Below are 57,671 nucleotides of genomic sequence, written 5' to 3' on the forward strand. Positions count from 1 at the left end.
CCCAAGGTGTAGTCATCGTGAACGATTGACCATCACAATCGACAAAGTAATCCTTTGCCTCGAGCACATCATTACGGTGTCCACCTTTCATAATGACTGCCTGTGCTCCTAGACCGATAATAATTTCTGCAGCTTGTTGAATATCTTCATCCGTAACGATCTTCATTCCTGTTAAAACTTCGGCCTCCGGAATATTAGGTGTAACAATAGCAGCCATAGGGATCAAATAGTCCTTCATAGCTTGAATCGCTTCCTCCTGCAATAAAGATTGACCACCCTTAGCGATCATGACAGGATCGATTACTAGAGGAATCAGCGGGTATTCTTTTAACGTAGTAGCAATAGCTGTAATAATTTCAGCAGAGAACAGCATCCCTGTTTTACAAGCCTTTACATCAAAGTCATTCCTAACAGCACGGACTTGTGCAATGACACCTTCTACCGATACTGGATACACGCCATGGACACCTTGTGTGTTTTGAGCGGTAATCGCGGTAAGAGCAGATGTACCAAATACACCGAGTTCTTGAAACGTTTTAAGATCTGCCTGGATTCCTGCCCCGCCGCCACTATCTGAACCTGCAATAGTCAAAGCTACATTCACTGTCAATAAAAAAACCCCCTCACTCGTAGTTACACCAAGAACGTTTTCGGTTCACGATCCAACGTATGTAATGTATTTAAGAAATTCATAGCAAAATCGCCAGGTCCTTGTGAAATGTTTGCTGTTTCTTCACCTGCTCGTTTGTAAAATAAAAGTGCTTCGGCTGCTGCTTCTAAAGGACGTTCAGATCCTACGGTCAAGAAGGCACCTACCACTGAACTTAGTAAACAGCCCGTTCCTGTTATAGCCGTCATCATGGGATGTCCTCCCGTGATGGACAGAGTAGAACGACCGTCTGTAACGATATCTACTTCACCTGATACAGCGACAAGGCACGTATGATCCAAGGCCACTTTTTTTGCAATCTCTTCTATATTGGCTTGTCCTTCACCAGCATCTACCCCTTTTGCGCTCCAGGGTATGTTGGCTATTGCAGCTAGTTCTCCAGCATTACATCGGATCAGTGTGATATCTACTTCTTCTAAGATCCGTAGAACGCTTGCTTTACGAAATTGTGTTGCACCAGCACCAACAGGATCAAGCACAACAGGTTTCCCTTCGGCTCGCGCACTTGTTCCGGATAAAATCATTGCATCCACAGTTTGCTGTTTTAACGTACCGATATTCAAAATGCTACAAGCTGCCACCTTTGCGATCTCTTCCGCTTCCTCGATAGCATCCGCCATTACTGGAGAGGCTCCGATTGCCAGTAGCCCATTCGCTTGGAAGTTCGCCACGACAATATTCGTGATGCAGTGGATCAGTGGCTGTTCTTGTCGAAGTTGTTGAATAAGCTGCATGTTTCTCTTCCTCTCTAAAAAGGTATATATACAAAAAGCCCATGCATAGATGGGCTGTTGGGTACGCGAACTACCCACTTCCCTCCGCTAGTATGTACTAGATCAGGTTCCAAGGGTTTGCATAATTGCATCTCAGCCAAATGAAGGCACCCCTAGTGGTAAACATTAATTTAGACACATTGATTGTAACATATTCGTCTAATAGGATAAAACGATACTGAAACGTCAAGAATGAATCATATGAAAATGAGATATTGCGCATAGAGAAGAAACCCTACACTTATGTCTAACGTTACATAATTATCTAAAAGAGATTGGCAATTCACGTTGAATAGCTAAAAAGGAGCAGATGACAAAATGAATTCATTATTCGAAATTCAGCGCATGAAACATTCATTAGATGATCTATCGTTTGCTTGGAGTGATGTTGGTGGATATTATCGCGTCTATAAAAATGAACAACAAGTATATGAAGGAACGGCTGCCGAATTTACCGATGGAGAGCTTGATCCTAGGCATCCATTCCAATATACGATCGAACGTGTAGAGGATGATCAGGTTAAAAATGTGATCGTCATTCAAACTTCTGCTTTGATGAGCATGATGGAAGACGAACATCCATTACAGCGTTTAGTTATCACGACGATTGCTGCCTCCTCTCAGATTGCTTTGTCTTGGGAACGAATAAAAGGAGTGGAAAAGTATGATATATACCGCAACGGAACATATCTCGAAACGGTAGAAAATAATCGCTTCATTGACCGAGAAATAGGCGTGTCTGAGCCTAGCACTTATAGTGTATCGGGTACGCGTCCTTTGATCGATAGCAATCAGCAACTGAATGTCAGCAAATCGATTGCTGCTAAAGCCTTTGAACTCATGACGCCAACGAATCCAGAGAGTAAACCGGCAGAGGAAATTTATACGTTTTCGGTTAGAGTTACACGTCGTGACCACTTATTACAGCCAGTTGCAAAAAGAAAAAAGGCAGAAGAAGTGAAACATTGGAAGTTTCGTTATTCTACATTCTTGAAAGAGGATATCATCAAAAACCCGAATCTTTTTTCTCCATTGCCATACTTCACGGGTGATGATCGGGATTTTGATCCTGAGGGGAAAAGTTTTCGTACTCGTGTCGATATGCAAGGTAAATTTAATGGAAAAGAAAATTCACTTCAATATACAAAAGCTGTTGGACCATCCATTGGGTTAAATTATTTAAAGCGCTATAAACGTCACGACCATGCTTCGGTAGATGATATGAAAATAGAGCGTTTGGAGGGAGAGTCTTCTGAAGTCAATTTTGAAATCCTCCATGATGTGGGAAATCCACTGACAGCATCTCCGCCGATTCATTATGAAGTGAAAGGTCATATAGATTGCGAAGGAAATATTGACTTGGTTGGCTATCACAATGATGCGCCTCATCATGAAATTTATCTAGCTTTGGGTGAAGGAGATTGGCGAACGGTGCATCGGTCAGAAAGTGAAGGGCTGGCGTACTTATCAGGTGTACTAGGTGATAATTATTGGCGTTATTTGACGTGCAACTAATGAAGAAAAGAGGCTGGGACATATCTAACTTTTTCATTTAAAATTACGAACATTTATAAAGACACCACAGTGTGCCTTGTATATCAAAAAGTAGGGATTGGAGCGGAAGGCGGCGACTTCTGCGGGAATAGCATGAGCCTTGAGACCCCGCAGGAGCGTAGCGACGAGGAGGCTCAAGCCATGCCCGCGAAACGCGTCCGCCTGTAGCGCAAATCCCCCGAGAGTCTCTAAGACAGTGCTTTTTTGCAATAGGGAAACCCGAACTATTCCAAAACATGAAGTGAATGTTCTGGAATAGTTCGGGTTTTTTACTCTATAAATTCTTTTGTCCCAGCCTCTTTTTCATTTCGGCAATCTGATCGTGAACATGGTACCTTTTTCTTTTTCGCTCTGCACATCGATCGTTCCTTCATGAAGAAGGACAAGCTGTTTGACGATGGACAAGCCAAGTCCGAATTCTCCATAAGGAGTAGACGTTCTGGACATAATCGCTTTGTAAAATCGATCCCAGATTTGTTGGATTTCCAAAGGGTCCATGCCGATGCCTGTGTCTTCGATTTCAATGATTGTTTCTTCTTGGTTTTCATAGCCGCGCAGTTCGATCGTTCCTTGCTCACAAAACTGAATGCTGTTTTTTGTAAGGTTTAGTAAGACTTGCATCAGTCGATCGTAATCTGCGTAGACAGAGAGTTGGTTGGATGCACTGACAATGATCGTATTTCCACGTTCAGCCGCAGCATATTGTAGTTGGTCAGCAGTCATTTCGAGTAGCTCTTTCAGAGGAAGAACTTGCTTGTTCAACTGAACTTGATTGGAACGGATTTTTTCGTAATCTAAGTTTTCATTGACGAGTCGGATCAAACGTTTGGATTCATCATTGGCTAACTGTAGGGCTTTGTCTTGTTCTTCTTCAGAAATCATGCGCTCACGTAAACCTTCGATGATTCCACGAATGGTGGTGAGCGGTGTTCGTAATTCGTGGGACACATCTGCCATGAACTGGCGTCTACGATTTTCGAGCAATTCAATTTCGTTCATTGATACTTCTAGTTTTTCAGTCATTTCGTTGAAGTCCTTAGATAATTCTCCTATTTCATCAAAATTTGATGATGGCACACGTACGGTGTAGTCCCCACCCGAAACAGCTGCGGCTGCTTTGCGTAATCGTTTAATTCGGCGGACATGGATAATCGATAGCAACCCACTTAGCAAAAGGGTAAGAAGTGAGGCTACAGCTGTCGTGTATAAGACGTAGTGATTCATCTGGGAAATGATCGCGCGAGAGCCGGTAATAGGGGAGGTGAGCAATACTCCACCGATAAATTGTTGTCTTTCAAAGTACGGCAGCAACACGAAGGTAACTGCTTCGTCAAACCGTTTAAACTCCTGCTTCACTGTCACTGATTGACCATTTTGTAACGCTTGCCATTCATCTTCGTTCAGCTCGATCAAGGGTGTCTTCAATCCAGTGGAATAGACGATGGAAGATTGTTCGTCAAATAAACTGTATTGGATGGAGCGGGTGTTCAAAACATGCCCATATGATTTCAAAATTGATTCGGAACCACGGTTGGTTTGTCGTAGGTCGGAAAGTATCGCTTGTCCGTACGTTGTCAGTTCTTCTGTTTTCTGCTCGTAAACGACCGTCTCCAAGTAATGGGACAGCAATAAACTTAGTACAAGCACAGTGATGAGGATGACACTAAAGTGGCTAAGCAACTGCTGATAAAATGTCTTGATCTTCAATGGTTCATCACAGCACTTTCATCAAATCGATAGCCCACTCCCCAGACAGTATGGAAAAAAGAATGATCTGCCAAAGATAGCTTCGAGCGCAATCGTTTAATATGTACATCGACCGTCCGATCGTCGCCATAAAAGTCATAGCCCCATACGCTGTCCAGCAACTGATCACGTGAAAAGACTTGCTTTGGATGGCAAATGAAAAAATAGAGCAGATCAAATTCTTTCGGTGTCAAATTAGGGATCAACTTATCTTGCACCCATACTTCCCGTGTATCAGGATTCAATCGAAAATAGGACGTACGGATTTCTCCGTCATCGCCCTGTTCCTTCGGTGCGTATCTGCGAGTCACTGCTTTGATCCGTGCCATCAAGGCGAGAGGACTGAACGGCTTTGTCACATAATCATCTGCGCCCATTTCAAGGCCGAGCACTTGATCCGACACGCCGTCTTTCGCGGTGAGCATAATGATCGGTACTTCGAGTCCGCGTTCTCTAAGTTTACGGCAAATTGTTAAGCCATCGAGATCGGGCAGCATCCAATCGATAATGAGGCAATCCCACGTATTAGTGACAGCGCGTTCATAGCCATCCAACCCATTCGCTTCAAATGTCCCTTCAATACCTTCTTTTTCGAAGAATAAGCCGATCATGGAAGAGACACTTTCATTATCTTCAATCACTAGAATTTTCATTTCAGCATGTCCTCCTCACGTCTTTGTATCTAAAAATAGTACGAATACGCGAGAAAAGCAATGAAGAGTATTGCTGAATGAAATTTTATTACTATTCAATCGTCTCTTTAAATGTCTTTCGATCCGAATTAAGTGTGGTAACGCGGACAGTAAGCTTGCCGAATGAATCCTCTGTTAATTCGATCCGCCCATCTTCTTGGTGTTCTCTCCAAGTATTCAGTTCTTTACGATAAAGCTGCTCGGAAAACCGGTACACATCGATATCCTTTTCCAACGCATCATGATAGGTAGCCATAATTTGATCGAATACGTCTTTCTCCACCCCCTCTTTGATCTGCTTCGTTGTGATACTGCCTTCCACCACACTCATCGTTCCGTTCAATTCCACATCTACATTAAACTTCATGCCGTTACGGACATCTGGTGTTATTTTCACTTTCACTTTATCAATAATTACCGTAATAGGATGTCCTTCATCCGACGTAAAAGTGACTTGTCCTCTCTTCGTTTCATTCGACATCCATTGCATCCCGCGTGCGTTATCACCTGAGATAAATCCTTTGAAGCCATCACGTGTGATAACTCCAATCCCCGATAACACAGGAGCTTTAATCGACTCCTTCATCGATTCCCAATTTTCCTTCACGGTAATGAGAGGAATGGCCATTTCATGACCCGGTTCATCCAGACCGATAATCAGTTTGCGGAGATTGACTGGATAAATGAATGATTCTTGTTCAAAGGAGTTTTCTGGATCACCTAGCTTCGACAGCGTAATCGCTTTATTGATGACAGGTCTCACTAATAGTACTTCTTGTACAGGGTCTTGTGTGGTATACACCCAAATTTGATAACGTGTCTCACGATAACGAATAAAACTATCTATTATGGGACTTACTTTCTCATTCTTCATGACTTCTTCCGATACGACCAAATACGAAAAGTGCCCCCAAAAAACTTTTTGATCAATGGAATGATACAGCTCAAAGAAAGCTTCATCTATAGTATCGCCTTTGGCAAAGCCTACTTCAGCTTGCGGTTGATTGGTAGTAGGTTGCTCTGATTTTGCCGTATTGGCAAAATCAATAATCTGCACATAAACTTCGTATTTTCCATCTTTATAATCCACACCGACCCCATTAATATAGAGTATTCTCTCAGGTTCGCTGCTATCCCAGCAGCCAGATAATAATGTGGTACAAACGATACACATTCCTACTATCCATTTGTTCATTTTTTCGCCTCTTTATTGCGTGTCGTATCTTGCGTATCTAATGAACTGGGACGCTCTTTATATTTTTCAGGTGGTAACCGCAGAAAGGTCTTTTTAAAGGTTGCCCAGCTCAAATCTGTTGCAACATTCATATAAGGAACGCCGAATATTCGAATGTTTGATAAATGAAGGAGTGTTAAATAAAGGGAAATGTAAAATCCGAACAAGCCCATAAAAGCGGTTAGAAGTATGAAACAAACACGCAAAACACTTACTGCCGTTACAAGCGATTGATTGACTAAAGTGTACGTTGCAATGGTAGAAGTTGCGATAATGACGATCATTGCAGGGCTTGTTAATCCTGCACGGATGGCAGCATCCCCAATGATCAATCCGCCTACCACCCCAATGGTGCTTCCAATAACAGATGGAAGACGTAAGCCTGCTTCGCGAAATAATTCAAACATACCAAGCATCAATAGCATTTCAAACGCGGAAGGGAACGGCAGCCCTAGATTTGCTTGGACGACAGTAGCCAGTAACTGAAGGGGCAACTGATTTTGATGATACGTTGTTAAGGCGAGCCAAAATGCGGGTAGTAATAAGCCGACGAAAATACTCACAATCCGCAGTACACGCTGGATGGAACTATAGATAAGAGGATACTCATTATCCTCCGAAGTCTTTAATAGTAAAAACATATTCACAGGTGTAATAACGGCATAAGCAACGCCGTCTACCAAAATGAGGAATCGTCCTCTTGCAAGTGATTGAATTGCGTTATCAGGCCGTCCTGTATAACTAGACCTTGGGAAGAGCCGTGATTTTTTATTGACATTTTCCATCAATAAGTCGCCACTGAATACGATATCAGCATCAACTTTTTGGAGCTGTTTTCGTAATTTTTCCAATATCTCTTTACTGGCAATATCGTCGAAATATAAAAGGGCTACTGTCGTTTTAGAACGTGCCCCTAATTCGAACTTTTCCACACACAGTGAATTGGTGGGCAACCGTTTCCGAAGAAGTGCAATATTAACGGATATATCTTCAATAAAATTATCTCGCGGTCCTTTGACAGGAACTTCCAAACGTGTCTCTTCTGGATTCCGATTAGGCTTTTTTGCAATATTACTAGCAAACAACATACCGATGTCCTCAAAAAATAATAAGACATGTCCTGTATAGACGAATGTAATCAATTCTTCTTTCGTCTGAGGTTTGCATAAATTAGGAATGTGTAAGTAGGATCGGATGGCCTGTTCAATCGGTTCATCTTGCGCATAGTTAAACACCAGTTGTACACGTGGGACAATCACTTCATTTAGGAGTTGAGAATCGATCATGGCATCACACGTAATGAGTATGACTGCATCTGATCCGAACCGATAACTCTGGAACTGAACGTCAGCGGATTTTTGGAATAATTGATGTAAAGAATCGAGATCTATTTTCATTTCAGCAGATTTCATCGTACATCACCATTTTCTGTCACTTTATTTAGCCTCTTTCTTAGCTGATCTTCCTGACTTGAAAGCAACAATTGTTAAAAAGAGAGTGAGGAGGAGCAAGAAGAAAAAAGTGCCGACTAATAAATAATCACCTTTAATTTCAAGGAAAATATGCTCCTTCATTAAAAATAACGATAAACTCATGAAGAAGAACGCAGGGCCAATGATCTTCCAAATACGTGGCTTATCCCCAGTCATCTTCAATAAATCCACCGCGATGAATAATAGTAAGCCTACTCGGATAAATGCACCTGTCAGCCACTGATAGATAGAGAAAAAGTCAAGGTGTTCAAAAAAGCGTCCAATCGAAACAAGCCCCCATTCCTCATATGCCGGATACCTTTGCTTTGCCGCTTCTACCGGTCCGAATTCAGTAATAGCGCCAACCAACGGTCCAATTGTTAGTCCTACTAAAATGAAAAGCATGATGGCAAAATGATACCATCGAAATCGATCTTTGACTTGATGTTGCAGGAAGAGGAATAAAATAAGCTCAATAAATCCGGATGCAGGGTAGATTGCCGATTGGAGAACAGGCTTCATCCCATGTTCTAAAAGAGGCAATAGCAAAAAATATTCTTTAACCTGTATATTGGTGAATGCAACAAAAAAACCTAATATGATGACCCAAAACAGCACGAGTGCGTTGAGTATGACAAGCGTTTGTAAGTTTGTAGTAACCAGCAGAATACAAAGGATGCAGTATATTACTAACATTAAAACGAGCGGTGTTTTAGGTAAGAAGGTAGCAGTAATCCATTGCAGCGTTTCACCCATTGTGAAAGCAGCTATGATGAGTAAGAAGATGGCTGTCACGTAACGAACAATGGTGGATGGAACCTGACCAATCGTTGACGTCAACCAATCTCCAAGGTGTTCACGATGAGATTGTTTATGGATATATATCACAAGAAAAATCCAAGGGAGAGTCGCAACGGCTGCGATCAGAACAGACATCCATCCATCTCTTCCAGCGTCTTGTAAAAGTGAAGGGATAATCGTTACATGGTTTTTTAAACCAATGACGGTCATAGACAGCAAAATGACGTGTAGAATACTAATGGACCCAGTTTGATTCAAGGCAATCCCTTCTAACATGTAGTAATTTCACTTAGCTTTGCCGAAAAAGATCAACTTTATAATCTTGGTAGACGAAAAAAAGAAGCAGTGCGTAGACTGCCTCCTGAAATATTACTTCGTTTGTTTAGTATTCAAGGTGATATTCACTTGCTGTTCTACCCCATCCCGATAAATTGTAACGCTCGTTTTGCTACCGATTTTCAGTTTCGTATAAAGGTATTTACGGAGATCCATGGAGCTTTCAATTGCCTCTCCGTTTATCTTTGTGATGACATCTTGCTCTCGTAAACCGGCTTTTTCAGCAGCAGAATTTGGTTCAACGGCTGTTACCATTACACCGGATTTTACAGTTTTAGGTAAGTCCTTAACGTACATATATGGAATCTCTGCTAAGTCCGCTAATCCAACGCCGAGATACGGCCGTTCGATCTTGCCATGCTCCGTCAGTTGTTCAATCAATGTCTTGACTTCATTGCTTGGGATAGCAAACCCAATTCCTTCTACTCCGCTCTGCGCTACTTTTAGACTGTTAATCCCAATAACTTCTCCAGCTGTATTGAATAATGCGCCACCACTGTTTCCGCTATTGATCGCTGCATCTGTCTGAATAACCTCTGTTTGCCAAGTGCCAGCTGAGGTATTAACGTCTAGTGTGCGAGAGGTAGAGCTGACGATTCCTTTCGTGACCGTTCCAGAGAAATCAAGACCGAGTGGATTTCCGATAGCGATTACAGAATCACCCGCACGTAATGTACTTGAATCTCCGAACGTCACGGCAGTGGAAGCGAACTTTTTATCAATCTGCAATACAGCGATGTCCGTCAGTGCATCCGTTCCCAAAAGTTTTGCTGTAGCCTTAACACCTTTGTCCAGTGTTACTTCAATTTTCTGAGCATTTTCGATGACGTGGTTATTCGTCACAATATAGGCGTGTTCCTCGTCAATTTTGTAGATGACACCTGATCCAGTCCCTGCCATTTGTTCGGTGGCAGATTCCTTAAAACGAGTTCCTACTGTTTGATAATTTACTACCCCTACAATAGCTTTTGAAGACTTTTCCACCATATCGGCCAATGAATCCGTTTGATGTGTGGATACGGTCTCGACATCATACACAGGTGCGTTTGTGGTAGTTGTTTCCGCTTCTGCTTCTGTTTGAAAACTGAGCCAATCAGTATTAGCCACTACACCCAGAGTCAGCATGGAGCCAACAATACCTGAGCCGATTACTGATAAGATTGTTCTTCCTGTTGTACTTTTCATATTGAAAACTCCTGTCATTTGAATTTCTTTTATCGTAACGCCAAGTTATGAACAAATTATTAAGGAATCATTTCTAATCTATGAAAATGGTTAATTTTAAATACAATAACAATTAGTTGAAATAAATATAATAATCAGCTAGAATAAAAGATAGTTTATGTAAGCGTATACATTATGAATAACATGTTCTTACGATTCGTATAGTGGCTTTGTGTGCAAAAACGATTGCACTAAAATATAAGCAAAATAAAGAGAATAGGGAGTGTGACGCAGTATGGTACAAGCTTCAGAAAACAAGGTGTATGCAAATCCGAACACAGAAGGGGCAAAAGTTCAGTTTAAAGAGCGCTATGATAATTTCATTGGCGGAAAATGGACGGCGCCAGTAAAGGGACAGTATTTCGACAATCCGACACCTGTGACGGGTCAAGTATTCACTCAAGTAGCAAGATCTACAGCAGAAGACATTGAACTAGCGCTCGATGCAGCTCATGCAGCAAAAGACGCGTGGGGTAAGACTTCAGTCACTGAACGTTCCAATATTTTGTTGAAAATCGCCGACCGCATAGAAGAAAACTTAGAGATGCTTGCCGTGGCAGAGACATGGGAAAACGGAAAAGCGGTGCGTGAGACACTAAATGCGGATCTCCCGCTCGCAATTGACCACTTCCGTTATTTTGCGTCTGCTATTCGTGCCCAAGAAGGGGGTATCAGCCAGATTGACAACAATACGGTAGCTTATCACTTCCATGAGCCATTAGGGGTAGTTGGCCAAATTATTCCTTGGAACTTCCCAATTCTAATGGCCGTGTGGAAACTTGCTCCGGCACTCGCAGCAGGAAACTGTGTCGTCTTGAAGCCAGCAGAACAGACGCCAGCTTCTATTTTGGTCTTGGTTGAGTTGATCGAAGACTTACTGCCTGCAGGTGTGCTCAACGTTGTGAACGGTTTTGGAGTGGAAGCAGGGAAGCCATTGGCATCCAACCCACGTATTAGCAAAATCGCGTTCACTGGCGAGACGACAACTGGCCGCCTCATTATGCAATATGCGTCCCAAAACTTGATTCCGGTTACATTAGAACTCGGTGGAAAATCTCCAAACATTTTCTTTGAAGACGTCATGGCAGAAGATGATGCATTCTTGGATAAGGCAGTCGAAGGATTCGTCATGTTTGCTCTGAATCAAGGGGAAGTATGTACATGTCCGTCACGTGCGTTAATTCAAGAATCCATTTACGATAAATTTATGGAGCGTGCACTAGAGCGAGTCAAAGCAATTAAGACGGGTAACCCACTTGATCCAACCGTGATGATGGGTGCGCAGGCTTCCACGGAACAATTGGAAAAAATCCTATCCTACTTGGACATCGGAAAGCAAGAAGGTGCGGAATGTCTGACAGGCGGAGAGAGAAACGAGATGGAAGGCGATTTGAAAGATGGTTACTATGTGAAGCCAACTGTATTTAAGGGCGATAACAAAATGCGTATCTTCCAAGAAGAGATCTTTGGTCCAGTTGTAGCCGTTACGACATTCAAAGATAAAGAAGAAGCGCTTGAAATTGCGAATGATACTTTATACGGCTTAGGTTCAGGAGTTTGGACGCGTGACATGAACACCGCTTATCGTTTCGGACGCGGCATTGAAGCTGGCCGTGTATGGACGAATTGTTATCACGCATATCCTGCACACGCCGCATTCGGTGGCTATAAGGCATCTGGGATCGGCCGTGAGAATCACCTGCAAATGTTGGCGCATTACCAACAGACGAAAAATATGTTAGTTAGCTATGATGAAAGCAAACTAGGATTCTTTTAATTGAACAAAAGCGGATCTGTCCATAGGATCTAAAGTGAAATGGAGGAATCCCCATGCCAGACCGTGTCATTGCAACAGAAGAAGCATTGTCTCTCATTGAATTGCTAAAAGAGAAGCACGGCCCCTTAATGTTTCATCAGTCGGGTGGTTGTTGTGACGGATCTTCCCCTATGTGTTATGAGGAAGGAGATCTGCTCATAGGCGACCAGGACGTGTTACTGGGCCATATTGGCGGTGTTCCTTTTTATATGATGAAAAGCCAATATGACTATTGGAAACATACACAGTTGATCATTGATGTAGTAGATGGTCGAGGAGGGATGTTTTCGCTTGAAGGAGTAGAAGGGAAACGTTTCTTGACTCGATCACGTGCTTTTACGAATGAAGAATATAAACAGTTGACTCTATGAAAAGAGCCTTCCGGTTGCTTACCGGAAGGCTCTTTTACGCCAAAAAACGCTGACGTTCTTCAGGGGTAGGGAGCATGCAGGATAATTCTTTCTTGCCGAACCACTTATATCGATTCGCTGCAATATAGTCATATACCCGATCACGGATAGCTGGTGGAACTACTATGAATAAGAACGCTAAGTGCCACAGTCCATCTAATTTTTTTGCGATTCGCAAAGCGGCTCCTGATCTCGTATAAGCTTTATCATTTTCAATCAAAACCAAACTATCCACATCATCTGAAATTTGATATTGCTTACGAAGTTCTTTTCCTATGTCATCTTGTAGCGAAGCAAAAGAAAAACGACGATATGGATCACGCTTAATAATGAACTGTACGCTTGCATCACAAAAATTACATTCACCATCAAATAATACAATTCGATTTCGATTCATACAAACTCTCTCCTTCGATATATTCGTTATATCATACTATACCCACTCCAAGTAGTCTTCACGCACATATTATAAAGTGAATACTTAATTTACTTACTCAGTTTTTCTTGTTTAGAAATAAGTAATACGTAGGTATTGTCGTGTGAATCATTTATCGGAAAGGGTGAATAGGTATGGAACGTCACTTTTTGCATAGAGCCGAGCTACAGTTACGTCGTGATCTTGACTTTTTAAATTCCTTGAATATGGTTGCAGAAGGAGCCCCTGTACATTGTCCTGTATTTGAAGGTAAGCTAGTCATCAAATATTTGAAATCAATTGAACAAAAAGGCTATGAGAAATCATCAACCCCACAGAGCGGTGGGTAATAGGGATCCATATCGTCTGAATTAAGACGATATGGGTTATTTTTTACTCAGAAGCAATCAGTTAATTACAGTTTAGAAATCACTAACTTGATGAAATTTTCGCCTATCGTGTTGCTAGCCCGTAATAAATCTGTGGGTTAGCATGTAATAGGGTTATAGGAGGTGAAATGATGATGAATCAAGGACAGTACCCTGGAATGCAAGGACAATTTCCAGGACAGCAACCAGGTTTCCAACCAATCGTTTGCCCGACGCAATACCGTTATAATGATTGCTTTACTACGCAAGAAATTCCTTATATTCACCCGATCGTGAACGTCAATCGCCATAATGTGGTAGGTGTGCCGCAACATTACTATACGGAGTCAACTCAGGATGTTATGGGTTCTACATTTATGCCTGGAACAGGACCAGGAATGGGGCCAGGAGTTGGACCGTGGGGAGGCGGCGGATGTGGTCGCAGACGCGGAAGATGTTGCCGCTAATCATTTCTTAGAGCAAAAAAAACCGCTGTTTCCACTCCAATAATGGAGTGGTAAGCGGTTTTTTTGTAAAGTTTTCATAGCGGTTTAACGTCAGTTTTCTGCTTTTGGTAAGCCACCAGCCTCTCGGGACGTTTCAGGCTTAGCGAAAAGGAAAAAAGCGCCTTTATTTTAAGTCTTCCAGTGCCTGTCGGAGCTGAACAGCCGTCTCCGCTTTTGGTTAGTTATTCCACATTAAAGTATCTTGCATCGGGATGAGCGAAGACGATGGCGGAGACGGATGCTTCTGGTTCCATCATGAACTCTTCAGTCAGGATGACGCCGTGATCTTCGGGCTTGATGAGACCGAAGAGTTTTGCTTGGTCTTCTAAGTTTGGACAAGCAGGGTAGCCGAATGAGAATCGCTGACCTTGGTACTTGGCTGCGAAACGTTCGCGCATCGTGAAGTCCGTGGGGTCAGGGAATCCCCATTGATCGCGAATTTCTTGGTGAATTCGTTCCGCAAATCCTTCCGCCAACTCTAGAGCTGTTGCTTGGAATGCGTGACTTTCTAAGAATTTACCTTCTTCTTTTAATTGATTTGCGTAGTCGCGGACGCCTTTTCCCGCCGTAACTTGCATGAATGCCACATAGTCCATTTCTCCACTTTCCACTGTCTTTAAATAGTCAGCCAAGCAGAGGAATGGTTCTTTTTCTTGACGGGGGAACGTGAAACGCTCGATTTCAGTTTTTGCATCTTCTGGGTCATAAATAATGACATCATCTCCATCTGCTTGGGCAGGGAAGAACTGATAAATACCAGAGGCGGTCAATTTATCAGATTGCAAGAAACTAGTGACCATTTCATGAAGCTGTACTGCACGTTCCTCTTTATTCTCTAACATTTTATCGACGTTTCCACGCAAGCCAAGATGATGGCCGATTAGTGTGCGCATATTCACGTATGGGTGTAAATGAGCAACAGAATAATCTTTTACTACGCGTCTGCGTAAATCAGTCGGTACGAAAACAGGTACATCGGTCCGCACGGTTTTCACTGGACGAGCGGCTACAGCGACTGCAGTATTTCCGCGGCTTGCTTTAAGTGCATCATTGGTTTCGCGTTTTTCAAGACTTTCTTGGAGCTCTTCAAGTAGCGCATCCTTACCGTCGCTTTGCAAACGGTTTGCCAGATCAAGTCCTTGCATCGCATCTTTTGCAAAAATAACAGGACCATCGTATTCAGGTGCAATCTTCGTTTCGGTAAATCGTCTTGTCAGCGCAGCTCCTCCTACCATGACAGGCAAATCAATCCCAGCCGCCTTGAAGTCCTGTGCTGTCAACACCATTTGCTGTGCTGATTTTACGAGTAATCCAGACAACCCAACGATATCTGGTTTTTCCTTACGAATGACCTCAATTAAAGCAGCAGGCGTAACTTTGATTCCGATATCAATTACTTTAAAGCCATTATTACTTAAAATGATATCCACGAGATTTTTCCCGATATCGTGTACATCACCTTTTACAGTAGCTAGGATGATCTTTCCTTTACCGCTGTCATCTTCTTTCTTATCCATGAACTGCTCTAGATAAGAAACGGAAGCTTTCATGACTTCTGCACTCTGCAATACTTCCGCTACAATGAGCTGGTTGTCATTGAAGAGGCGACCGACCTCTGCCATTCCTGTCATTAAAGGACCATTAATGACATCGAGAGGTGTGTCATATATTTTAAGCGCTGCCTCTAAGTCAGGAATCAAGCCTTCTTTCGTTCCCTCTACCACATAGTAGGCAAGACGTTCGGGCACAGTTTTTGGAATATCATCTTCTGTTTTTTCTTTTTTCTTATCGCGATAAAAATCAGCGAAGTCTGCTAACGTCTCGTCTGTTGTCGTAAACAGCAGGTCATTAGCTAGTTTGATTTCCGATTCAGGAATAGATGCATAGCGTTCTAGCTTTTCCGTATTGACGATCGCGTAGTCCAAGCCGGCCTGTGTACAATGATATAAATACACTGCATTAAGAACTTCACGACCTACAGGAGGCAAGCCGAATGAAACATTACTTACACCGAGCGTCGTCAACGAGCGAGGCATTTTTTCCTTAATCAAACGAATACCTTCAATCGTCTCTACAGCAGATCCGATGTACTGTTCATCTCCTGTGCCGACAGGGAAGACGAGTGGATCGAAAATGATGTCTTCCGGGGCGATTCCCCATTTATTCACAAGTAAATCATACGAACGTTCCGCGATTTCCAATTTGCGTTCTCTTGTTACAGCCATCCCATCTTCATCAATTGTTCCGACAACGACTGCGGCGCCAAATTTTTTCACAAGAGGTAAAACAGCATCAAAACGTTCTTCACCGTCTTCCAGGTTGATCGAGTTGATAATTGCTTTCCCTTGGGAATATTTCAATGCTTCTGCTATTACATTTTCATCTGTTGAATCAATTACTAGAGGAACTTTGACTTTTTTCACAACTTCCTTCATAAAGGCAGTCATATCGACTAACTCATCACGGTCTGGGTTGGCTAGACAAATATCAAGTACATGCGCTCCTCTTTTTACTTGTGCGCGTGCGATTTCAGATGCTTCTTCAAATTTTTCTTCGACAATTAGTTTCTTAAATTTACGGGAGCCAATAACGTTTGTCCGCTCGCCAATGAGTAATGGTCGCAATGTTTCATCATATAGTAAAGGCTCTATGCCTGATACTGCATGATCGTGTGCTTCTTCAGGCATTTGGCGAGGTGCTTTGTCTTTCACAGCTTCTCGGATTGCCCGAATATGAGCCGGTGTAGTACCGCAACATCCACCGACCATGTTCAACCAGCCTTTATCCGCAAATCCTTCGAGTTTCTTCGATAGCGATTCAGGAGATTCATGATAATGACCCTCTTCATCGGGCAATCCGGCGTTCGGATAGCAAGTGACATAGCTATTCGCCAAGTCGGATAGCGACCGCAAATGGTCCGTCATGAATTCAGGTCCGGTCGCACAGTTTAGACCTACAGATAGTGGTTGAATATGTTCAATAGAAATATAGAATGCTTCAATACTTTGACCCGCGAGTGTCGTGCCCATCGGTTCGATCGTACCAGAAATCATAATCGGTACTTCACGCCCTAGCTCTTCAAATGCCTTTTTGATGCCAATCGTTCCCGCTTTGACATTTAGCATATCCTGACTTGTTTCCATTAATATCAGGTCGCTTCCTGCCTCTACGAGTGCCTTCGCCTGAACATAGAAGTCGTGTGACAGTTCATCAAATGTGATACCGCCAGTGACAGAGAGTGTTTTGGTAGTTGGTCCAATAGCTCCGGCTACAAAACGAGGCCACTCGGGTGTAGAATATTTTGTGGCACTTATCTTAGCGATTTCGACTGCTTTTGTATTGATTTCATGTGCTCTGTGACCTAGGGAGAATTCATTCAATACAAGGGGAGTGCCACCAAACGTATTGGTACAGATGATATCGGCGCCCGCCTCTAAATACTCGTCATGAATCTTTTCTAAGATATCTGGTCGTAAAACATTCAAGTATTCATTACAACCGTCGTATTCTTCACCGCCAAAATCCTCTGTTGAGAGATCTTCCGCTTGCAGCATCGTCCCCATCGCGCCATCTAAGATAAGGATTCGTTTGTCTAGTTGTTCTTCAATAGGATGTCTCTGCATGTGTTAATTCCCTCTCTTTCTGCTCATCTATTTGCTTAATATGCTGATACAGCTCCAGTGTCATGTCATAGCGAAGGAATGGAGTGATCAAATATAGCCCCTTAAAGTATTGCGCTGCTGTATCGATCAGTTCCTTGGCTATCTGAATCCCTGTTTCGGTAGCTTTCGCGCGGTCATCTCCACATGCACGCATCCGTTCTAGCACCTCATCCGATAATTTGATGCCTGGGACTTCATGATGCAAAAACTCTGCATTGCGGATATTCGTCAGCGGCATAATTCCAATGAAAATGGGTGTTTCTAAATGCTTTGTAGCTTCGTAGACATCAATAATCTTTTCTTTCGTATAAACAGGCTGTGTAATGAAATAATCGGCACCTGCTTCAATCTTCTTTTCCAATCGTTGCACTGCACGATCCAAGACTCGAACATTCGGATTGAATGCAGCGGAGACCGAGAAATTCGCTTTTTTACGCAATGGTTTACCGGAAAATGAAATTCCTTCATTCAACTGCTTGATCAATTGCAGTAATTCCATGCTTGACACGTCATAAACGCTTGTCGCACCAGGGAAGTCCCCAACCTTCGTCGGATCACCCGTCACCGCTAAAATGTCATGGATGCCCAGTGCATCAAGTCCCATTAAATGCGATTGCAAACCGATCAAGTTATGGTCCCGACATGTTAAATGTACGAGAGGCCGGATGTTATGTTTCATCTTGATGATCGAACCCATCGCCATATTACTAATCCGAGGAGACGCTAATGAGTTGTCAGCCATCGTTACGGCATCCACCCCAGCATCATAGAGCAAGTTTGCACCTTTAATATAATCTTCTGTCTCCAAATGACGTGGTGTATCCAATTCTACAATGACCGTGCGTTCTCTTTTAGCTTTCTCGTGGAGTGGCTCATACTTTATAGGGCCTGCTTCCTGAATAATAATCGGTTTTGCAGGTTCTACTAGCTTCTTAGTAATAGGGGACAATCCAGCCAGCCGCGTTTTTGCAGCTGCAATATGCTTAGGTGTCGTTCCGCAACATCCACCAATTAACCGGACCCCTTGATCACGTAGTAATACTGCAGCGCGACCAAAATACTCAGCTTCTGATTCATAGACAATACGACCATCTTCTACGTCTAGTAAACTTGCATTTGGATAAGCCGATAAAAACGCATTTTTTGGTAGTGTCACATTTTCAAAGGCTTGGATCGTATGGTAAGGTCCCAAACGACAATTCACACCCACTACACTGGCGCCGAGCGACTCTAACTGGTGCAAAGCGTCATTCAAAGAAAGGCCATTTTGCAAAACTCCAGGGTCGTGCATCGACACTTGTGCAATTAACGGAACATCGGTAATTTGACGTAATGTCGAAACGACTGCTGACAATTCTTCAAAATCATAATAAGTTTCTAGTAATAACCCGTCAGGATCGCCTGTTAGTAATGCGTTAGCTTGTTCGAGGACGACTTGATTCACCTCATCAATCGAAGCATCGCTCTTCCGGATTCCCCGTAGTCCACCAATTGTTCCAAGCACATATTGACCACCTGGCGTAGCAGCCCGCTTGGCAATTTGGATAGCTGCTTTATTGAATTCAGTGACACGGCTTTCCAATCCATAACGAGCCAATTTAATCGCATTGGCGCTGTACGTATTGGTCTGGATAATATCCGCTCCTGCCGCAATATAATCTTGGTGGATTTTTTCTACGATCTCAGGCTTCTCTATATTTAATTCCTCATAGCAATAATCGATTCCGTATGAATATAAAATAGTCCCCATCGCTCCATCAGCTGTCAGGACGTTTGTTTGAAGTTTCTCCATCAATGACATTACACAGTCTCCCCTTTACTTTTTTCTAATAAAAAAAAGCCTTCAATTAAACAGAAGGCTTTGTAATCACAATGACTAGTTCCCTCTCATCTTTCAGTGTGCCATTGTGGCATACCGCTGGACGTAGCACCTTGCCTAATGGCTGGTTGCTGAAGCATCGACGGGCCAGTCCCTCAGCTTCTCTTGATAAGATATGTCTTATTAAATTATTTTGATAATTCTAATCATATCATAGCGGTTCTGTCGGTATTCGTCAAGTGAATGTTTGGTGAAGTGGAGAGAGACAATAGTGTGCATAGAGTAATGTCTTGTTATATGGTAAAATTAGAGGAATAAAATGAAAAGGTGAGGAATTATGCAGTTTTTTAAATATTCCATTCCAATTGCCGCTCTCGTGGGTACGCTTGCTTGGATTATGTTGTCCAATAGTTATGGGGAAGTGCCTTGGGATACACGTGTTTGGATTACATTTGGCGCGGCAGCGTTAAGTGGGTTGCTTGCTTTTTTTCTGTTTCGAAAAGAAAAAGAAGAAAAAATTGATAAAAAGAAGTAGACTGACAGCTTTAGGTTGTCAGTCTTTTTATTTGTTAACTATATTTAAAAATTAGTTGACACATTATGAGTTAACTATTACTATTTTTATAGTAACTCAAAAATGTGAAGAGGTGTAATGATGACAACAGCTACAGAAGGAAGGCCGAAAAGCAAGTTCAACGCATTGACAATTGTATATAGCGGAATGTTCGCTGCATTGATGATGATTGGTGCTAATATCACCTCATTCGTACCGTTTTTGGTAATAGGGGGTGTGCCGATTACGTTGCAGGCATTCTTTGCGGTATTGTCTGGGTTGTTATTAGGTAGCCGCATAGGTGCATTATCGATTACTGTATACATGTTGGTTGGGCTGGCCGGTGCTCCTGTATTTGCTAAATTCCAAGGTGGATTTGGACAGATTTTAAGTCCGACATTTGGTTTTGTAGTCGCCTTTATTCTAACTGCCTATGTAGCTGGTAAATTCGTAGAACGGAAAAATACGTTGCCAACCTATATTATTGCAGCACTTGTTGCCACAGCGATCAATTATCTAGTCGGAACGAATTGGATGTACCTTGCTTATAAATTTTGGGCAGTTGCTCCAGAGATATTCACTTACAAAATTGCATGGCTTTGGATGGTACCGCCATTACCGAAGGACATTATTTTGGCAGTACTAGCAGGAATATTTGCGTTTAGAATTTCAAAACACTTGAAAGTGAGGCGTACATTTTGACGAACTATCAACAATTGGCTGATAAAGTTTTGGAAGGACATGTACTAACAGACGAGGAAGCGCTTTCTATATTAAACAGTCCGGACGAAGACTTATTGTTATTGCTTCACGCGACGTATTCAATTCGCTCTCATTACTATGGAAATAAAGTGAAGCTTAATATGATTATCAACACAAAGTCGGGATTGTGTCCTGAAAACTGTGGGTATTGTGCTCAATCGATTGTGTCAAAAGCACCTGTTGACAAGTATGCGATGATGAAATCTGAAGAAATATTGCAAGGTGCAGAGCGGGCAGCCGCCAATAAAGCGGGCACGTATTGTATCGTAGCAAGTGGACGTGGACCGCGTGATAGCGAGTTAGAGATTGTCATTGATTCCGTCAAGCAAATTAAAGAAAAACATAAAGATATGACAGTGTGCGCATGTCTTGGTATCTTGAAACCCGAACAGGCAGTACGTTTGAAAGAAGCAGGGGTGGACCGCTATAACCATAATTTAAATACTTCTGCAGAACATCATGAAAGCATCACGACTTCCCACACATATGATGATCGTGTGAATACAGTAGGACACGCCAAAGAAGCTGGGATTTCTCCTTGTTCAGGCGTGATTGTCGGAATGCGCGAGACGAAAGAAGATGTGATTTCAATGGCGCACAGCTTGCGGGTATTGGATGCAGACTCCATTCCAGTCAACTTCTTGCATGCAGTAGATGGAACGCCGCTTGAGGGAACGTCTGAATTGGATCCGCGTTATTGTTTAAAGGTGTTATGCTTGTTCCGTCATATCAACCCAACGAAGGAAATTCGGATCTCGGGTGGGCGGGAAGTTAACCTCCGAAGCCTTCAGCCACTTGGTTTGTATGCGGCAAACTCGATCTTCATTGGTGACTATTTAACAACGGCTGGGCAAGAAAATGACCAGGACAGACAAATGTTAGAGGACATGGGTTTCGAAGTGGATCTAGAGCCGCTGAAGAGAGAGCCTGTGACGATATAAGAGAATCAAAACCACGTAGAACGCTTACGTGGTTTTTTAGTTTATTGAAGTAGCTGGAAATTCAATGAATAATCATATGCAGTGAGTGACAGCCTAGCGCTAGACTTGCAAAAATCATCACTACATACTGAGACAAATGAATTGCATTCCCCTTGTTTCCTGCGATACAATCAAGTCAAAGATAGTCAAAGTCAACTAGAAGATCGAGCAGAAACGAGGTGACGAGATGCGTAATATTTCTGACATTATTGAAGGGTATTTGAAGTCGATTATCGAAAATGAAGATAGTGCTTCTGTGGAGATCAAACGAAATGAAGTGGCAGAGAAATTCCAATGTGTACCTTCACAGATCAACTATGTAATCAAAACCCGTTTCACAGTAGAGCGAGGCTATGCGGTGGAATCGAAACGTGGCGGCGGTGGGTATATCCGGATTTATCGGGTGCAGACGAATTCTCGTAAAGATTTACTTGAGCAAGCATTGGAAAGTTTGGAAACGGAAGCATCTTCTACGATGGCTGAAGACGTGATCTTTCGTTTAATTGAGGAAGAAGTGATTTCAGAGCGGGAAGCCAAACTGATGCTAGCAGCAGTGGGTCGTACGACATTGCGATACATGCTTCCTGAACGCGATGCACTGCGTTCGCGTATACTTCGTGCCATGCTAGTTACATTGATTTATGAAGAAGTAGAATGAGGTGATGACAAATGCTTTGTGAAAACTGCAAAGAACGACCAGCGACTGTCGTCTTTAAACAAGAGACAATGAATGGTGTGACAGAGCGTCATTTATGTGATAAGTGTGCGTTTCATTCCCAAACATTTTCATTTAGTCCGGATCAAGAGCCTTTATCCATTCAGCAATTTTTGGCACACTGGCTTGGTGGTTCCGAGCTGTTACAAGGCCAAAAGGCGAATGATACGTTACCAGACGGTCCTACATGTCCGAACTGTGGACTGACCTTCCATAGTTTTTTAGACAATGGGAAGTTCGGATGTGCGACTTGCTATGACGCCTTTCGCGAACAGCTTCCCCGGGTATTTGCCAAGTTGCACAATGGAAACACAAGTCACGGTGGTAAAATTCCTGTTTCTTTCAATGAACGTTTCGCTTTGAAAAAACAGTTAGAAGACATCCGTGCAAAAATGAAAGAAGCCGTGGAAGAAGAGCGTTTTGAAGAAGCCGCAACTTTGCGAGATGAAGCCAATCAAGTAAAACAGCAACTGGACGATGGAGGTGACGATCAGTATGTCATTTGAAAAATTCATCAATCAGGAACTGACTGGCTGGATGGTGGCGGAAGGTGAGCACTCGGATATCGTATTGTCCACAAGAATTAGATTGGCACGCAACCTGCAAGGCTATCTGTTTCCAATTTGTGCGTCTGAAGAAGATGCAAAGCATGTCAACGAAGCGGTCGATACAGCAGTAGCTACTTTGGAAGATCATCATTTCGCCGGCACATCGATGGCTGACCTGTCGCCTCTTGAAAGACAGGTGTTAGTGGAAAAACATTTGGTGAGTAGGCAATTAATCAATCCTGATAAATACGGTTCAGTCTTGCTTTCTGAAGATGAAACAATCAGCATTATGGTAAATGAAGAAGATCATATTCGCATTCAATGTATTTATCCTGGCTTTCAAATCAATACTGCGTATGAGCAGGCAAATCAAGTAGACAGTGAGCTGGAACGAAACTTGGACTATGCTTTTGATGAGACGTTTGGTTATCTGACTAGTTGTCCATCCAATACCGGGACCGGTATGAGAGCATCCGTGATGATGCATTTACCTGCATTGACTATTACGAAGCAGATCGAGCGAATCATCCCTGCGATTTCGCGGTTAGGCATGGTCGTGCGTGGTAGTTATGGAGAAGGTAGCGAAGCTCTCGGTAATATTTATCAAATATCCAATCAAACCACACTTGGGAAATCTGAAGAAGAAATGCTGAAAGATCTGGAGAATATTTCGAAACGCTTGATTGCACACGAGAGGAAATCGCGTGAATTATTACTGGCTAAATCTCAAATTCATTTAGAGAATCGTCTGTTTCGTTCACTTGGTACGATTACACATGCTCGGATACTGCCTTCCGCGGAAGCTGCCAGATGTTTGTCTGACGTTCGTTTGGGTATTGATTTAGGTATCATCGAAAATATGGATATGACCATTTTAAATGAATTGATGATTTTCATGCAGCCAGGTTTTCTCCAGCAATATGCGGGTACAGAATTAACATCCGATCAACGAGATATTTTTCGAGCACAATTGTTTCGGGATCGTCTAGGAATCGAAAGATCGTCAGCGAATGGAAATGACGCAGAGAGGTCTTGAGCGTTCTTTTTGCAAGAAAGATCATTTCAATTTATAATTAATCAAAGATAGTCAAAGTCAACATAGATGTTTGATGCATGGCTTTTTCATAGAATGATTTGAATATGTATAGTGTGAGGGAATAAAGCAACGATGCGTTAAGTGGCATAACATAGAATATATTCTATTTGTAAAGGAAAGAGGGGAATGAATATGATGTTTAATCGATTTACACAACGTGCACAAAAAGTTTTGCAACTGGCTCAAGAAGAAGCAATACGTTTAAAACACGAATCAATTGGTACAGAGCATATTTTGCTCGGATTGATCCGTGAAGGTGGTGGCATTGCAGCGAAAGCACTCGAAGCGATTAATGTCAACGCAGATACTATTGAACGAGAAGTAGAGGTTCTTGTAGGTGTAGGCTCTAAAGACGTGGGACCGATCGTTCATTATACTCCACGTGCAAAACGCGTCATCGAACTTTCAGTTGATGAATCACGCAAATTGGGTCATTCCTATATTGGAACAGAACATATTTTATTGGCACTGATCCGTGAAGGAGAAGGGGTAGCAGCGCGCGTACTGAACAACGCAGGAGTTAGCTTGAATAAAGCGCGCCAGCAAGTACTTCAGTTACTTGGTAACGATGAAAGTTCAGTCGGAAGCACTGCGAATACTGCTTCTGCTGCTACACCAACTTTGGATAGTTTAGCTAGAGATCTAACGGAAATTGCACGTGAAGGTACGTTAGATCCAGTCATCGGACGAAGTAAAGAAATTACACGTGTAATTGAAGTACTGGCTCGCCGCACAAAGAATAATCCAGTTTTAATTGGAGAACCAGGTGTCGGTAAAACTGCGATTGCGGAAGGATTGGCACAGCAAGTCGTCAACAATGAAGTGCCTGAAATCTTGCGCGATAAACGAGTCATGACACTTGATATGGGAACGGTCGTAGCAGGTACGAAATACCGTGGTGAATTTGAAGACCGTATGAAGAAAGTGATGGAAGAAATTCGTCAGGCAGGGAACATCATCTTGTTTATTGACGAGTTGCATACTTTGATTGGTGCAGGTGGAGCGGAAGGTGCGATTGATGCCTCCAATATCTTGAAACCATCTCTTGCAAGAGGTGAATTGCAATGTATCGGTGCGACAACTCTGGACGAATATCGTAAATACATTGAAAAAGATGCAGCACTTGAACGACGTTTTCAACCGATCCAAGTAGATGAACCAACAGTAGAAGAAACAATTCAAATTATTAGTGGACTACGCGATCGCTATGAAGCGCATCATCGAGTGAAAATTACGGATGAAGCAGTAGAAGCAGCAGCGAAACTATCTGACCGTTATATTTCAGATCGCTTCCTACCGGATAAAGCAATTGATTTAATGGATGAAGCTGGATCAAAAGTTCGGCTTCGCTCGTACACCACCCCTCCTAACTTGAAGGAGTTGGAAGTGAAGTTAGAGGCGATCCGCTCTGAAAAGAATGCAGCTGTTCAAAGCCAAGAATTTGAAAAAGCCGCTTCTTATCGTGATAAAGAGCAGAAAATGAAGGAAGAGTTGGAAACAACGAAAGCAGCTTGGAAAGAGAAGCAAGGAAAAACGGAGTCGGAAGTAACGGTCAATGATATTGCGCAAGTAGTAGCAATGTGGACTGGTATTCCAGTCGACAAGATTGCGGAAACGGAATCAGTGAAGTTGCTCAATATGGAAGAGATTTTACACGAACGTGTCATTGGTCAAAATGAGGCCGTCTTAGCCATTTCCCGAGCAATCCGTCGTGCGCGCGCCGGATTGAAAGATCCGAAACGTCCGATTGGTTCATTCATTTTCCTTGGTCCAACAGGGGTAGGGAAAACTGAACTGGCTCGAGCGTTAGCGGAAGTGATGTTTGGTGATGAAGATGCCATGATTCGCATCGATATGTCTGAGTACATGGAAAAACACGCAACGTCCCGATTAGTCGGTTCACCTCCAGGCTATGTAGGCTACGATGAAGGTGGTCAATTAACAGAAAAAGTTCGACGTAAGCCATATTCTGTCGTCTTGTTGGATGAAATTGAAAAAGCACACCCAGATGTGTTCAATATCTTACTGCAAGTACTAGAAGATGGAAGACTAACTGATTCAAAAGGACGGACAGTAGATTTCCGCAATACGGTCATGATTATGACATCTAACGTAGGAGCTACTGAACTGAAGAAAAATCGATATGTCGGCTTTAATCTTCAAGATGGAGAGTCGGATTATGAAGACATGAAGGGGAAAATGCTGGCTGAATTGAAAAAAGCGTTTAGACCTGAATTCCTCAATCGTGTAGATGACATGATCGTCTTTCATTCCTTGGAAAAAGAACACTTACGTCAAATTGTCAGCTTAATGTCTGAGGATCTTGCCAAACGATTGGCTGAACAGGAAATCCAGTTAGTGTTGACGGAAGCGGCAAAAGATAAGATTACAGACGAAGGATACGATCCAGAGTATGGAGCTCGTCCATTGCGTCGTGCGCTTCAGAAACATGTAGAGGATCGTTTATCTGAAGAGTTATTGGAAGGTAAGGTTCTGAAAGGCGAAAAAGTAGTGATTGACGTCGAAGAAAATGAATTTGTAGTACGAACAGAAAAATTAACGGAATCAGTAAAAAATTGATTAAATGAAGTTTAGGATAGCTCGCTCGCTTAGGATTTAAAAAAGCGTAGCGAGCTGTCCTTTTCGTCTAGGGAGCGAGTATATGGCTAAGCGTAAATCGAAATTCATGTGTCGTTCATGTGGCTATGAGTCCCCCAAATGGATGGGGCGCTGTCCAGGTTGTGGCGAATGGAACACGATGGATGAAGAAGTGGAAATTGTACAAAAAGGACCTCGTGCTGCTTTTCAGCATGGAGAGAAAGTGAAACAAAAAGCATTACCGATCAGCGCGGTTGAAATGGTGGAAGAGCCCCGTGTGAAAACGGAACTGAATGAATTGAATCGTGTGCTAGGTGGAGGAATTGTACCCGGCTCATTAATACTAATTGGGGGAGATCCGGGCATAGGTAAGTCTACGTTGTTATTACAAGTGTCTTCCTTGCTTGCCAATCAACAGCAACGCGTTCTGTATATATCGGGTGAGGAATCAATTCGGCAGACAAAGTTACGAGCGGAAAGGCTAGGTGTGAAATCAGATGAGCTGTATATTTACGCAGAAACGGATTTGGGCATGATTCATGAAACGGTAGATGAAGTGAAGCCTAAGTTCGTCATCGTAGATTCGATTCAGACAGTTCATCATCCGGAAGTCACTTCTGCACCCGGCAGTGTTTCGCAAGTGCGGGAGTGTACTGCAGAATTAATGCGGATTGCCAAGACTCAAAACATTGCTATTTTCATTGTTGGTCACGTTACGAAAGAAGGGCAAATCGCTGGCCCTCGACTGCTAGAGCACATGGTGGATACAGTTCTATATTTTGAAGGAGAACGCCATCATACATACCGTATTTTACGAAGTGTGAAAAACCGTTTCGGTTCGACTAATGAAATTGCGATTTTTGAAATGCTGCAGTCCGGATTAAAAGAAGTATTGAATCCGTCTGAGTTATTTTTGCGTGAACGCTCTCAAGGTGGAGCGGGTTCAACAATTGTTGCATCCATGGAAGGTACCCGTCCCATATTAGTGGAGATTCAAGCGTTAATCACACCTTCCAGCTTTAATTATCCGAAGCGAATGGCGACCGGTTTAGATCAGAACCGCGTTTCCTTGCTGATGGCGGTGCTTGAAAAACGGGCAGGCATGTTATTGCAGACGCAAGATGCGTATATTAAGGTGGCGGGCGGCGTGAAGTTAGATGAGCCGGCAATTGATTTAGCGGTGCTTCTTAGTATCGTATCGAGCTATCGAGATACCGCAGTTGGCGTAGGAGACTGTTTTATTGGTGAAGTCGGGTTAACAGGAGAGGTCAGAAGGGTATCAAGAATAGAGCAACGTGTGACGGAAGCGGCTAAGCTTGGATTTGAACGTGTCATTATGCCATCTTCTAATCTTGGCGGGTGGGATGTTCCATCAGGCATACGAGTCGTTGGAGTAGAAACCATCGCTGAAGCGCTTGGAATCGCGTTTAAATGAAGAAAGATGACTAGATACGAGATACGTGTCACCGCACCAATCAGGTGTGTAAGCGAGCGTAACCTTTGAAAGCCCAAGAAACCTTTACGCTATTCAGATTGTCCTACTAAAAGTAGTGAGAAATTTTTTGAATGCCATCACTTAACCTAAGCGACTTACTCTAATTAGTTGTATACTAATAGGAAGGAAAAGGAGGTGAAAGAAAATGTTGAAAAGAGTAGTCCAAGTTTCTTTCCTATTGATTGGAGGAACTCTCGGTGTTTTATTTTTACCGTACTTATTTGCTTTGTTCGCTTTTACATCACGCCCCATGATAGAAAACGCATATGTTGAAGCTATTTTAGGAGCCATTATTCTATATTTATTTAGCTTATTTTTAACAGAACCGATTGTGAATTTTATTAAATGGATTGAAGAACGACTTTTGAAAGCGCCGATTATGGATTTGTTATTTGGGACGGTGGGGTTGATTGTAGGCCTTAGCGTTGCGTTCTTAGTAAGTTTTGGTCTGAACGCGATTGAGATTCCTGTTATTTCATCCGTACTGCCTGTTTTACTTTCCATCCTTTTAGGATATTTAGGATTTCAGGTGGGCTTTAAGAAGCGCGAAGAGTTTATTAACGCCATATCGAATGTGCGTAATACAACTTCAAAAAAGAAAGAGTCGGTAGAACCTGTACCTCCACAAAAAAATGTTTACAAATTATTGGACACAAGCGTTATCATTGACGGACGAATTGCAGACATTGCGGCAACTGGTTTTTTACAAGGGATCTTAGTCGTTCCTCAATTCGTTCTGACAGAATTACAGCATATTGCAGACTCTTCGGATACGTTGAAACGAACGAAGGGGAGACGCGGACTTGATATCTTAAAACGTCTTCAAAATGACGATGGTCCGACTGTGCTCATTACGGATGAAGATTTTATTGATGTGGCCGAGGTGGATCTAAAGCTTGTAAAGCTGGCAAAGAAGATGGAAGGTCTAGTCGTGACGAATGACTTTAATTTGAATAAAGTGTCTGATTTGCACGGAGTGGCGGTTTTAAACATCAATGACTTAGCCAATGCCGTAAAACCAGTTGTCATTCCTGGAGAAGAAATGCATGTAGTCGTTATCAAAGATGGGAAAGAGCATAACCAAGGTGTTGCGTACTTAGATGACGGTACGATGATCGTCATTGAAGATGGCAGAACGCACATTGGGCAGGCAATCGACGTAGTGGTGACGAGTGTTCTTCAAACATCTGCGGGACGTATGATTTTTGCAAAACCGAAAGGCCGATAAACCGGCTACAGAAAGCAGAGGGACTAACGTGAAGTATACAGTGATGATTCCGGCTGCAGGTAGCGGCAAACGAATGGGAGCAGGACAAAATAAGCTTTTCTTAGAAATCGGTGGACAGTCGATTTTGTACCATACGATAGGCGTTTTTCAGGATGATCCGTATTGTAATGAAATCATTCTTGCGGTAAGGCCTGACGAACAACCTATCATTCAAGGGATTCTAGAACAACATGGCGGCTCAAAAACCATTACTTTTGTAGAAGGCGGTGATGAGCGGCAAAATAGTGTGGCGGCTTGTATAGAAGCATATAAAGGTGACGGTATCGTGCTCGTGCATGATGCCGCGAGACCTTTCATTGATCTATCGCTTATTCGTGAATTGGTCCACACGGCGCATGAAAAAGGTGCCGCTATTGCAGCGGTAAGAGCGAAGGATACGATAAAGATTGTGGAAAACAGCATGGTAAAACAGACATTGAATCGTGAGAGATTATGGATGATCCAGACACCACAAGCGTTTCGATATGAATTGCTAAAAGAAGCCTCTGAAGCAGCAATACAAGATAATTTCCTTGGCACTGACGAGTCAATGCTAGTGGAGCGGCTTGGTCATAGTGTTCAGATCGTAGAGAGTTCGTATGATAATGTGAAAATGACGACCCAGGAAGATCTCGCATTAGGCGAAATCTTATTGGAAAGAAGAAAGTAGGAGGAATCACCTCATGTTTCGAATTGGACAAGGTTTTGATGTGCATGCATTTGCGGAAGATAGACCCCTGATTATAGGTGGTATAACGATCCCGCATACGAAAGGTCTAATTGGCCATTCGGATGCCGATGTATTGTTGCACACGGTAACAGATGCAGCACTTGGAGCAATTGGGAAAGTGGATATCGGCACGCATTTTCCGGATACGGATGAGGCATTTAAGGATGCGGATTCTGCCATGTTATTAAAGAAGGTTTGGGAAATGGTTAAGGAAGAAGGGTATCATCTAGGTAATATCGATTGTACTATCATCGCGCAACGACCGAAAATGGCACCATATATCGGTGAGATCCGCCAACGTATTGCGGAATTATTAGAAGCAGATCCGACGCAAGTAAATGTCAAAGCGACGACTACAGAACGCCTTGGTTTTTCAGGACGCGAAGAGGGTATCGCTGCAATGGCGACGATTTTATTGATGAAAAACCATTGACTTTCAAAAATTTCAACACAGTGCTAAAATAGATAGGAAAATACATTGAGACGTAATAGATTCAGAACGGAGAGAGAAAATATGACACAAGAAGTACGCGTGCGCTATGCACCGAGTCCGACTGGCCAATTACATATCGGCGGTGCACGGACCGCTTTATTTAATTATTTATTTGCCCGCCATCATGACGGGAAATTTATCATTCGAATTGAGGATACAGATATAGTACGAAATATCGAGAGTGGTGAACTGTCTCAGCTAGAAAACTTGACATGGCTAGGCATTCATCATGACGAATCGGTAGATATAGGCGGTGAATATGGGCCGTATCGCCAAACAGAACGTTTAGATATATACAAAAAGTATGCAGATGAGATGCTCGAAAAAGGCTATGCTTACAAATGTTTCTGTACGCCAGAAGAGCTAGAAGCAAAACGCGATGCACAAAAAGCAGCAGGTATTGCAGCGCCGATGTATGATGGAACGTGCAGCCATTTGACAGCGCAAGAAGTAGCTGAAAAAGAAGCGGCAGGACTTCCATACAGTCTTCGGATGCGTGTTCCTGATAATATTACTTACACAGTTCAGGACTTGGTTCGCGGTACGGTTTCATTTGAATCCAAGGATATCGGCGACTGGGTAATGGTCAAGACGAATGGCATACCAACCTACAACTTTGCAGTAGCAGTGGATGACCATCTGATGAAAATTTCCCATGTATTCCGTGGGGAAGAGCATTTGACGAACACACCAAAACAATTAATGGTATTCGATGTATTCGGCTGGGAACATCCTCAGTTCGGTCATATGACGTTAATCGTTAATGAAGACCGCAAAAAACTGTCGAAACGTGATGAATCCATTATTCAATTCATTTCACAATATAAAGACTTAGGTTATTTGCCAGAAGCGATGTTTAACTTCTTTGCGTTGCTCGGTTGGTCGCCAGGTGGGGAAGAGGAAATCTTCTCTCATGACGAATTGGTCAAGCTGTTCGATGAGTCTCGTTTGTCTAAATCACCGTCTATGTTCGATACGCAAAAGTTAAAATGGATGAACAACCAATACATCAAGAAACTATCGCTTGAAGAAGTTATTGAACTTACACTGCCACATTTGCAGGCAGCGGATCTTGTGCCTGAAAACATGTCGGATGAAGAACAAACGTGGGTACACGATCTGATCGCACTATATCATGGTCAATTAAATTTTGGAGCTGAAATTGTCGAACTGTCCGCCCAGTTCTTCGGGGCCACAGTTGAATATGATGAAAAAGCATCCGAAATCTTGGCAGGTGAACAAGTGCCGGAAGTGATGAGTTCATTGAAGCGCCAGCTAGAAGCATTAGAAACATTTGATGCTCCCTCCATTAAGGCTGCAATTAAGGCTGTTCAAAAAGAGACAGGACATAAAGGGAAAAACCTATTTATGCCAGTCCGTGTCGTGGCAACTGGCCAAACATCTGGACCTGAATTGCCAGACGCCATTGCGTTAATAGGGAAAGAAAAAATTCTTGGTCGTGTCGAAAAATTTGCAAAATAATCAATATTGACTTTACGTTGAATTTGTGTAAAATGAACGTAATATGAATCGTCATATAAAAAGCGTTGAGAAGGAAAGTACATGTTGAAATCTCTCTAGAGAGGGTCACCTAGGCTGGAAGTGACCTGAGTACATTCAAGATGGAAATGCACCTTTGAGCGATGAGCTGAACATTTTAGTAGGCCATACGTATCGTCTGCGTTAAAGACATTAAGCGGGGAGATGCTATCTCTCAAGCGGAGTGGAACCACGCAACCAATGCGTCTCTGTCATCATAAGTGACAGGGGCGTTTTTTTTATATTCAAAAGTGGAAAGCGCCGCTTAGCCTCGACAGGCACTGGAGGGTTTTCCGATAAAGGAGCGTTTTTTGCTCCTTTTCGAAAAGACCGAAGTGTTCCGAGAGGTTGGCGCTTGGAACTAGATGTACTCAAAAGTGGAAAGCGCCATCTAGCCTAAGAATTTATTTAATTTAAAGGGGGAAGTTCATTGTTCAAGCGTATGAAAGAAGATATCCACTGCATTTTTGAGCAAGATCCGGCTGCTCGCAGCACGTTTGAAGTAGTGTTAACGTATTCAGGATTACACGCCATTTGGTCGCACCGCGTGGCACATGCCTTATATAAGCGGAATTTTCGCTTTCTTGCACGTGTGGTATCTCAGGTCAGTAGATTTTTCACCGGAATAGAAATCCATCCAGGCGCGGTGATCGGAAGACGTCTCTTTATTGACCATGGCATGGGTGTAGTAATTGGGGAAACTTGTGAAATTGGAGATGATGTGACGCTGTATCAAGGGGTCACTTTAGGTGGGACTGGAAAAGAAGGCGGTAAACGACATCCGACACTTCATAATAATGTCTTAGTTGCATCAGGCGCCAAAGTCCTTGGATCCATTACAATTGGAGAAAATAGTAAAGTGGGAGCGGGGTCGGTTATTTTGAAAGAAGTGCCCCCTAATTCCACAGTGGTCGGGATACCAGGTAAAATTGTTATATCTAATGGTGTTCGGGTAAAAGATAAACTAGATCACACATTACCTGACCCGACGGCAGATGAAATCAAGCGTCTGGAACGGCAAATTCAAGAGTTACAGCTGCGGACACAACAGCTAGAAGCACTGAATGGAAAAAAGGGAGATTTACATGAGCATTCAACTTTATAACACGTTGACAAGAAAAAAAGAGAAGTTCGTTCCGTTAGAAGAAGGAAAGGTCAAAATGTATGTCTGTGGCCCGACTGTCTATAATTATATTCATATTGGAAATGCGCGACCTGTTATCGCTTTTGATACAGTACGTCGTTATTTAGAATACCGTGGCTACGAAGTGAATTACGTCTCTAACTTCACAGATGTAGACGATAAAATTATTAAAGTAGCAAACGAATTGAATGAAGAAGTAGGGGAGCTGACAGAGCGCTTCATCAAAGCGTATTTTGAAGATGTGGGCGCGCTTGGCTGCCAGAAAGCGACAGCCCATCCGCGTGTGACAGAGCATATTGATGATATCGTTCAGTTTATTCAGCTGCTGATCGATAAAGGATATGCTTATACATCGAATGGAGATGTATATTATCATACCCGTGAATTTGATGGGTACGGCAAACTATCTCACCAATCGATCGATGAATTGAAAGTAGGCGCCCGGATTGAAGAAAATATGATCAAATCGGATCCTCTAGATTTTGCACTATGGAAAGCTGCCAAAGCAGGAGAGATTTCATGGGATAGTCCGTGGGGGAAAGGTCGTCCAGGTTGGCATATTGAGTGTTCTGTTATGGCTAGAGAACTTCTTGGTGATACGATTGATATTCATGCAGGCGGGCAAGACTTGACATTCCCACATCACGAGAATGAAATTGCGCAATCTGAAGCTGCGACAGGTAAAACATTTGCAAATTACTGGATGCATAATGGTTATATTAATATCGACAATGAAAAAATGTCGAAATCACTAGGTAACTTTATTTTAGTTCACGATATCCGCAAGCAGATAGACCCGAAAGTGCTTCGTTTCTTTATGCTCTCTGTCCACTACAGACATCCTGTGAACTTCGCGCAAGAATTGGTAGAGAGTGCAGCGAACGGGCTGGACCGGATTCAGACAGCATACAATAACTTGCAGCATCGATTGGCGGTATCTGCCGATTTAGCGGAGGAGCATCAACTGTGGCAGGAACGCATTGAAAAGCAAATTACTGCATTTGAAGATGCAATGGATGATGATTTTAATACGGCCAACGCTATTGCTGCCATCTTTGAATTATCAAAACAGGCAAATGTGTATTTGTTGGAGAAAAACACTAGTCACCAAGTACTGCAGAAATTTCTAGAGGTACTAGATCAGTTGATGGGTGTACTTGGCTTACCGTTTGAGAGTGTTAGTGAGTTAGTCGATGACGATGTGGAGGCACTCATTCAGGAACGTCTAGACGCACGAAAGAATCGTGACTTTGCTAGAGCGGATGAAATTCGTGATGAATTAAAGGCGAAGGGTATTATATTAGAAGATACAGCGCAGGGCACTCGCTGGAAAAGAGGGTAATAGCGTGGGGGATTTACGTGATATAGATGTGAAACAGCTGAATGCCCTTGCGCTTGCTTATATGGGTGATGCAGCCTATGAGCAAGCTGTCAGAGAATACTTGCTGCGGAGCGGACGCGTGAAGCCTCAAGTGTTACATAAAGAGGCCACGCGATTTGTCTCTGCGAAAGCACAGGCGCAGATCATTAAAACTATGAAAGAAAAACAAATTTTGACGGAGGAAGAGGCAGCTGTCATGCGTCGCGGTCGCAATGCAAAGTCAGGCTCTGTCCCTAAAAATACGGACGTCATCACGTATAATTACAGCTCTGCATTCGAAGCGGTTCTCGGTTATTTATACTTATTGAATCGACAAGAACGCTTGGCTGAGCTGATAGGGAAAGCAATTCGATTTGTGGAACATCCGGAGGAGGAAATGGCATGACAACGCAAGAAGTAGAACTGATTGGTGGAAGAAACCCTGTAGTTGAAGCACTCCGTTCCGGCAGGCAATTAAATAAAATCTGGGTTGCGGAAGGTGTCAATAAGAAAAGTATAGGGGAAATATTAAAGCTAGCGAAAGAGGCAGGCGTGGTCGTTCAGACGACACCCAAACAGAAACTGGATGGGATGACTGACTTAACTCATCAAGGAATTCTTGCTTCAGTAGCGGCGTATGACTATGCGGAGTTAGATGATTTGTTTGGAGTAGCAAAAGAGAGACAAGAGGATCCTTTTTTCATTATCCTTGATGAGTTGGAAGATCCTCATAATCTAGGCTCTATTTTGCGAACTGCGGATGCATCAGGCGTTCATGGAATTATTATACCGAAAAGGCGATCTGTTGGGCTGACTGGCGTTGTGGCCAAGGCTTCCACAGGCGCGATCGAGCATATTCCAGTTGTGCGGGTCAACAACTTGTCTCAAACAGTGGAAGATCTGAAGAAACGAGGAGTTTGGATTGCTGGAACAGATGCCTCCAATTCTACAGATTATCGCTACATGGATGCGACACTACCGCTAGCTGTCATTATTGGCAGTGAGGGAAAAGGAATGTCGCGAATTTTGCGCGAGAAATGTGATTTCCTATACAGTTTGCCAATGGTGGGTCAGGTGACCTCTTTGAACGCTTCAGTGGCTGCAGCATTGCTGATGTATGAAGTTTTACGAAAGCGTCAATCTGCCCAGGCGACATCATGAAAAAAGATGTGCTACTCGTTGATGGCTATAACATCATCGGAGCATGGCCTGAACTACAAGTGTTAAAAAAAGAGGATTTTGCGCAAGCTCGAGACCGTTTGATTGAGCAGATGGCGGAATATCAGGCGCATAAAGGATGGCGGGTCATTGTGGTGTTTGACGCGCATTTAGTGCCGGGCATCGAGAAACGTAAGAAACAATACCGCGTGGATGTCGTCTTTACTAGGGAGAATGAAACGGCGGATGAACGCATTGAAAAGCTCGTATCAGAACTCGCGGATCGATTGACGCAAATCCATGTAGCGACTTCAGATCTTGTGGAACAATGGGTCGTATTCGCGCAAGGCGCACTTCGGATCTCAGCTCGCGAATTAGAGTTGGAAATGAAAGAAGTAGACCAGTTAATTGCACGGAAAGTTCGAAAGATACAAGAAGATCGTCCTTTTTCTAAGATACCGCTAACAGATGAAGTGGCAGCGGCTTTTGAGAAGTGGAGACGAGGCGGAAAATGAGCAGTTGACGTAAAAAATAACCAAGTCTATACTGACTTTATCTAAAATTAGTAGAAGACCCTCTTTTGCAAGTGGTGGGATGAATATATCTGTTCAGCGCGAGTTCAATGACCTGCTGGATGGTGGAACACAGAGTAAAATCACCGTGTCCTACGGTAATACCTGAGTAACCTGTATTGTGCAGGTCTCAATTTCGAAATCTGGACGCAATTACACCGAGGTGCAATTGATTAAACCAATAGAACTCTGGGGTGGAGAGGTTGGTGCGGAACATGGAAAAAGGGAATAGTAAAAATGACTTGGCATCACTCACGGATGAAGAAATGGTTGAGATAATCCATCGTGGAAATTCAGATGTACTAGAATTTTTGATCACTAAATTTCAGCCGACCGTTCGGATGAAAGCTAAAACGTATTTCATCATTGGTGGGGATCGGGAAGATATCGTTCAGGAAGGAATGATCGGTCTCTACAAAGCAATTCGTGATTATAGGTCGGATCGGTTAAGTTCTTTTAAAGTGTTTGCTGAACTTTGTATTACTAGACAAATTATTACAGCTATTAAAACGGCGACCCGACAAAAGCATATTCCGCTCAATACGTCGGTTTCATTGGACAAGCCTATGTATGACGAGGAACAAGAGCGTACATTGCTCGATATCATAGCGGGTTCCACATTGGATGATCCTGAAGATCTAATGATTCATAAAGAGAACTTTTCGTTCATGGAAGAGGAAATGAATAAAGTGCTGAGCGCATTGGAAAAAGAAGTGCTGACACTTTACTTGGAAGGGCAATCCTATCGTGAAATATCAGAGGTGTTGAATCGACAAGTGAAATCAATTGATAATGCTCTTCAGCGCATCAAACGTAAATTAGAGCACTCAATGGCAATGGATTTGGTGCGCTGATTCCATTGAAAGTGAATTGACATGTCGTTGGTAAGATGGTACTCTTTAGCAAGACTATTGTCTTGAATAGGTGAATCCAAATGGTGAAAAAAATAATTATCTGCTGTGAAAGTTGTGGTTCGCGAAACTATACCTTGCCGGCTGGGAATCAGAGTCGTGAAGGAAGAATTGTCATTAAAAAGTTTTGCAGTCATTGCAACGCACACACGTTGCATAAGCAAACCATTTGACAAGTTACATAGAGTTCGAGATGAACACTATGTCATTCGGAAGGGTTGGAGAAGAATGAGCAAGATCAGCGCTTTTTTAAAAAATGTTGTTTCGGAGATGCGGAAAGTCAGTTGGCCGAAGCGTAAGGAACTGACGAAGTATACGGTAGTTGTTATTTCAACTGTCATTTTTATGGCTGTTTATTTTGGGCTAGTAGATATGGGTATTTCAGAGGTTATGAAATGGTATACTGGTTTATGATAAAGAAAGTATGAATAGCTTGAGAATATCCCGTTTTAATGAATAAACGGGTTTTTTCAGTTTTAATCAAAAGGAGGGACGGACGCGCAGTCCTCAATGTGATGGAAATGGAAAAAAATTGGTATGTAGTCCATACGTACTCGGGATATGAAAATAAAGTCAAGGCGAATCTTGAAAAACGTGTCGAAACCATGGGCATGCAAGATAAAATTTTCCGTGTCGTCATTCCGGAAGAAGAAGAGACAGATATCAAAGAAGGTAAAAAGAAAACCGTTATGCGAAAGACGTTCCCTGGCTATGTGCTGGTAGAATTGATCATGACGGATGATTCTTGGTATGTTGTTCGCAATACGCCTGGTGTAACAGGATTTATCGGTTCTTCAGGTGGTGGGGCAAAACCTACTCCATTGCTGCCTGAAGAAGTTGAATTCATCCTCAAGCAAATGGGTATGAAAGAACAGCGCGTTGATATCGATTTCGAAGTTGGAGAAAGTGTAACGGTATTGGAAGGTCCATTTGCTCATTTTGAAGGTAAAGTAGAAGAGATCGAAATGGATAAAGGGAAAGTCGTCGTTACCGTCGATATGTTTGGACGCGAAACGAAGATGGAACTATCGTTTGACCAAGTTGAAAAAATGGATTGATGTGTACTGGATTTATTTTCTCTTGCAAAATACGTGTATTGGTGGTATCATTTCAAAGGTCAGACGTAGTCTGGACGGATTAACCAATTCTACCGACAGTCGTCGGCAGGCACATATTTGAGTGGGAGGGGCAACCCAATTACCACATCACGGACTTAAGGAGGTGTGTCTCGTGGCTAAAAAAGTTACTAAAGTAGTGAAATTACAAATTCCAGCTGGTAAAGCAAACCCAGCACCACCGGTTGGACCGGCATTAGGTCAAGCAGGTGTTAATATCATGGGATTTTGTAAAGAATTTAACGCGCGTACAGCTGATCAAGCAGGTCTAATTATTCCTGTTGAAATCTCTGTATTCGAGGACCGTTCATTTACATTCATCACAAAAACTCCGCCAGCAGCAGTATTGCTAAAGGTTGCAGCAAACGTTCAAAAGGGTTCAGGTGAGCCTAATAAAAACAAAGTTGCTACAGTTAAACGTGATAAAGTTAGAGAAATTGCTGAACAAAAAATGCCGGACTTAAACGCGGCGTCAGTTGAAGCGGCGATGGCAATGGTCGAAGGTACTGCTCGCAGTATGGGATTCAAAATCGAAGACTGATTTTGACTTTTCTTTATAAAGCAATGGTTTGAAGATGAAGGCTGCGGTCTAGTGAGATGCGCAGCCTTCATTAAGTGGGAGGTTTAATCCGTTAAAACCACAAATGAGGAGGAAAATTCTGATGGCTAAAAGAGGTAAAAAATTTACAGAAGCAGCGAAGCTTGTAGATCGCACAACTGCATACTCTGTGAAAGAAGCAATTGAACTTGCTAAGAAAACTAGCACTACAAACTTTGACGCAACAGTAGAAGTAGCTTTCCGTCTAGGTATTGATACTCGTAAGAATGATCAGCAAATCCGTGGAGCAGTTGTGCTTCCAAACGGTACTGGGAAAACTCAACGTGTATTAGTATTCGCTAAAGGCGAAAAGCTGAAAGAAGCAGAAGCTGCAGGTGCAGACTATGTAGGCGATACAGAATACATCACAAAAATCCAACAAGGTTGGTTTGACTTTGATGTAATCGTTGCTACACCGGACATGATGGGCGAAGTTGGTAAAATCGGTCGAGTTCTAGGACCTAAAGGCCTTATGCCGAACCCTAAAACTGGCACAGTAACATTTGATGTAACAAAAGCTGTTGAAGAAATCAAGGCTGGTAAAGTAGAATACCGTGCAGATAAAGCGGGGATTATTCACGCGCCAATCGGGAAAGCTTCTTTCGATAACGAGAAGTTAGAAGAAAATTTCTTAACTATCTTTGATACGATTCAAAAAGCGAAACCTGCTGCAGCAAAAGGAACATTCATGAAGTCTGTGAACGTTACAACGACTATGGGTCCTGCTGTGAAAATTGATCCATCAACTGCAGTAGTAAAATAATTATTGACAAGTATATAGTGATCTGATAAGATTACGCTTGTTATGATGATAACCATTTGTACCGAAGACAGCAGGTGTGGCTTGCCACTTAATGTTCCTGCCGAGGACAAGACGCTCTTTTTTAAAAGATGACGACTTTTCTGCCCTCATGTCTTTGACATTGAGGGCTTTTTATATCGGTATAAGTGACCCTAATTTTCAGGAGGTGTCAACATGAGCAAAGTTTTAGAAGCTAAACAGGCGGTTGTAACAGAAATCGCTGACAAGTTGCAACAAGCAGCTTCTGTAGTAGTTGTGGATTACCGTGGTTTAACGGTTGCACAAGTAACAGAATTGCGTAAACAACTTCGTGAAGCAGGCGTAGAATTCAAAGTATACAAAAACTCGATGACGCGTCGTGCAACAGAAACAGCAGGACTTGGAAGTTTGAATGAACACCTTACAGGTCCGAACGCTATTGCCTTCTCAACAGAAGACGTAGTAGCGCCTGCGAAAATCTTGAATGATTTCGCTAAAAAGAACGAAAAGCTTGAAATTAAAGCCGGCGTGATCGAAGGAACGGTCGCATCAGCAGAGGACGTAAAAGCATTAGCTACTCTACCTTCCCGCGAAGGTCTACTATCTATGCTACTCAGCGTACTTCAAGCTCCAGTGCGCAACTTCGCACTTGCTACAAAAGCAGTTGCAGAACAAAAAGAAGAACAAGGTGCGTAATTACGCATCTTGACTATCACCGGATAAAACAAACCGGTTAATACAACTTTCCAGGAGGAACTTAAAATGACTAAAGAACAAATCCTTGACGCAATCAAAGAAATGACAGTTCTTGAACTAAATGAACTTGTTACAGCAATCGAAGACGAATTCGGCGTAACAGCAGCTGCACCAGTTGCAGTAGCTGGAGCAGCAGGCGGCGGAGAAGCAGCAGAAGAGCAAACAGAATTTGATGTAATTCTTGCAAGCGCTGGCGCTGAAAAGATTAAAGTAATCAAAGCTGTACGCGAAATTACTGGCCTAGGCTTAAAAGAAGCGAAAGCTCTTGTAGACGAAGCTCCTAAAGCTCTTAAAGAAGGCGTAGCTAAAGAAGAAGCTGAAGAAATGAAAGCTAAACTTGAAGAAGTTGGCGCATCTGTAGAAGTTAAGTAATTTCTACTTTCCTGAGAAAAGCCCGTCTATTTGACGGGCTTTTTTCTTCATCTACAGTTATTTATCGTTAATCTATAGCGGGAGGTGTGTAAATGGGAGAACATTATTACTCAAAAAACCCTCAAGTTTCTAGTGCGCCAAAGGAATGGAAAGCGGAAATTAGAGATAAAGTTTTTTCGTTCACGACAGATGCCGGTGTGTTTAGCAAAAGTGGAATCGATGAAGGGTCAAGATTATTAGTTGAAACGTTTAAAGAACCAACTATTAGGGGAGACTTGTTGGAAATTGGCTGTGGCTACGGCCCGATTGCGTTGTCAATTGCTTCTGCTTTTCCTGATCGACTTGTTCATATGGTAGATGTTAATGAACGTGCACTTGCACTTTCTAAGATAAATGCCGAGAAAAATGGAATTCAGAATGTGGAGGTTTATGAAAGTAGTGGTGTGGATCGGGTGGAAGTGGATCAGTTTGCAGCCATTCTGACGAACCCCCCTATACGAGCGGGTAAACATACTGTATTTTCTTTCTACCAGGGTGCCTATGAAAAACTTGCGCAAGGTGGAGAGTTGTGGGTAGTTATTCAAAAAAAACAAGGGGCGCCATCTACTATTGAGTACTTGCGTAACCTGTTTGGGACTGTTCAGACTGTCGCCAAGAAAAAGGGGTACTTTATTTTATTAGCAAAAAAAGGTTGACAGTACCAATCTATTGTAGTAGCATTATTAAATGCATAAATAATTATATTGCAGCTGTATGCCCTTTTGCGTCATATGTAAAAGGAAAAGGCATACTGATGTTTGGATAAAAGATTGTGAAATCGAAAATGAGCTCTTGTCGGAACTCGTTTTCTTTTTGTTTTTTCGAAGTCACAGCTGAATTTCTGATTTTGCAAAAACTAATATTGTCTTAATGAGGGGTGAATGAGTTGACAGGTCATTTAGTTCAGTATGGTCAACATCGTCAGCGTAGAAGTTTCGCGCGAATCAACGAAGTGCTCGATCTGCCAAATTTGATTGAAATTCAAACGGCATCTTACGAGTGGTTCTTGGAGGAAGGGTTACGGGAAATGTTTCGGGATATTTCTCCTATCCAGGATTTCACTGGAAACCTATCCTTGGAATTTATCGACTACCAACTGGGTGAACCAAAATATCCGGTAGACGAATCAAAAGAGCGCGATGTGACATACGCAGCACCACTTCGTGTTAAAGTACGCCTTCACAACAAAGAAACTGGCGATGTGAAAGAACAGGACGTTTTCATGGGAGATTTCCCGCTCATGACGGAAAACGGTACATTCATTATTAATGGAGCAGAGCGAGTCATCGTATCGCAGCTCGTTCGTTCGCCAAGTGTCTATTACAACGATAAAACGGACAAAAATGGTAAACGTGGTTTCGGTGCTACCGTAATCCCTAACCGCGGTGCGTGGCTCGAGTATGAAACAGATGCAAAAGACGTTGTGCACGTTCGTATCGATCGGACTCGTAAATTACCGATCACCGTTTTGTTGCGTGCATTAGGTTTCTCGACTGACCAGGAAATCATCGATTTAATCGGTGACAATGAGTATTTGCGGAATTCCCTGGAAAAAGATAATACCGAAACTTCGGAAAAAGCTATGCTTGAAATCTATGAGCGACTTCGTCCGGGTGAGCCACCAACACTAGATAGCGCGAGAAGTCTGCTATATTCTCGTTTCTTTGATCCGAAGCGCTATGATTTGGCGAATGTTGGACGCTATAAAATGAATAAAAAACTTCATTTGCAAAATCGTTTGTTCAATCAAACGGCTGCGGAAACGCTTGTTGATCCTGAAACTGGTGAGATTTTAGTGGAAAAAGATCAATTGATTGATCGACGTACGCTAGACAAATTACTACCGTTTCTATCCAATGGCATAAATAAGCAATCGATTGAACATGTAGGATCTGTTTTGGAAGAGCCGATGACGATTCAGACGCTAAAGATTTATGCGCCGAAAAGTGAAGAGAAACAAGTACTTAATGTCATCTCCAACGCTGAAGTAGACGAGTCTGTCAAACATATTACCCCATCAGATATTGTAGCTTCTATAAGTTATTTCTTTAATCTATTGCATGGTGTAGGGAATACAGACGACATAGACCATCTTGGGAATCGTCGTTTGCGCTCGGTTGGTGAGTTACTCCAAAACCAATTCCGTATCGGTCTTTCCCGTATGGAACGCGTAGTTAAAGAGCGAATGTCCATCAATGACACGCAATCTATCGTACCGCAACAATTGATCAATATACGTCCAGTTATTGCATCGATCAAGGAATTCTTCGGCAGTTCTCAGCTTTCTCAGTTCATGGACCAAACCAATCCATTAGCTGAACTGACGCATAAACGTCGTTTATCTGCACTAGGGCCGGGTGGATTAACTCGTGAACGAGCAGGGATGGAAGTTCGTGACGTGCATTATTCTCACTATGGTCGTATGTGTCCGATTGAAACGCCAGAGGGTCCGAATATTGGGTTGATTAACTCGCTATCTACGTTTGCAAAAGTGAATCGATTTGGTTTCATTGAAACCCCTTATCGGAAGGTCGATCCTGAAACAGGTCGTGTAACTGCGCAAATTGATTATCTGACTGCGGATATTGAAGATAACTATGTAGTGGCACAAGCAAACGCGCAACTTGGAGAAGATGGTTCATTTGTCAATGAAGAAGTAGTAGGTCGTTTCCAAGGGGATAATACAGTCTTCAAACGTGATCAAATTGACTACATGGATGTATCGCCTAAGCAAGTTGTGTCTGCGGCAACTGCTTGTATTCCATTCTTGGAAAACGATGACTCCAACCGTGCGTTAATGGGTGCAAACATGCAACGACAAGCGGTTCCTTTGTTAAATCCTGAAGCGCCATTCGTTGGGACGGGGATGGAACATATTTCAGCCCGTGATTCAGGTGCAGCTGTCGTTTCTAAACATCATGGAATTGTAGAGCATGTAGAAGCGAAGGAAGTTCGTATTCGTCGCATTGAAGAAGTGGACGGTAAAGAAGTGAAGGGTGACCTAGCAATTTACCGTTTATCTAAATTCATCCGTTCGAACCAAGGAACTTGCTACAACCAACGTCCGATCGTCAAAGTTGGCGACCGTGTAAAACCGCTTGATATTCTTGCGGACGGTCCGTCTATGGAACAAGGGGAACTTGCGCTTGGGCGTAACGTTCTAACAGCGTTTATGACATGGGATGGATATAACTACGAGGATGCTATTATTATGAGTGAACGTCTGGTTAAAGATGACGTCTTCACATCTGTTCATATTGAAGAATATGAGTCAGAAGCCCGTGATACGAAGCTTGGGCCAGAAGAAATTACTCGTGATATTCCGAACGTCGGGGAAGATGCATTACGCAACCTGGACGATAGAGGAATCATCCGAATCGGTGCGGAAGTTCGCGATGGTGACATCTTAGTCGGTAAAGTAACACCTAAGGGAGTTACGGAATTGACAGCTGAAGAACGTCTTCTACACGCTATTTTTGGAGAAAAAGCACGTGAAGTCCGCGATACGTCGCTACGTGTTCCACACGGCGCAGGCGGAATCGTTCTTGACGTCAAAGTATTCAACCGTGAAGATGGCGATGAGTTATCTCCAGGTGTTAACCAATTAGTTCGTGTCTATATCGTACAGAAGCGTAAAATTTCTGTTGGAGACAAGATGGCAGGACGTCACGGTAACAAAGGGGTTATCTCTCGAATCTTACCTGAATCTGAAATGCCGTATCTACCAGATGGTACACCGATCGATGTCATGTTGAATCCACTAGGGGTTCCATCACGTATGAACATCGGACAGGTTCTGGAAATGCACCTTGGTATGGCTGCGCGCAGTCTAGGTATACACACAGCTTCTCCTGTATTTGATGGAGCAAACGAGGAAGATGTTTGGACTACAATGGAAGAAGCAGGTATGAACCGAGACGGTAAAACAGTCTTGTATGATGGTCGTTCAGGAGAACCATTTGATAACCGCGTATCAGTCGGTGTTATGTACTTGATCAAACTAGCACACATGGTAGACGACAAGTTGCACGCGCGTTCTACTGGACCATACTCACTCGTTACACAACAACCACTGGGCGGTAAAGCACAGTTTGGTGGACAGCGTTTCGGTGAGATGGAAGTGTGGGCGTTAGAAGCATATGGTGCAGCTTACACATTACAAGAAATCCTAACAGTCAAATCCGATGACGTTGTAGGTCGTGTGAAAACATACGAAGCTATCGTCAAAGGTGACAGCGTACCTCAACCAGGCGTACCGGAATCATTCAAAGTACTAATCAAAGAACTTCAAAGTCTTGGATTGGACGTTAAAATGTTAACGGAAGACCTGGAAGAAATCGAGATGCGCGATATGGACGACGAAGAAGACTTACAGCCAACCGATGCACTGAACCTAATGAAAGAAGATCAGCCAATAGCCTAAACAAAAGCGGAAAGCGCCGTTTAGCCTCGATCGGCGTTGGAAAGCTTGTAGCAAAAGGTAGAATTTCACCTTTTGCTACAAGATTGAAACGACCCGAGAGGCTGGCGCTTGAAGCTAGATGACACCAAAAGCGGAGACGGCTTTACAGCTCCGACAGGCACTGGAAGACTTAAAATAAAGGCGCTCTTTGCCTTTACTTTAAGTCTGAAGTGACCCGAGGAGCTAGCCGTCGAAGCTAGATGACACCAAAAGCGAAAAGCAACTGATCTGAACTAATATAAATAAGAATGCTACAATCGAATAGAAGAGGGCTTCGAGCACCCTCTTCTATTCTATTCAGTTTAAGAAGTACTTCTGACTGAATGCGATACTATAAGTAAAGTTGCCTGACAAGCCATTGCGGCGATTAGACTAAAGGGAGGTAGGCTCCTTGATCGATGTTAATAATTTTGAGTATATGAAAATTGGCCTGGCTTCACCAGACAAGATACGTTCTTGGTCATATGGAGAAGTAAAAAAACCTGAAACTATCAACTACCGTACGTTGAAACCAGAGAAGGACGGATTGTTCTGTGAAAGAATCTTCGGACCAACAAAAGACTGGGAATGTCACTGTGGAAAGTATAAACGGGTACGTTACAAAGGCGTTGTCTGTGACCGTTGTGGCGTAGAAGTAACACGTCAAAAAGTGCGTCGCGAACGTATGGGCCACATTGAGCTTGCAGCACCTGTCACGCATATTTGGTACTTCAAGGGAATACCAAGCCGCATGGGCTTGATCTTGGATATGACACCGCGTGCATTGGAAGAAATTATTTATTTTGCTTCCTACGTAGTAGTAGATCCAGCTGATACACCACTTGAACGGAAGCAATTGCTTTCTGAAAAAGAGTACAGACTCTATCGTGAAAAGTATGGTTCTAAGTTTCAAGCGTCCATGGGGGCAGAAGCGATTGAGCAATTACTGCGTGCAATCGATTTAGATAAAGAAACAGATTCATTAAAAGAAGAGTTGAAAACGGTTCAAGGTCAGCGTCGTACCAGAGCAATCAGACGTCTGGAAGTCGTAGAATCCTTCCGGAACTCCGGAAATCGTCCAGAATGGATGGTTTTAGAGGTTCTTCCTGTCATTCCTCCTGAATTACGCCCAATGGTACAGCTAGACGGTGGACGTTTTGCAACTTCTGACCTGAATGATCTGTATCGTCGTGTCATTAACCGGAATAACCGTCTGAAACGACTATTGGATTTAGGTGCACCTGGTATCATCGTTCAGAATGAGAAGCGTATGTTGCAAGAAGCGGTAGATGCGCTTGTAGATAATGGGCGTCGAGGAAGACCTGTTACCGGTCCTGGTAATCGTCCGTTGAAATCTCTTTCTCATATGTTGAAAGGGAAGCAAGGTCGTTTCCGTCAGAACTTGCTCGGTAAACGGGTTGACTATTCCGGGCGTTCTGTAATTGTTGTTGGACCAAACCTTAAGATGTACCAATGCGGTCTGCCAAAAGAAATGGCGATTGAGTTGTTTAAACCATTTGTCATGAAAGAATTGGTAGAACGTAATTTAGCGCATAATATTAAGAGTGCGAAACGTAAAATTGAACGTCTGCATTCCGAAGTGTGGGATGTACTAGAAGACGTAATTAAAGAACATCCGGTCCTGTTAAACCGGGCACCGACTCTTCACCGTCTGGGAATCCAGGCATTTGAACCGATGCTCGTAGAAGGTCGTGCGATTACATTGCATCCACTCGTTTGTACAGCTTATAACGCTGACTTTGACGGTGACCAAATGGCTGTACACGTTCCTCTTTCTGCAGAAGCACAAGCGGAAGCGCGTTTATTGATGCTAGCCGCTCAGAATATCTTGAATCCGAAAGACGGGAAACCAGTTGTTACGCCTTCACAGGATATGGTTCTAGGAAATTATTATTTGACAGTCGAGCGCAAAGACGCAGCTGGAGAAGGTGCAGTATTTAGCGATCCTAACGAAGCGTTGATCGCTTACCAAACGGGACACGTTCATCTGCATTCCCGAATTGCGATCCAAGCAGGCAGTATTAATAATCCGACATTTACAGAAGAGCAGAACAAAAAACTCTTGCTCACTACAGTAGGTAAAATCATTTTTAATGAAATTCTGCCTGAGTCATTCCCTTACATTAATGAACCAACTAACGATAACTTACAAGTGGAGACACCTGCCAAGTATTTCGTAGATGGGACAGTAAATGTGAAAGAACACTTGAAAAACGCAGAACTTGTATCACCTTTCAAAAAGAAGATTCTTGGGAATATCATCGCGGAAATCTTTAAACGATTCCATATTACAGAGACATCACGTATGTTGGACCGCATGAAAAATCTTGGATTCAAATATTCTACACGTGCGGGAATTACAATCGGTATTTCTGACATCGTTGTCTTACCGAACAAAGCAGACATCCTCAATGAGGCGCAGGAAAAAGTGGATAAGGTCACACAACAGTTCCGCCGTGGTTTAATTACCGAAGAAGAACGGTATGATCGTGTTATCTCTTATTGGAGTCAGGCGAAGGATGTCATTCAGAATAAATTGATGGATTCATTGGATAATGAAAACCCGATTTATATGATGAGTGATTCTGGAGCGCGGGGTAACGCATCTAACTTTACACAACTCGCAGGTATGCGGGGACTGATGGCTAACCCGGCTGGACGAATTATCGAACTTCCGATCAAATCTTCCTTCCGTGAAGGTTTAACAGTACTCGAGTACTTTATCTCTACTCATGGTGCCCGTAAAGGTCTTGCCGATACAGCACTGAAGACAGCTGACTCAGGTTACTTAACACGTCGTTTAGTTGACGTTGCACAAGATGTAATTGTGCGCGAAGATGATTGTGGAACGGACCGCGGTTTAGAGATTACAGCTCTAACAGAAGGAAACGAAGTCATTGAAACGTTGCAAGAGCGTATCGAAGGTCGTCATACGAAAAAGACGATTTTCCATCCGGAAACAGGCGAAGTGATTCTGGAGAAAAATGGTTTAATCACAGCGGATATCGGTAATACGATTATTCAAGCAGGTATCGATCATATAACTATTCGCTCTGCATTCACTTGTAATACAAAACATGGTGTTTGTAAGAAATGTTATGGCATTAACTTGGCGACAGGTGAAGCGGTGGAAGTAGGAGAAGCAGTTGGTATTATTGCAGCTCAATCTATCGGAGAACCTGGAACACAGCTGACGATGCGTACATTCCATACAGGTGGAGTTGCTGGGGACGATATTACACAAGGTCTTCCACGGATTCAGGAGATTTTTGAGTCTCGTAATCCGAAAGGGCAAGCGGTCATTTCAGAAATCACAGGAACAGTGGTGGAGATCGACGAAATCCGAGAAGGTCAAAAAGAGATCACTATTCAAGGAGAAGTGGAAACACGCAAATATTTGGCACCGTACAATGCTCGATTGAAAGTAGAAGAGGGCGATGAAATTGCACGAGGCGAAAGTATTACGGAAGGTTCCATCGATCCAAAAGAATTGATCGTGGTGAAAGATGTAGCAACTGTACAAGAATATCTGTTGAAAGAAGTGCAAAAAGTATACCGGATGCAAGGGGTAGAAATTGGCGACAAGCACGTAGAAGTAATGGTTCGTCAAATGCTCCGCAAAGTTCGTGTAATTGAAGCGGGAGATACAGATCTTCTCCCAGGTTCATTGCTTGATATACATCAATTTGCTGAAGCGAATGCGAAAGTATTATTGTCAGGTAAAGCACCGGCTACTTCACGACCGGTTATTCTGGGGATTACGAAAGCATCGCTTGAAACAGAATCATTCTTGTCGGCAGCTTCTTTCCAAGAAACGACTCGAGTTCTTACCGATGCAGCCATTAAAGGTAAAACGGATGAGTTGCTTGGCTTGAAAGAAAACGTCATTATCGGGAAATTGGTGCCAGCAGGTACAGGAATGCAAAGATATCGCCAGATTAAAATGGAACACGAAGAACAAGAAGAAGCAATTACAGTAGACTAAAAATAAACGGGACAACGTTCCCGTTTATCTGTTTTCATCGGGTGTTCACACACTCGATGAATACAGATAAAGCCTCCGGCGGATCTCTCAGATTTTTAAAAAACGTTTTCGAGCGAGCTCGAAGAAAGTCTAAACGCAATTATACCAAGATGTAATTGATTTTATTTAATTTCGTTGACAAGTCTTTCTGAAGATGATAATATACAAAAGGTTGATAGTTGTTGGCCACTATCTTTCATACGGAATTATATTTCATTTGAATAGGTAGAAGGCGAGAAGCAATCATCATTATAAAACAACAGTGACCAGAGATCTCTGGCGTTTGCTGAAAACCGTTTTTGTGTGTGCACGCACAAGAACTTTGTTTTTACCTAAAAATGAACCACCTGGATGTGTGGTATTACAAAAAGCTCGGAAGGAGGAACAACCTGATGCCTACAATTAATCAATTAGTCCGTAATCCTCGTAAGTCGAAATCGGAGAATTCTAAATCACCGGCTCTAGGAAAAAGCTATAATAGCTTCAAAAAGTCTATGACTAACGTGAACTCACCACAAAAAAGAGGTGTTTGTACACGTGTTGGTACAATGACTCCTAAGAAACCGAACTCAGCGCTACGTAAATATGCTCGTGTTCGTTTGACTAATACTTTGGAAGTAAACGCGTATATCCCAGGTGAAGGCCACAACTTGCAAGAACACAGTGTGGTACTAATCCGCGGAGGACGTGTAAAAGACTTACCAGGTGTTCGTTACCATATCGTACGTGGAGCACTTGATACAGCTGGTGTTACTGGCCGTATGCAAAGCCGTTCACAATACGGTGCTAAAAAACCAAAAGAAAAGAAATAATATAATCTAATGATATCGAAAGGAGGAACTAATTATGCCTCGTAAAGGTCCAGTTGCAAAACGCGATGTATTACCTGATCCGATTTATAATTCTAAGCTTGTAAGCCGCCTTATCAACAAAATGATGGTAGACGGTAAAAAAGGTACTTCTCAAAAAATTCTTTATGGAGCGTTCGAAATTGTAAAAGAACGTTCTGGTAAAGAACCAATTGAAGTATTCGAAGCTGCTCTTAATAATGTAATGCCAGTTCTTGAAGTGCGTGCTCGCCGTGTTGGTGGAGCGAACTATCAAGTACCAGTTGAAGTGCGTCCGGAACGTCGTACAACACTAGGTCTTCGTTACCTTGTTAACTATTCACGTACTCGTGGGGAGAAAACAATGGAAGAACGTCTAGCAAACGAAATTCTTGATGCTTCCAACAACACAGGTGCTTCTGTTAAACGCCGTGAAGAAATGCATAAAATGGCTGAAGCCAACAGAGCATTCGCTCACTATCGTTGGTAAGTCCGGATAAACTACAACAGTAATCCGAAACGGAAGGAGTTTACAAAATGGCTAGAGAGTTCTCCTTAGAGAATACTCGTAACATTGGTATCATGGCTCACATTGACGCTGGTAAAACAACGACAACAGAGCGGATCCTTTTTTACACGGGTAAAATCCACAAAATTGGTGAAACACACGAAGGTGCTTCCCAAATGGACTGGATGGAACAAGAGCAAGAACGTGGAATCACGATTACATCTGCTGCTACAACAGCTGCATGGAAAGGTCACCGCGTAAATATCATCGATACACCTGGACACGTAGACTTCACAGTAGAAGTTGAACGTTCATTACGTGTATTGGATGGAGCTGTTACGGTACTTGATGCTCAATCAGGTGTAGAACCGCAAACAGAAACAGTTTGGCGTCAAGCGACAAACTACAAAGTGCCACGTCTTGTATTCGTAAACAAAATGGATAAAACAGGTGCAGACTTCCTTTACTCTGTAGGCACGTTACGTGATCGTCTACAAGCAAATGCGCATCCTATCCAGTTACCGATCGGTTCAGAAGATACATTCTCCGGCATTATCGATTTGATCGAAATGAAGGCTACTATGTATCCGAATGATCTAGGTACTGATGCTACAGTGGGCGATATCCCAGCTGAACATCTGGAACTAGCGAATGAATACCGTGAAAAACTAATTGAAGCAATCGTAGACTTCGACGAAGATTTAATGGAAAAATATCTTGGCGGCGAAGAACTTACAGTAGAAGAAATCAAAACAGCTATTCGTAAAGCGACATTAGCGGTTGAATTCTATCCTGTAGTTTGCGGAACTGCTTTCAAAAATAAAGGTGTACAATTAGTGTTGGATGCAGTCGTTGACTTCTTGCCATCACCACTTGATATTCCTCCTATGGTCGGTATTAACCCGGATACTGAAGAAGAAGAAGAACGTCATTCAAGCGATGAAGAGCCATTCTCGGCACTTGCGTTTAAAGTAATGACTGACCCTTATGTAGGTAAGCTTACATTCTTCCGTATTTACTCAGGTGTACTACAAGCTGGATCATATGTAACAAACTCTACAAAAGGTAAGCGTGAGCGTGTAGGACGTATCCTACAAATGCATGCTAACAGCCGTGAAGAGATTTCTGAAGTGCATGCGGGTGAAATCGCAGCTGCTGTAGGTTTGAAAGATACGACAACAGGTGACACACTTTGTGATGAGAAAGCATTGATCATCTTAGAATCAATGGAATTCCCTGAACCTGTTATCTCTGTAGCTATCGAGCCGAAAACAAAAGCGGACCAAGATAAAATGGGTCAAGCCCTTGGTAAGTTACAAGAAGAAGATCCAACATTCCGTGCACATACAGACCAAGAGACAGGAGAAGTTATCATCGCAGGTATGGGTGAACTTCACTTGGATATCATCGTTGACCGTCTGAAACGTGAATTTAAAGTGGAAGCAAACGTGGGCGCGCCACAAGTTTCTTACCGCGAAACATTCCGTCAGTCTGCTCAAGTTGAAGGGAAATTTGTTCGTCAATCAGGTGGACGTGGACAGTTTGGTCACGTATGGATCGAATTCGGTCCAAACGAAGAAGGAAAAGGATTCGAATTCCAAAACGCAGTCGTTGGTGGAGTTGTTCCTCGTGAATATATCCCAGCGGTTGAAGCAGGACTTCGTGATTCATTAGATAACGGTATTTTGGCTGGATATCCATTAATCGATATCAAAGCTCGTCTATATGATGGATCTTACCATGACGTTGACTCCAACGAAATGGCATTTAAGATCGCTGCATCTATGGCATTGAAAAATGCGGCATCTAAATGTTCACCAGTACTTCTTGAACCTACAATGAGAGTAGAAGTTATCATTCCGGAAGAATACATGGGCGACATCATGGGAGATATTACTTCCCGTCGTGGCCGTGTAGAAGGTATGGAAGCTCGTGGTAATGCACAAGTCGTTCGTGCTATGGTTCCACTTGCTGAAATGTTCGGTTATGCGACATCTCTACGTTCAAACACGCAAGGTCGTGGAGTATTCTCCATGGTGTTCGATCACTATGAAGAAGTTCCAAAATCAATTGCTGAAGAAGTAATTAAGAAAAACAAAGGTGAATAATAAAGTTCATCCTTGTTTCCTGTAGTGAATACTTGTAAGATATGGATAGCCGAAGGTTCGCTTTCGGCTTCCGTACTATAAAAAAACTAAACTTTTCAAATTAAGGGAGGACCTCTAAAATGGGTAAAGAAAAATTCGACCGCTCCAAGGAGCACGCAAACGTAGGAACAATTGGTCACGTTGACCATGGTAAAACAACTTTGACTGCTGCAATCGCAACTGTTTTGTCTAAAAAAATGGGTGGAGAAGCGAAATCATACGCTGACGTTGATAACGCACCTGAAGAAAAAGAACGTGGTATCACAATCAGTACTTCACACGTAGAGTACGAAACTGAAAAGCGTCACTATGCACACGTTGACTGCCCAGGTCACGCTGACTACGTTAAAAACATGATCACTGGTGCTGCACAAATGGACGGCGGAATCTTAGTAGTATCTGCTGCTGACGGCCCAATGCCACAAACACGTGAACACATCCTTCTTTCTCGTCAAGTAGGTGTTCCATACCTAGTTGTTTTCATGAACAAATGTGATATGGTAGACGACGAAGAACTACTTGAATTAGTAGAAATGGAAATCCGTGAACTTCTATCTGAATATGACTTCCCTGGCGATGACATTCCAGTAGTACGCGGATCTGCTCTTAAAGCTCTTGAAGGAGAAGCAGATTGGGAAGAAAAAATCGTTGAATTAATGCAAGCTGTTGACGATTACATTCCAACTCCAGAACGTGATACTGAAAAGCCATTCATGATGCCTGTTGAGGACGTATTCTCAATTACAGGTCGTGGTACAGTTGCAACTGGTCGTGTTGAGCGTGGAGTAGTTAAAGTCGGCGATGTTGTTGACATCATCGGTCTTGCTGAAGAACCAAAATCTACTACTGTAACTGGTGTAGAAATGTTCCGTAAACTTCTTGACTATGCAGAAGCTGGAGACAACATCGGTGCACTTCTTCGTGGTGTATCTCGTGAAGATATCGAGCGTGGTCAAGTTCTTGCTAAGCCAGGTACAATTACACCACATACTCAGTTCAAATCTGAAGTGTATGTTCTTTCAAAAGAAGAGGGTGGACGTCACACTCCATTCTTCTCAAACTACCGTCCTCAGTTCTACTTCCGTACAACTGACGTAACAGGTATCATCCAACTTCCTGAAGGTGTAGAAATGGTTATGCCTGGGGATAACGTTGAAATGACAGTTGAACTGATCTCTCCAATCGCGATTGAAGAAGGAACTAAATTCTCTATCCGTGAAGGTGGACGTACAGTAGGCGCTGGCGTTGTAGCAACAATCACAAAATAATTTACTTACATCCCGTCCTTTGTGGCGGGATTTTTTGTCTTCACAATCAAATACAAGCGGTGCGACAGCCTATTTCTTGTAGAACCTTGCAATCGATTGAAAAAGATCTGTAAACTGCTTGGGAGACTATTTCTATTCATACGTCATCAAACATTCAAAACCTCTATTTAGCCTCATTCTTTTGTATGAGGAAAGCTATTTTATTCAAAGCGGTTGTTTATGACAACGGAAATGTACGGTGTGCGAATGGTTTAGACCGATCGAGTAGAAGTGTGGAGCGGTGGGACTTGACTAATGTGCGATCTGGAAGGATTTTAGCTCGGAGTTACGGCAGTATGGCGTGGTGCAACATTACTTGGCGCATTTTAGTGCTTCTCTAGTACGTTCATATGAAAAAAGCTTGCGCTGAAAGATATATCTGGCCTTTAGGACAGTCCCGTTCCCTAATAACTAAATTCATTAGCAAAAGTGCACTTCAAAATGAATGCACAACATCGTGAAATCTGTTAAAATAATAATCGGATTAAAAAAGAGATTAAATTCTTCAAAAGGGTTGCAAGATCCTTTTAAGTTATGTATAATGTTGAATGTTGGTCTTTGACTGCGATGAAGCGAGAGGTTGCCGATACACCCGGCCGCTTTGCCATGGCGCGTGTATGGGAAATTTTCGTGGAGAATTGTCTAGAAAATAGGCGAAAGGGAGGGAAAATAATGGCAAAACAAAAGATTCGTATCCGTTTAAAAGCGTATGATCACAGAATGTTGGATCAGTCAGCTGAGAAGATTGTTGAAACTGCTAAACGTTCTGGTGCTAGTGTTTCAGGTCCAATTCCGTTGCCAACTGAAAGATCAGTTTACACGGTATTGCGTTCCGTTCACATTTACAAAGATTCACGTGAACAATTTGAAATGCGTACACACAAACGTTTAATTGATATCGTGAATCCAACTCCACAAACTGTGGATGCGTTAATGAAGCTTGATTTACCATCAGGCGTCGACATCGAAATCAAACTATAAAAATAAAACAATGAATATTACAGGAGGTGTAACTAATGACCAAAGGAATCTTAGGAAGAAAAGTCGGTATGACGCAAGTATTTGCTGAAAACGGCGATTTAATCCCAGTAACAGTGATTGAAGCTGCTCCAAACGTTGTTCTTCAAAAGAAAACAACTGAAACAGACGGCTATGAGTCAATCCAGCTTGGATTTGATGACAAACGTGAAAAGCTTTCCAACAAACCTGAACAAGGACATGTTGCAAAAGCAAACACGGCACCTAAGCGCTTCATTCGCGAAATTCGCGGAGCGGACGTTAGTGCATATGAAGTAGGTCAAGAAGTTAAGGTCGATACATTCGCAGCAGGCGATGTAGTAGACATTACAGGAGTATCAAAAGGTAAAGGATTCCAAGGTGTTATTAAACGCCACGGTTTCTCTCGCGGACCAATGAGTCACGGTTCTCGTTTCCACCGTGCACCAGGTTCTCTAGGTGCGGTAGACGGACAACGTGTATTCAAAGGGAAGAAACTACCTGGACGTACTGGTGGCAAAACAGTAACGATCCAAAATGTTGAAATTGTACGAGTTGATGAAGAACGCAACTTGTTACTAGTAAAAGGTAACGTTCCTGGAGCACGCAAATCACTAGTTCAAGTGAAAAGTGCAGTTAAAGGGAACTAAGTAAAAGAGGAAGGAGGAAATAGGAATGCCTAAAGTATCTGTAGTAAGTCAAACAGGTTCTGCAGTCGGCGATATCGAATTGAATGAAGCGATTTTCGGAATCGAGCCGAATGAAGCAGTATTATTTGAAGCAATTGTTCAACAGCAAGCTTCTTTACGCCAAGGAAATCACAAAGTGAAAACTCGTGCGGAAGTAGCGGGCGGCGGTCGTAAACCATGGCGCCAAAAAGGCACAGGTCGCGCACGTCAAGGTTCAATTAGATCACCACAATGGCGTGGAGGCGGTATCGTATTCGGTCCATCACCACGTAGCTATAGCTATAAAATGCCTAAGAAAGTCCGTCGTTTAGCACTTCTATCCGCACTTTCCACGAAAGTACGTGCAGAAGAACTAATCGTCCTAGACAACTTAGCATTCGATGCACCAAAAACAAAAGGCTTTGTAAAAGTGCTTGAAGATCTTTCAATCACAAAGAAAGCACTATTTGTTACAGCTGACCTAGAAGAAACAGTAGCATTGTCTGCTCGTAATATTCCTGGAGTTAGCGTTGTTACAGCGAACGGTATCAATGTTCTTGATTTAGTCGGACATGATCAACTCGTTATGACAAAAGCAGCAGTTGAAAAAGTAGAGGAGGTGCTTGGTTAATGGAAGCACGTGATATTTTGAAACGTCCGGTCATTACCGAGCGTTCTTCTGAACAAATGGATCTTAGAAAATATACATTCGAAGTAGATACACGCGCGAACAAAACGCACGTTAAACAAGCGATCGAAGAAATCTTCGGTGTTAAAGTTGAAAAAGTAAACGTTCAGAACTACAAAGGTAAGTTCAAACGTATGGGGAAACATGCTGGTTATACAAACAAGCGCCGTAAAGCGATTGTTACCTTAACTACTGATTCCAAAGATATCGAACTTTTTGAAATGTAATTAACGCATAATAAATGAAGGAGGGAACACAAATGGCGATCAAGAAGTACAAAGCTACCTCCAACGGACGTCGTAACATGACTTCTTCTGATTTCTCTGAGATCACTACAGACAAACCAGAAAAATCATTGCTTGAACCAATTAAGCGTAACGGCGGACGTAACAACCAAGGTAGAATGACAGTTCGTCACCAAGGTGGCGGCCACAAGCGCCAATACCGTGTCATCGATTTCCAACGTCGGAAAGATGGCATTCCAGGACGCGTTGCTACGATCGAATACGATCCAAACCGTTCAGCAAACATCGCATTGATTAACTATGCAGATGGAGAAAAAAGATATATCCTTGCACCTAAGGGATTGCAAGTAGGTGCAACAATTATGTCAGGACCTGAAGCGGATATCCGTGTAGGGAACTCACTACCATTAGAAAACATTCCAATGGGTTCTACACTTCATAACATTGAATTGAAGCCAGGCAAGGGTGGACAACTTGTTCGTTCTGCAGGAACTTCTGCTCAACTACTAGGACGTGAAGGCAAATATGTCATCATCCGTCTACAGTCAGGTGAAGTGAGAATGATCCTTGCTACTTGCCGCGCAACAATCGGTCAAGTTGGTAACGAACAGCACGAATTGATTAACATTGGTAAAGCAGGTCGTTCACGTTGGTTAGGCAAGCGTCCAACTGTCCGTGGATCTGTAATGAACCCTAACGATCACCCACACGGTGGTGGT

General features: G+C 42.7%; 53 protein-coding genes, 2 riboswitches and 2 other annotated features (1 of these 57 running past the window's edge). Of the genes, 42 read left to right on the forward strand and 11 right to left on the reverse strand.

Translation table 11 applies throughout. The features are described 5' to 3' along the window. Together thiD and thiM are read right to left on the reverse strand one after the other, a co-directional pair. A partial coding sequence (thiD, locus tag GD002_RS11730; RefSeq protein ID WP_153732558.1) for a bifunctional hydroxymethylpyrimidine kinase/phosphomethylpyrimidine kinase occupies positions 1–610 on the reverse strand: 610 nt, incomplete at its 3' end. A 23-nt stretch (positions 611–633) separates the two neighbouring features. Then, on the reverse strand, positions 634–1,404 hold the full coding sequence (gene thiM, locus GD002_RS11735) for a hydroxyethylthiazole kinase (protein WP_153732559.1): 771 nt from the start codon (positions 1,402–1,404) through the stop codon (positions 634–636). Positions 1,405–1,466: 62 nt separating this feature from the next. After that, positions 1,467–1,568, reverse strand: a riboswitch (TPP riboswitch). A gap of 193 nt (positions 1,569–1,761) precedes the next feature. Here thiM and GD002_RS11740 point away from each other — a divergent pair. Continuing rightward, the gene (locus GD002_RS11740) at positions 1,762–2,958 is read left to right on the forward strand and encodes a DUF3238 domain-containing protein (protein ID WP_153732560.1); all 1,197 of its coding nucleotides are present in this window, start codon (positions 1,762–1,764) and stop codon (positions 2,956–2,958) included. Between the two features lie 342 nt (positions 2,959–3,300). Here GD002_RS11740 and GD002_RS11745 read toward each other — a convergent pair whose 3' ends face one another. The 6 genes from GD002_RS11745 to GD002_RS11770 form a co-directional block, all read right to left on the reverse strand. Beyond that, positions 3,301–4,704, reverse strand: coding sequence for a sensor histidine kinase (locus GD002_RS11745; RefSeq protein WP_153732561.1), 1,404 nt, complete (start codon positions 4,702–4,704; stop codon positions 3,301–3,303). Continuing rightward, a complete protein-coding gene (locus GD002_RS11750) occupies positions 4,701–5,396 on the reverse strand; it encodes a response regulator transcription factor (protein ID WP_153732562.1) in 696 nt (231 codons plus the stop codon). Before GD002_RS11750 ends, GD002_RS11745 begins: the two co-directional genes overlap by 4 nt. Before the next feature lie 91 nt (positions 5,397–5,487). Next, a complete protein-coding gene (locus tag GD002_RS11755; RefSeq protein ID WP_153732563.1) occupies positions 5,488–6,630 on the reverse strand; it encodes a Ger(x)C family spore germination protein in 1,143 nt (380 codons plus the stop codon). Beyond that, a complete protein-coding gene (locus tag GD002_RS11760) occupies positions 6,627–8,081 on the reverse strand; it encodes a spore germination protein (RefSeq protein ID WP_153732564.1) in 1,455 nt (484 codons plus the stop codon). The genes GD002_RS11755 and GD002_RS11760 overlap by 4 nt, the downstream gene beginning before the upstream one ends. Before the next feature lie 24 nt (positions 8,082–8,105). After that, positions 8,106–9,200, reverse strand: a complete 1,095-nt coding sequence (locus GD002_RS11765) for a GerAB/ArcD/ProY family transporter (protein ID WP_153732565.1) — start codon at positions 9,198–9,200, stop codon at positions 8,106–8,108. A 111-nt stretch (positions 9,201–9,311) separates the two neighbouring features. Next, positions 9,312–10,463 (reverse strand): S1C family serine protease, encoded by a 1,152-nt coding sequence (locus tag GD002_RS11770; RefSeq protein WP_228548364.1) that lies wholly within the window; start codon positions 10,461–10,463, stop codon positions 9,312–9,314. A gap of 274 nt (positions 10,464–10,737) precedes the next feature. On the opposite strand from GD002_RS11770, the gene adh reads away from it, so the two are divergent. Next, the gene (adh, locus tag GD002_RS11775; protein ID WP_153732567.1) at positions 10,738–12,279 is read left to right on the forward strand and encodes an aldehyde dehydrogenase; all 1,542 of its coding nucleotides are present in this window, start codon (positions 10,738–10,740) and stop codon (positions 12,277–12,279) included. Positions 12,280–12,332: 53 nt separating this feature from the next. After that, a complete protein-coding gene (locus tag GD002_RS11780) occupies positions 12,333–12,689 on the forward strand; it encodes a DUF779 domain-containing protein (protein ID WP_153732568.1) in 357 nt (118 codons plus the stop codon). A 34-nt stretch (positions 12,690–12,723) separates the two neighbouring features. Here GD002_RS11780 and GD002_RS11785 read toward each other — a convergent pair whose 3' ends face one another. Further along, positions 12,724–13,125 carry a thiol-disulfide oxidoreductase DCC family protein gene (locus GD002_RS11785; RefSeq protein WP_153732569.1) on the reverse strand — a complete coding sequence of 134 codons (402 nt, stop codon included), beginning with the start codon at positions 13,123–13,125 and terminating at the stop codon, positions 12,724–12,726. Positions 13,126–13,298: 173 nt separating this feature from the next. On the opposite strand from GD002_RS11785, the gene GD002_RS11790 reads away from it, so the two are divergent. Both GD002_RS11790 and GD002_RS11795 read left to right on the forward strand, forming a co-directional pair. Continuing rightward, entirely contained in the window at positions 13,299–13,493 is a 195-nt protein-coding gene (locus GD002_RS11790; RefSeq protein ID WP_153732570.1) for a hypothetical protein, read from the forward strand. 170 nt (positions 13,494–13,663) lie between these two features. Continuing rightward, on the forward strand, positions 13,664–13,978 hold the full coding sequence (locus GD002_RS11795; protein ID WP_153732571.1) for a spore coat protein D: 315 nt from the start codon (positions 13,664–13,666) through the stop codon (positions 13,976–13,978). Positions 13,979–14,199: 221 nt separating this feature from the next. Here GD002_RS11795 and metH read toward each other — a convergent pair whose 3' ends face one another. Both metH and GD002_RS11805 read right to left on the reverse strand, forming a co-directional pair. Then, entirely contained in the window at positions 14,200–17,640 is a 3,441-nt protein-coding gene (gene metH, locus GD002_RS11800) for a methionine synthase (RefSeq protein WP_153732572.1), read from the reverse strand. Then, positions 17,621–19,480: a bifunctional homocysteine S-methyltransferase/methylenetetrahydrofolate reductase gene (locus tag GD002_RS11805; protein ID WP_153732573.1), complete on the reverse strand. Its 1,860-nt coding sequence runs from the start codon at positions 19,478–19,480 to the stop codon at positions 17,621–17,623. The genes metH and GD002_RS11805 overlap by 20 nt, the downstream gene beginning before the upstream one ends. An 83-nt stretch (positions 19,481–19,563) precedes the next feature. Then, positions 19,564–19,673: riboswitch (SAM riboswitch) on the reverse strand. Positions 19,674–19,835: 162 nt separating this feature from the next. On the opposite strand from GD002_RS11805, the gene GD002_RS11810 reads away from it, so the two are divergent. From GD002_RS11810 to rplB, 37 genes are all read left to right on the forward strand, one after another. Continuing rightward, positions 19,836–20,033 (forward strand): hypothetical protein, encoded by a 198-nt coding sequence (locus tag GD002_RS11810; RefSeq protein WP_153732574.1) that lies wholly within the window; start codon positions 19,836–19,838, stop codon positions 20,031–20,033. 117 nt (positions 20,034–20,150) lie between these two features. After that, positions 20,151–20,753, forward strand: a complete 603-nt coding sequence (locus tag GD002_RS11815) for a biotin transporter BioY (RefSeq protein WP_153732575.1) — start codon at positions 20,151–20,153, stop codon at positions 20,751–20,753. After that, positions 20,750–21,754 carry a biotin synthase BioB gene (bioB, locus tag GD002_RS11820; protein WP_153732576.1) on the forward strand — a complete coding sequence of 335 codons (1,005 nt, stop codon included), beginning with the start codon at positions 20,750–20,752 and terminating at the stop codon, positions 21,752–21,754. Before GD002_RS11815 ends, bioB begins: the two co-directional genes overlap by 4 nt. 226 nt (positions 21,755–21,980) lie before the next feature. Beyond that, positions 21,981–22,451, forward strand: a complete 471-nt coding sequence (locus tag GD002_RS11825) for a CtsR family transcriptional regulator (RefSeq protein ID WP_153732577.1) — start codon at positions 21,981–21,983, stop codon at positions 22,449–22,451. 11 nt (positions 22,452–22,462) lie between these two features. Further along, positions 22,463–23,014: a UvrB/UvrC motif-containing protein gene (locus GD002_RS11830; RefSeq protein WP_153732578.1), complete on the forward strand. Its 552-nt coding sequence runs from the start codon at positions 22,463–22,465 to the stop codon at positions 23,012–23,014. Continuing rightward, entirely contained in the window at positions 23,004–24,092 is a 1,089-nt protein-coding gene (locus tag GD002_RS11835) for a protein arginine kinase (protein WP_153732579.1), read from the forward strand. The genes GD002_RS11830 and GD002_RS11835 overlap by 11 nt, the downstream gene beginning before the upstream one ends. A gap of 192 nt (positions 24,093–24,284) precedes the next feature. Beyond that, entirely contained in the window at positions 24,285–26,732 is a 2,448-nt protein-coding gene (locus GD002_RS11840; RefSeq protein WP_153732636.1) for an ATP-dependent Clp protease ATP-binding subunit, read from the forward strand. An 82-nt stretch (positions 26,733–26,814) separates the two neighbouring features. Beyond that, a complete protein-coding gene (gene radA / locus GD002_RS11845) occupies positions 26,815–28,185 on the forward strand; it encodes a DNA repair protein RadA (RefSeq protein WP_153732580.1) in 1,371 nt (456 codons plus the stop codon). 205 nt (positions 28,186–28,390) lie between these two features. After that, complete coding sequence (locus GD002_RS11850) at positions 28,391–29,473, forward strand: PIN/TRAM domain-containing protein (RefSeq protein ID WP_153732581.1); 1,083 nt, start codon at positions 28,391–28,393, stop codon at positions 29,471–29,473. A gap of 28 nt (positions 29,474–29,501) precedes the next feature. Next, positions 29,502–30,182, forward strand: a complete 681-nt coding sequence (ispD, locus tag GD002_RS11855; RefSeq protein ID WP_153732637.1) for a 2-C-methyl-D-erythritol 4-phosphate cytidylyltransferase — start codon at positions 29,502–29,504, stop codon at positions 30,180–30,182. Positions 30,183–30,195: 13 nt separating this feature from the next. Further along, positions 30,196–30,675, forward strand: a complete 480-nt coding sequence (gene ispF, locus GD002_RS11860) for a 2-C-methyl-D-erythritol 2,4-cyclodiphosphate synthase (RefSeq protein ID WP_153732582.1) — start codon at positions 30,196–30,198, stop codon at positions 30,673–30,675. Positions 30,676–30,756: 81 nt separating this feature from the next. Beyond that, a complete protein-coding gene (gltX, locus tag GD002_RS11865; protein ID WP_153732583.1) occupies positions 30,757–32,217 on the forward strand; it encodes a glutamate--tRNA ligase in 1,461 nt (486 codons plus the stop codon). 56 nt (positions 32,218–32,273) lie between these two features. Further along, positions 32,274–32,488: a binding site (T-box leader), on the forward strand. 216 nt (positions 32,489–32,704) lie between these two features. Next, positions 32,705–33,379: a serine O-acetyltransferase gene (gene cysE, locus GD002_RS11870; RefSeq protein ID WP_153732584.1), complete on the forward strand. Its 675-nt coding sequence runs from the start codon at positions 32,705–32,707 to the stop codon at positions 33,377–33,379. Beyond that, a complete protein-coding gene (gene cysS / locus GD002_RS11875) occupies positions 33,360–34,760 on the forward strand; it encodes a cysteine--tRNA ligase (RefSeq protein ID WP_153732585.1) in 1,401 nt (466 codons plus the stop codon). Before cysE ends, cysS begins: the two co-directional genes overlap by 20 nt. A gap of 4 nt (positions 34,761–34,764) precedes the next feature. Further along, entirely contained in the window at positions 34,765–35,184 is a 420-nt protein-coding gene (locus GD002_RS11880; protein ID WP_304625002.1) for a Mini-ribonuclease 3, read from the forward strand. Then, positions 35,181–35,939 carry a 23S rRNA (guanosine(2251)-2'-O)-methyltransferase RlmB gene (rlmB, locus tag GD002_RS11885; protein ID WP_153732586.1) on the forward strand — a complete coding sequence of 253 codons (759 nt, stop codon included), beginning with the start codon at positions 35,181–35,183 and terminating at the stop codon, positions 35,937–35,939. The genes GD002_RS11880 and rlmB overlap by 4 nt, the downstream gene beginning before the upstream one ends. Next, positions 35,936–36,451: an NYN domain-containing protein gene (locus GD002_RS11890; RefSeq protein ID WP_153732587.1), complete on the forward strand. Its 516-nt coding sequence runs from the start codon at positions 35,936–35,938 to the stop codon at positions 36,449–36,451. Before rlmB ends, GD002_RS11890 begins: the two co-directional genes overlap by 4 nt. Before the next feature lie 272 nt (positions 36,452–36,723). Beyond that, positions 36,724–37,362, forward strand: a complete 639-nt coding sequence (gene sigH, locus GD002_RS11895) for an RNA polymerase sporulation sigma factor SigH (RefSeq protein WP_153732639.1) — start codon at positions 36,724–36,726, stop codon at positions 37,360–37,362. A gap of 80 nt (positions 37,363–37,442) precedes the next feature. Further along, entirely contained in the window at positions 37,443–37,592 is a 150-nt protein-coding gene (rpmG, locus tag GD002_RS11900; protein WP_153732588.1) for a 50S ribosomal protein L33, read from the forward strand. Between the two features lie 55 nt (positions 37,593–37,647). Beyond that, entirely contained in the window at positions 37,648–37,833 is a 186-nt protein-coding gene (secE, locus tag GD002_RS11905; protein WP_153732589.1) for a preprotein translocase subunit SecE, read from the forward strand. 107 nt (positions 37,834–37,940) lie between these two features. Further along, positions 37,941–38,477 (forward strand): transcription termination/antitermination protein NusG, encoded by a 537-nt coding sequence (nusG, locus tag GD002_RS11910; protein WP_153732590.1) that lies wholly within the window; start codon positions 37,941–37,943, stop codon positions 38,475–38,477. A 172-nt stretch (positions 38,478–38,649) separates the two neighbouring features. Continuing rightward, the gene (gene rplK, locus GD002_RS11915; RefSeq protein WP_029053289.1) at positions 38,650–39,075 is read left to right on the forward strand and encodes a 50S ribosomal protein L11; all 426 of its coding nucleotides are present in this window, start codon (positions 38,650–38,652) and stop codon (positions 39,073–39,075) included. Between the two features lie 121 nt (positions 39,076–39,196). Beyond that, positions 39,197–39,895, forward strand: a complete 699-nt coding sequence (gene rplA, locus GD002_RS11920) for a 50S ribosomal protein L1 (protein ID WP_153732591.1) — start codon at positions 39,197–39,199, stop codon at positions 39,893–39,895. Positions 39,896–39,938: 43 nt separating this feature from the next. After that, positions 39,939–40,078, forward strand: a sequence feature (ribosomal protein L10 leader region). Positions 40,079–40,108: 30 nt separating this feature from the next. Further along, positions 40,109–40,609, forward strand: coding sequence for a 50S ribosomal protein L10 (gene rplJ, locus GD002_RS11925; RefSeq protein WP_153732592.1), 501 nt, complete (start codon positions 40,109–40,111; stop codon positions 40,607–40,609). Positions 40,610–40,675: 66 nt separating this feature from the next. Next, positions 40,676–41,041 carry a 50S ribosomal protein L7/L12 gene (gene rplL, locus GD002_RS11930; protein WP_153732593.1) on the forward strand — a complete coding sequence of 122 codons (366 nt, stop codon included), beginning with the start codon at positions 40,676–40,678 and terminating at the stop codon, positions 41,039–41,041. Positions 41,042–41,133: 92 nt separating this feature from the next. Continuing rightward, positions 41,134–41,736: a class I SAM-dependent methyltransferase gene (locus GD002_RS11935; protein ID WP_153732594.1), complete on the forward strand. Its 603-nt coding sequence runs from the start codon at positions 41,134–41,136 to the stop codon at positions 41,734–41,736. Between the two features lie 221 nt (positions 41,737–41,957). Beyond that, the gene (gene rpoB, locus GD002_RS11940; RefSeq protein WP_194841581.1) at positions 41,958–45,503 is read left to right on the forward strand and encodes a DNA-directed RNA polymerase subunit beta; all 3,546 of its coding nucleotides are present in this window, start codon (positions 41,958–41,960) and stop codon (positions 45,501–45,503) included. A gap of 430 nt (positions 45,504–45,933) precedes the next feature. Then, positions 45,934–49,527, forward strand: coding sequence for a DNA-directed RNA polymerase subunit beta' (rpoC, locus tag GD002_RS11945; protein WP_153732596.1), 3,594 nt, complete (start codon positions 45,934–45,936; stop codon positions 49,525–49,527). A 431-nt stretch (positions 49,528–49,958) separates the two neighbouring features. Beyond that, positions 49,959–50,378, forward strand: coding sequence for a 30S ribosomal protein S12 (gene rpsL / locus GD002_RS11950; RefSeq protein WP_009499062.1), 420 nt, complete (start codon positions 49,959–49,961; stop codon positions 50,376–50,378). A 34-nt stretch (positions 50,379–50,412) separates the two neighbouring features. Beyond that, positions 50,413–50,883, forward strand: coding sequence for a 30S ribosomal protein S7 (gene rpsG / locus GD002_RS11955; RefSeq protein ID WP_009499061.1), 471 nt, complete (start codon positions 50,413–50,415; stop codon positions 50,881–50,883). A 47-nt stretch (positions 50,884–50,930) separates the two neighbouring features. Continuing rightward, positions 50,931–53,009, forward strand: a complete 2,079-nt coding sequence (gene fusA / locus GD002_RS11960; RefSeq protein WP_153732597.1) for an elongation factor G — start codon at positions 50,931–50,933, stop codon at positions 53,007–53,009. 119 nt (positions 53,010–53,128) lie between these two features. Beyond that, positions 53,129–54,316: an elongation factor Tu gene (tuf, locus tag GD002_RS11965; protein ID WP_153732598.1), complete on the forward strand. Its 1,188-nt coding sequence runs from the start codon at positions 53,129–53,131 to the stop codon at positions 54,314–54,316. A gap of 711 nt (positions 54,317–55,027) precedes the next feature. Beyond that, the gene (gene rpsJ / locus GD002_RS11970) at positions 55,028–55,336 is read left to right on the forward strand and encodes a 30S ribosomal protein S10 (RefSeq protein ID WP_040759929.1); all 309 of its coding nucleotides are present in this window, start codon (positions 55,028–55,030) and stop codon (positions 55,334–55,336) included. 35 nt (positions 55,337–55,371) lie between these two features. Continuing rightward, the gene (rplC, locus tag GD002_RS11975; protein ID WP_153732599.1) at positions 55,372–56,001 is read left to right on the forward strand and encodes a 50S ribosomal protein L3; all 630 of its coding nucleotides are present in this window, start codon (positions 55,372–55,374) and stop codon (positions 55,999–56,001) included. Positions 56,002–56,026: 25 nt separating this feature from the next. Continuing rightward, positions 56,027–56,650 (forward strand): 50S ribosomal protein L4, encoded by a 624-nt coding sequence (gene rplD / locus GD002_RS11980; protein ID WP_153732600.1) that lies wholly within the window; start codon positions 56,027–56,029, stop codon positions 56,648–56,650. Continuing rightward, positions 56,650–56,934 (forward strand): 50S ribosomal protein L23, encoded by a 285-nt coding sequence (rplW, locus tag GD002_RS11985; RefSeq protein ID WP_153732601.1) that lies wholly within the window; start codon positions 56,650–56,652, stop codon positions 56,932–56,934. Before rplD ends, rplW begins: the two co-directional genes overlap by 1 nt. 32 nt (positions 56,935–56,966) lie before the next feature. Continuing rightward, positions 56,967–57,671 carry the 5' portion of a 50S ribosomal protein L2 gene (gene rplB / locus GD002_RS11990; RefSeq protein ID WP_153732602.1) on the forward strand. It continues 126 nt past the right edge of the window, so 705 of the gene's 831 nt are visible here — the first part of the coding sequence; its start codon is at positions 56,967–56,969; its stop codon lies beyond the right edge, outside the window.

The organism is Sporosarcina obsidiansis, assembly GCF_009651005.1.
GTDB lineage: Bacteria > Bacillota > Bacilli > Bacillales_A > Planococcaceae > Sporosarcina > Sporosarcina obsidiansis.

Bases quoted from the DNA above. Each gene is read 5' to 3' on its own strand.
- sigH (WP_153732639.1), top strand. From the start codon at position 36,724: ATGGAAAAAGGGAATAGTAAAAATGACTTGGCATCACTCACGGATGAA.
- GD002_RS11850 (WP_153732581.1), top strand. From the start codon at position 28,391: ATGTTGAAAAGAGTAGTCCAAGTTTCTTTCCTATTGATTGGAGGAACT.
- rplW (WP_153732601.1), top strand. From the start codon at position 56,650: ATGGAAGCACGTGATATTTTGAAACGTCCGGTCATTACCGAGCGTTCT.
- ispF (WP_153732582.1), top strand. From the start codon at position 30,196: ATGTTTCGAATTGGACAAGGTTTTGATGTGCATGCATTTGCGGAAGAT.
- GD002_RS11830 (WP_153732578.1), top strand. From the start codon at position 22,463: ATGCTTTGTGAAAACTGCAAAGAACGACCAGCGACTGTCGTCTTTAAA.
- radA (WP_153732580.1), top strand. From the start codon at position 26,815: ATGGCTAAGCGTAAATCGAAATTCATGTGTCGTTCATGTGGCTATGAG.
- GD002_RS11810 (WP_153732574.1), top strand. From the start codon at position 19,836: ATGCAGTTTTTTAAATATTCCATTCCAATTGCCGCTCTCGTGGGTACG.
- rpmG (WP_153732588.1), top strand. From the start codon at position 37,443: ATGGTGAAAAAAATAATTATCTGCTGTGAAAGTTGTGGTTCGCGAAAC.
- GD002_RS11780 (WP_153732568.1), top strand. From the start codon at position 12,333: ATGCCAGACCGTGTCATTGCAACAGAAGAAGCATTGTCTCTCATTGAA.
- GD002_RS11770 (WP_228548364.1), bottom strand. From the start codon at position 10,463: ATGAAAAGTACAACAGGAAGAACAATCTTATCAGTAATCGGCTCAGGT.
- rplJ (WP_153732592.1), top strand. From the start codon at position 40,109: ATGAGCAAAGTTTTAGAAGCTAAACAGGCGGTTGTAACAGAAATCGCT.
- rpsG (WP_009499061.1), top strand. From the start codon at position 50,413: ATGCCTCGTAAAGGTCCAGTTGCAAAACGCGATGTATTACCTGATCCG.
- GD002_RS11740 (WP_153732560.1), top strand. From the start codon at position 1,762: ATGAATTCATTATTCGAAATTCAGCGCATGAAACATTCATTAGATGAT.
- tuf (WP_153732598.1), top strand. From the start codon at position 53,129: ATGGGTAAAGAAAAATTCGACCGCTCCAAGGAGCACGCAAACGTAGGA.
- adh (WP_153732567.1), top strand. From the start codon at position 10,738: ATGGTACAAGCTTCAGAAAACAAGGTGTATGCAAATCCGAACACAGAA.
- rlmB (WP_153732586.1), top strand. From the start codon at position 35,181: ATGACAACGCAAGAAGTAGAACTGATTGGTGGAAGAAACCCTGTAGTT.
- fusA (WP_153732597.1), top strand. From the start codon at position 50,931: ATGGCTAGAGAGTTCTCCTTAGAGAATACTCGTAACATTGGTATCATG.
- GD002_RS11840 (WP_153732636.1), top strand. From the start codon at position 24,285: ATGATGTTTAATCGATTTACACAACGTGCACAAAAAGTTTTGCAACTG.
- cysS (WP_153732585.1), top strand. From the start codon at position 33,360: ATGAGCATTCAACTTTATAACACGTTGACAAGAAAAAAAGAGAAGTTC.
- gltX (WP_153732583.1), top strand. From the start codon at position 30,757: ATGACACAAGAAGTACGCGTGCGCTATGCACCGAGTCCGACTGGCCAA.
- GD002_RS11795 (WP_153732571.1), top strand. From the start codon at position 13,664: ATGATGAATCAAGGACAGTACCCTGGAATGCAAGGACAATTTCCAGGA.
- GD002_RS11835 (WP_153732579.1), top strand. From the start codon at position 23,004: ATGTCATTTGAAAAATTCATCAATCAGGAACTGACTGGCTGGATGGTG.
- secE (WP_153732589.1), top strand. From the start codon at position 37,648: ATGAGCAAGATCAGCGCTTTTTTAAAAAATGTTGTTTCGGAGATGCGG.
- GD002_RS11825 (WP_153732577.1), top strand. From the start codon at position 21,981: ATGCGTAATATTTCTGACATTATTGAAGGGTATTTGAAGTCGATTATC.
- metH (WP_153732572.1), bottom strand. From the start codon at position 17,640: ATGCAGAGACATCCTATTGAAGAACAACTAGACAAACGAATCCTTATC.
- rplL (WP_153732593.1), top strand. From the start codon at position 40,676: ATGACTAAAGAACAAATCCTTGACGCAATCAAAGAAATGACAGTTCTT.
- GD002_RS11805 (WP_153732573.1), bottom strand. From the start codon at position 19,480: ATGTCATTGATGGAGAAACTTCAAACAAACGTCCTGACAGCTGATGGA.
- GD002_RS11790 (WP_153732570.1), top strand. From the start codon at position 13,299: ATGGAACGTCACTTTTTGCATAGAGCCGAGCTACAGTTACGTCGTGAT.
- rplC (WP_153732599.1), top strand. From the start codon at position 55,372: ATGACCAAAGGAATCTTAGGAAGAAAAGTCGGTATGACGCAAGTATTT.
- thiM (WP_153732559.1), bottom strand. From the start codon at position 1,404: ATGCAGCTTATTCAACAACTTCGACAAGAACAGCCACTGATCCACTGC.
- GD002_RS11755 (WP_153732563.1), bottom strand. From the start codon at position 6,630: ATGAACAAATGGATAGTAGGAATGTGTATCGTTTGTACCACATTATTA.
- rpsJ (WP_040759929.1), top strand. From the start codon at position 55,028: ATGGCAAAACAAAAGATTCGTATCCGTTTAAAAGCGTATGATCACAGA.
- rplD (WP_153732600.1), top strand. From the start codon at position 56,027: ATGCCTAAAGTATCTGTAGTAAGTCAAACAGGTTCTGCAGTCGGCGAT.
- GD002_RS11890 (WP_153732587.1), top strand. From the start codon at position 35,936: ATGAAAAAAGATGTGCTACTCGTTGATGGCTATAACATCATCGGAGCA.
- GD002_RS11750 (WP_153732562.1), bottom strand. From the start codon at position 5,396: ATGAAAATTCTAGTGATTGAAGATAATGAAAGTGTCTCTTCCATGATC.
- nusG (WP_153732590.1), top strand. From the start codon at position 37,941: ATGGAAAAAAATTGGTATGTAGTCCATACGTACTCGGGATATGAAAAT.
- GD002_RS11760 (WP_153732564.1), bottom strand. From the start codon at position 8,081: ATGAAATCTGCTGAAATGAAAATAGATCTCGATTCTTTACATCAATTA.
- rplA (WP_153732591.1), top strand. From the start codon at position 39,197: ATGGCTAAAAGAGGTAAAAAATTTACAGAAGCAGCGAAGCTTGTAGAT.
- GD002_RS11935 (WP_153732594.1), top strand. From the start codon at position 41,134: ATGGGAGAACATTATTACTCAAAAAACCCTCAAGTTTCTAGTGCGCCA.
- GD002_RS11785 (WP_153732569.1), bottom strand. From the start codon at position 13,125: ATGAATCGAAATCGAATTGTATTATTTGATGGTGAATGTAATTTTTGT.
- GD002_RS11815 (WP_153732575.1), top strand. From the start codon at position 20,151: ATGATGACAACAGCTACAGAAGGAAGGCCGAAAAGCAAGTTCAACGCA.
- rpsL (WP_009499062.1), top strand. From the start codon at position 49,959: ATGCCTACAATTAATCAATTAGTCCGTAATCCTCGTAAGTCGAAATCG.